At 70.4% G+C, this 54,801-nt stretch carries 49 protein-coding genes, 10 tRNA genes and 5 pseudogenes (2 of these 64 only partly in view); 20 read left to right on the top strand and 44 right to left on the bottom strand.

The window, feature by feature from the left end:
- The 7 genes from Sfulv_RS26240 to Sfulv_RS31590 form a co-directional block, all read right to left on the bottom strand.
- A protein-coding gene (locus Sfulv_RS26240) for a hypothetical protein (RefSeq protein WP_173316936.1) crosses the window boundary here: on the bottom strand, positions 1 to 340 show its 5' portion. The gene continues 233 nt to the left of window position 1, outside the view; only the first 340 of its 573 coding nucleotides appear in the window; it begins with the start codon at positions 338 to 340; its stop codon lies off the left edge, out of view.
- Between the two features lie 104 nt (positions 341 to 444).
- Positions 445 to 1,251 carry a hypothetical protein gene (locus Sfulv_RS26235; protein ID WP_173316935.1) on the bottom strand — a complete coding sequence of 269 codons (807 nt, stop codon included), beginning with the start codon at positions 1,249 to 1,251 and terminating at the stop codon, positions 445 to 447.
- Positions 1,232 to 2,758, bottom strand: a complete 1,527-nt coding sequence (locus Sfulv_RS26230) for a phage portal protein (RefSeq protein ID WP_173316934.1) — start codon at positions 2,756 to 2,758, stop codon at positions 1,232 to 1,234. The genes Sfulv_RS26235 and Sfulv_RS26230 overlap by 20 nt, the downstream gene beginning before the upstream one ends.
- Positions 2,759 to 2,771: 13 nt before the next feature.
- A complete protein-coding gene (locus Sfulv_RS26225; protein WP_246353245.1) occupies positions 2,772 to 4,418 on the bottom strand; it encodes a terminase large subunit domain-containing protein in 1,647 nt (548 codons plus the stop codon).
- Positions 4,419 to 4,509: 91 nt separating this feature from the next.
- Positions 4,510 to 4,971, bottom strand: a complete 462-nt coding sequence (locus Sfulv_RS26220; RefSeq protein WP_218900466.1) for a phage terminase small subunit — start codon at positions 4,969 to 4,971, stop codon at positions 4,510 to 4,512.
- Between the two features lie 191 nt (positions 4,972 to 5,162).
- The gene (locus Sfulv_RS26215; protein ID WP_173316932.1) at positions 5,163 to 5,768 is read right to left on the bottom strand and encodes a DNA primase; all 606 of its coding nucleotides are present in this window, start codon (positions 5,766 to 5,768) and stop codon (positions 5,163 to 5,165) included.
- A gap of 517 nt (positions 5,769 to 6,285) precedes the next feature.
- On the bottom strand, positions 6,286 to 6,483 hold the full coding sequence (locus Sfulv_RS31590; protein ID WP_371874733.1) for an HNH endonuclease: 198 nt from the start codon (positions 6,481 to 6,483) through the stop codon (positions 6,286 to 6,288).
- A gap of 748 nt (positions 6,484 to 7,231) precedes the next feature.
- Here Sfulv_RS31590 and Sfulv_RS26205 point away from each other — a divergent pair.
- Entirely contained in the window at positions 7,232 to 7,423 is a 192-nt protein-coding gene (locus Sfulv_RS26205) for a hypothetical protein (protein WP_246353241.1), read from the top strand.
- Positions 7,424 to 7,702: 279 nt separating this feature from the next.
- Here the strand turns inward: Sfulv_RS26205 and Sfulv_RS26200 are convergent.
- From Sfulv_RS26200 to Sfulv_RS26150, 11 genes are all read right to left on the bottom strand, one after another.
- Positions 7,703 to 7,777 (bottom strand) — tRNA-Pro (locus Sfulv_RS26200).
- A gap of 3 nt (positions 7,778 to 7,780) precedes the next feature.
- Positions 7,781 to 7,853: transfer RNA gene (locus Sfulv_RS26195), tRNA-Thr, on the bottom strand.
- Between the two features lie 253 nt (positions 7,854 to 8,106).
- Positions 8,107 to 8,189: transfer RNA gene (locus tag Sfulv_RS26190), tRNA-Ser, on the bottom strand.
- A gap of 2 nt (positions 8,190 to 8,191) precedes the next feature.
- Positions 8,192 to 8,263: transfer RNA gene (locus Sfulv_RS26185), tRNA-Gln, on the bottom strand.
- Positions 8,264 to 8,274: 11 nt separating this feature from the next.
- A tRNA-Arg gene (locus Sfulv_RS26180) sits at positions 8,275 to 8,349 on the bottom strand.
- A 90-nt stretch (positions 8,350 to 8,439) separates the two neighbouring features.
- Positions 8,440 to 8,511, bottom strand: a tRNA-His gene (locus tag Sfulv_RS26175).
- An 11-nt stretch (positions 8,512 to 8,522) separates the two neighbouring features.
- Positions 8,523 to 8,585 (bottom strand) — tRNA-Ser (locus tag Sfulv_RS26170).
- A gap of 94 nt (positions 8,586 to 8,679) precedes the next feature.
- Positions 8,680 to 8,753 (bottom strand) — tRNA-Asp (locus tag Sfulv_RS26165).
- A gap of 74 nt (positions 8,754 to 8,827) precedes the next feature.
- Positions 8,828 to 8,910, bottom strand: a tRNA-OTHER gene (locus tag Sfulv_RS26160).
- A gap of 29 nt (positions 8,911 to 8,939) precedes the next feature.
- Positions 8,940 to 9,056, bottom strand: a tRNA-OTHER gene (locus Sfulv_RS26155).
- Between the two features lie 705 nt (positions 9,057 to 9,761).
- Positions 9,762 to 11,387 carry a recombinase family protein gene (locus tag Sfulv_RS26150; protein ID WP_173316929.1) on the bottom strand — a complete coding sequence of 542 codons (1,626 nt, stop codon included), beginning with the start codon at positions 11,385 to 11,387 and terminating at the stop codon, positions 9,762 to 9,764.
- Positions 11,388 to 11,427: 40 nt separating this feature from the next.
- Here Sfulv_RS26150 and Sfulv_RS26145 point away from each other — a divergent pair.
- Positions 11,428 to 11,529, top strand: a pseudogene (locus Sfulv_RS26145) (dodecin family protein); the annotation flags it as partial.
- A gap of 29 nt (positions 11,530 to 11,558) precedes the next feature.
- On the opposite strand, the gene Sfulv_RS26140 reads toward Sfulv_RS26145, so the two are convergent.
- On the bottom strand, positions 11,559 to 12,047 hold the full coding sequence (locus Sfulv_RS26140) for a phosphatase domain-containing protein (RefSeq protein WP_173316928.1): 489 nt from the start codon (positions 12,045 to 12,047) through the stop codon (positions 11,559 to 11,561).
- Between the two features lie 80 nt (positions 12,048 to 12,127).
- Here Sfulv_RS26140 and Sfulv_RS26135 point away from each other — a divergent pair, with 80 nt between their 5' ends.
- Positions 12,128 to 13,132: an MsnO8 family LLM class oxidoreductase gene (locus Sfulv_RS26135; RefSeq protein WP_371874732.1), complete on the top strand. Its 1,005-nt coding sequence runs from the start codon at positions 12,128 to 12,130 to the stop codon at positions 13,130 to 13,132.
- A 53-nt stretch (positions 13,133 to 13,185) separates the two neighbouring features.
- Here Sfulv_RS26135 and Sfulv_RS26130 read toward each other — a convergent pair whose 3' ends face one another.
- The 3 genes from Sfulv_RS26130 to Sfulv_RS26120 are packed head-to-tail and all read right to left on the bottom strand — an operon-like array spanning position 13,186 to position 16,587.
- Positions 13,186 to 13,932, bottom strand: a complete 747-nt coding sequence (locus Sfulv_RS26130) for a succinate dehydrogenase/fumarate reductase iron-sulfur subunit (RefSeq protein ID WP_173316926.1) — start codon at positions 13,930 to 13,932, stop codon at positions 13,186 to 13,188.
- Positions 13,929 to 15,878 carry a fumarate reductase/succinate dehydrogenase flavoprotein subunit gene (locus tag Sfulv_RS26125; RefSeq protein WP_173316925.1) on the bottom strand — a complete coding sequence of 650 codons (1,950 nt, stop codon included), beginning with the start codon at positions 15,876 to 15,878 and terminating at the stop codon, positions 13,929 to 13,931. Before Sfulv_RS26125 ends, Sfulv_RS26130 begins: the two co-directional genes overlap by 4 nt.
- 1 nt (position 15,879) lies before the next feature.
- The gene (locus Sfulv_RS26120) at positions 15,880 to 16,587 is read right to left on the bottom strand and encodes a succinate dehydrogenase (RefSeq protein ID WP_173316924.1); all 708 of its coding nucleotides are present in this window, start codon (positions 16,585 to 16,587) and stop codon (positions 15,880 to 15,882) included.
- A gap of 96 nt (positions 16,588 to 16,683) precedes the next feature.
- On the opposite strand from Sfulv_RS26120, the gene Sfulv_RS26115 reads away from it, so the two are divergent.
- On the top strand, positions 16,684 to 17,586 hold the full coding sequence (locus Sfulv_RS26115) for a LysR family transcriptional regulator (RefSeq protein ID WP_173316923.1): 903 nt from the start codon (positions 16,684 to 16,686) through the stop codon (positions 17,584 to 17,586).
- A gap of 30 nt (positions 17,587 to 17,616) precedes the next feature.
- On the opposite strand, the pseudogene Sfulv_RS26110 reads toward Sfulv_RS26115, so the two are convergent.
- The 4 genes and pseudogenes from Sfulv_RS26110 to Sfulv_RS29665 form a co-directional block, all read right to left on the bottom strand.
- Positions 17,617 to 19,793, bottom strand: a pseudogene (locus Sfulv_RS26110) (putative bifunctional diguanylate cyclase/phosphodiesterase).
- A complete protein-coding gene (locus Sfulv_RS26105) occupies positions 19,790 to 20,608 on the bottom strand; it encodes an SAM-dependent methyltransferase (RefSeq protein ID WP_173316922.1) in 819 nt (272 codons plus the stop codon). Before Sfulv_RS26105 ends, Sfulv_RS26110 begins: the two are co-directional and overlap by 4 nt.
- A 119-nt stretch (positions 20,609 to 20,727) precedes the next feature.
- Positions 20,728 to 21,423: a hypothetical protein gene (locus Sfulv_RS26100; protein WP_246353240.1), complete on the bottom strand. Its 696-nt coding sequence runs from the start codon at positions 21,421 to 21,423 to the stop codon at positions 20,728 to 20,730.
- Between the two features lie 646 nt (positions 21,424 to 22,069).
- The gene (locus Sfulv_RS29665) at positions 22,070 to 22,207 is read right to left on the bottom strand and encodes a hypothetical protein (protein WP_175607142.1); all 138 of its coding nucleotides are present in this window, start codon (positions 22,205 to 22,207) and stop codon (positions 22,070 to 22,072) included.
- On the opposite strand from Sfulv_RS29665, the gene Sfulv_RS26090 reads away from it, so the two are divergent.
- Together Sfulv_RS26090 and Sfulv_RS26085 are read left to right on the top strand one after the other, a co-directional pair.
- The gene (locus Sfulv_RS26090) at positions 22,206 to 22,973 is read left to right on the top strand and encodes a bestrophin-like domain (RefSeq protein ID WP_173316920.1); all 768 of its coding nucleotides are present in this window, start codon (positions 22,206 to 22,208) and stop codon (positions 22,971 to 22,973) included. The genes Sfulv_RS29665 and Sfulv_RS26090 overlap by 2 nt on opposite strands.
- Before the next feature lie 190 nt (positions 22,974 to 23,163).
- Positions 23,164 to 23,730 (top strand): hypothetical protein, encoded by a 567-nt coding sequence (locus Sfulv_RS26085; protein WP_173316919.1) that lies wholly within the window; start codon positions 23,164 to 23,166, stop codon positions 23,728 to 23,730.
- A 95-nt stretch (positions 23,731 to 23,825) separates the two neighbouring features.
- Here the strand turns inward: Sfulv_RS26085 and Sfulv_RS26080 are convergent, their stop codons facing one another.
- On the bottom strand, positions 23,826 to 24,305 hold the full coding sequence (locus tag Sfulv_RS26080) for a hypothetical protein (protein WP_173316918.1): 480 nt from the start codon (positions 24,303 to 24,305) through the stop codon (positions 23,826 to 23,828).
- A 343-nt stretch (positions 24,306 to 24,648) separates the two neighbouring features.
- Here Sfulv_RS26080 and Sfulv_RS26075 point away from each other — a divergent pair.
- Positions 24,649 to 25,307 (top strand): annotated as a pseudogene (locus Sfulv_RS26075) (class F sortase).
- A gap of 31 nt (positions 25,308 to 25,338) precedes the next feature.
- On the opposite strand, the pseudogene Sfulv_RS26070 reads toward Sfulv_RS26075, so the two are convergent.
- Positions 25,339 to 26,186 (bottom strand): annotated as a pseudogene (locus tag Sfulv_RS26070) (polysaccharide deacetylase family protein).
- A gap of 164 nt (positions 26,187 to 26,350) precedes the next feature.
- On the opposite strand from Sfulv_RS26070, the gene Sfulv_RS26065 reads away from it, so the two are divergent.
- Entirely contained in the window at positions 26,351 to 26,812 is a 462-nt protein-coding gene (locus tag Sfulv_RS26065; RefSeq protein WP_173316916.1) for a universal stress protein, read from the top strand.
- Between the two features lie 27 nt (positions 26,813 to 26,839).
- Here the strand turns inward: Sfulv_RS26065 and Sfulv_RS26060 are convergent, their stop codons facing one another.
- Positions 26,840 to 28,051, bottom strand: coding sequence for a CapA family protein (locus tag Sfulv_RS26060; protein WP_173316915.1), 1,212 nt, complete (start codon positions 28,049 to 28,051; stop codon positions 26,840 to 26,842).
- Positions 28,052 to 28,308: 257 nt separating this feature from the next.
- Between Sfulv_RS26060 and Sfulv_RS26055 the strand changes: the two genes are divergently transcribed.
- Complete coding sequence (locus tag Sfulv_RS26055; protein WP_173316914.1) at positions 28,309 to 28,878, top strand: sigma-70 family RNA polymerase sigma factor; 570 nt, start codon at positions 28,309 to 28,311, stop codon at positions 28,876 to 28,878.
- Here Sfulv_RS26055 and Sfulv_RS26050 read toward each other — a convergent pair.
- A complete protein-coding gene (locus Sfulv_RS26050) occupies positions 28,812 to 29,009 on the bottom strand; it encodes a zf-HC2 domain-containing protein (protein WP_173316913.1) in 198 nt (65 codons plus the stop codon). The genes Sfulv_RS26055 and Sfulv_RS26050 overlap by 67 nt on opposite strands.
- A gap of 111 nt (positions 29,010 to 29,120) precedes the next feature.
- Between Sfulv_RS26050 and Sfulv_RS26045 the strand changes: the two genes are divergently transcribed.
- Positions 29,121 to 29,624, top strand: coding sequence for a hypothetical protein (locus tag Sfulv_RS26045; RefSeq protein ID WP_173316912.1), 504 nt, complete (start codon positions 29,121 to 29,123; stop codon positions 29,622 to 29,624).
- Between the two features lie 10 nt (positions 29,625 to 29,634).
- Here the strand turns inward: Sfulv_RS26045 and Sfulv_RS26040 are convergent, their stop codons facing one another.
- The 8 genes from Sfulv_RS26040 to Sfulv_RS26005 all read right to left on the bottom strand — a co-directional run bounded on the left by Sfulv_RS26040 (position 29,635) and on the right by Sfulv_RS26005 (position 39,180).
- Entirely contained in the window at positions 29,635 to 30,822 is a 1,188-nt protein-coding gene (locus Sfulv_RS26040; protein WP_173316911.1) for a sensor histidine kinase, read from the bottom strand.
- Entirely contained in the window at positions 30,819 to 32,309 is a 1,491-nt protein-coding gene (locus Sfulv_RS26035) for a sodium/solute symporter (RefSeq protein WP_173316910.1), read from the bottom strand. The genes Sfulv_RS26040 and Sfulv_RS26035 overlap by 4 nt, the downstream gene beginning before the upstream one ends.
- On the bottom strand, positions 32,306 to 32,668 hold the full coding sequence (locus tag Sfulv_RS26030) for a hypothetical protein (RefSeq protein ID WP_173316909.1): 363 nt from the start codon (positions 32,666 to 32,668) through the stop codon (positions 32,306 to 32,308). Before Sfulv_RS26030 ends, Sfulv_RS26035 begins: the two co-directional genes overlap by 4 nt.
- Before the next feature lie 62 nt (positions 32,669 to 32,730).
- Complete coding sequence (locus tag Sfulv_RS26025; protein WP_173316908.1) at positions 32,731 to 33,483, bottom strand: LytR/AlgR family response regulator transcription factor; 753 nt, start codon at positions 33,481 to 33,483, stop codon at positions 32,731 to 32,733.
- 34 nt (positions 33,484 to 33,517) lie between these two features.
- A complete protein-coding gene (locus Sfulv_RS26020; protein ID WP_173316907.1) occupies positions 33,518 to 34,378 on the bottom strand; it encodes an Fpg/Nei family DNA glycosylase in 861 nt (286 codons plus the stop codon).
- Positions 34,379 to 34,564: 186 nt separating this feature from the next.
- A complete protein-coding gene (locus Sfulv_RS26015) occupies positions 34,565 to 35,572 on the bottom strand; it encodes an aldo/keto reductase (protein ID WP_173316906.1) in 1,008 nt (335 codons plus the stop codon).
- Positions 35,573 to 35,890: 318 nt separating this feature from the next.
- Positions 35,891 to 37,996, bottom strand: coding sequence for a SpoIIE family protein phosphatase (locus tag Sfulv_RS26010; RefSeq protein ID WP_173316905.1), 2,106 nt, complete (start codon positions 37,994 to 37,996; stop codon positions 35,891 to 35,893).
- 5 nt (positions 37,997 to 38,001) lie between these two features.
- Complete coding sequence (locus tag Sfulv_RS26005; protein ID WP_173316904.1) at positions 38,002 to 39,180, bottom strand: DUF6777 domain-containing protein; 1,179 nt, start codon at positions 39,178 to 39,180, stop codon at positions 38,002 to 38,004.
- A gap of 180 nt (positions 39,181 to 39,360) precedes the next feature.
- On the opposite strand from Sfulv_RS26005, the gene Sfulv_RS26000 reads away from it, so the two are divergent.
- From Sfulv_RS26000 to Sfulv_RS25990, 3 genes are read left to right on the top strand one after another with little or no spacing between them, the layout of a single operon-like run.
- The gene (locus tag Sfulv_RS26000; protein ID WP_173316903.1) at positions 39,361 to 40,197 is read left to right on the top strand and encodes a YndJ family protein; all 837 of its coding nucleotides are present in this window, start codon (positions 39,361 to 39,363) and stop codon (positions 40,195 to 40,197) included.
- The gene (locus Sfulv_RS25995) at positions 40,194 to 40,715 is read left to right on the top strand and encodes a DUF1990 domain-containing protein (RefSeq protein ID WP_173316902.1); all 522 of its coding nucleotides are present in this window, start codon (positions 40,194 to 40,196) and stop codon (positions 40,713 to 40,715) included. Before Sfulv_RS26000 ends, Sfulv_RS25995 begins: the two co-directional genes overlap by 4 nt.
- Positions 40,716 to 40,730: 15 nt before the next feature.
- Positions 40,731 to 42,161, top strand: coding sequence for a lipase maturation factor family protein (locus tag Sfulv_RS25990; protein ID WP_173316901.1), 1,431 nt, complete (start codon positions 40,731 to 40,733; stop codon positions 42,159 to 42,161).
- A 57-nt stretch (positions 42,162 to 42,218) separates the two neighbouring features.
- Here the strand turns inward: Sfulv_RS25990 and Sfulv_RS25985 are convergent, their stop codons facing one another.
- On the bottom strand, positions 42,219 to 42,392 hold the full coding sequence (locus tag Sfulv_RS25985) for a hypothetical protein (protein WP_173316900.1): 174 nt from the start codon (positions 42,390 to 42,392) through the stop codon (positions 42,219 to 42,221).
- 379 nt (positions 42,393 to 42,771) lie between these two features.
- On the bottom strand, positions 42,772 to 44,256 hold the full coding sequence (locus tag Sfulv_RS25980) for an SDR family NAD(P)-dependent oxidoreductase (protein ID WP_173316899.1): 1,485 nt from the start codon (positions 44,254 to 44,256) through the stop codon (positions 42,772 to 42,774).
- Positions 44,257 to 44,458: 202 nt separating this feature from the next.
- On the opposite strand from Sfulv_RS25980, the gene Sfulv_RS25975 reads away from it, so the two are divergent.
- Both Sfulv_RS25975 and Sfulv_RS25970 read left to right on the top strand, forming a co-directional pair.
- The gene (locus Sfulv_RS25975) at positions 44,459 to 45,373 is read left to right on the top strand and encodes a SigB/SigF/SigG family RNA polymerase sigma factor (protein WP_173316898.1); all 915 of its coding nucleotides are present in this window, start codon (positions 44,459 to 44,461) and stop codon (positions 45,371 to 45,373) included.
- 126 nt (positions 45,374 to 45,499) lie between these two features.
- Positions 45,500 to 45,955, top strand: coding sequence for an ATP-binding protein (locus Sfulv_RS25970; RefSeq protein WP_173316897.1), 456 nt, complete (start codon positions 45,500 to 45,502; stop codon positions 45,953 to 45,955).
- A gap of 34 nt (positions 45,956 to 45,989) precedes the next feature.
- On the opposite strand, the gene Sfulv_RS25965 is transcribed toward Sfulv_RS25970, so the two are convergent.
- Positions 45,990 to 46,700, bottom strand: a complete 711-nt coding sequence (locus Sfulv_RS25965; protein ID WP_173316896.1) for a (2Fe-2S)-binding protein — start codon at positions 46,698 to 46,700, stop codon at positions 45,990 to 45,992.
- A gap of 230 nt (positions 46,701 to 46,930) precedes the next feature.
- On the opposite strand from Sfulv_RS25965, the gene Sfulv_RS25960 reads away from it, so the two are divergent.
- A complete protein-coding gene (locus Sfulv_RS25960) occupies positions 46,931 to 48,106 on the top strand; it encodes a DMT family transporter (RefSeq protein WP_173316895.1) in 1,176 nt (391 codons plus the stop codon).
- On the opposite strand, the pseudogene Sfulv_RS30785 reads toward Sfulv_RS25960, so the two are convergent.
- The 3 genes and pseudogenes from Sfulv_RS30785 to Sfulv_RS25945 all read right to left on the bottom strand — a co-directional run bounded on the left by Sfulv_RS30785 (position 48,076) and on the right by Sfulv_RS25945 (position 52,070).
- Positions 48,076 to 49,388 (bottom strand): annotated as a pseudogene (locus tag Sfulv_RS30785) (transglycosylase family protein). The gene Sfulv_RS25960 and the pseudogene Sfulv_RS30785 sit on opposite strands and share 31 nt — an antisense overlap.
- 810 nt (positions 49,389 to 50,198) lie before the next feature.
- Complete coding sequence (locus Sfulv_RS25950; protein WP_173316894.1) at positions 50,199 to 51,674, bottom strand: UDP-N-acetylmuramoyl-L-alanyl-D-glutamate--2,6-diaminopimelate ligase; 1,476 nt, start codon at positions 51,672 to 51,674, stop codon at positions 50,199 to 50,201.
- Positions 51,675 to 51,917: 243 nt separating this feature from the next.
- Entirely contained in the window at positions 51,918 to 52,070 is a 153-nt protein-coding gene (locus tag Sfulv_RS25945; protein ID WP_173316893.1) for a hypothetical protein, read from the bottom strand.
- A 161-nt stretch (positions 52,071 to 52,231) separates the two neighbouring features.
- On the opposite strand from Sfulv_RS25945, the gene Sfulv_RS25940 reads away from it, so the two are divergent.
- The 4 genes from Sfulv_RS25940 to Sfulv_RS25925 form a co-directional block, all read left to right on the top strand.
- A complete protein-coding gene (locus tag Sfulv_RS25940; RefSeq protein ID WP_246353238.1) occupies positions 52,232 to 52,741 on the top strand; it encodes a DUF5709 domain-containing protein in 510 nt (169 codons plus the stop codon).
- A gap of 60 nt (positions 52,742 to 52,801) precedes the next feature.
- Positions 52,802 to 52,987: a hypothetical protein gene (locus Sfulv_RS25935; RefSeq protein WP_173316892.1), complete on the top strand. Its 186-nt coding sequence runs from the start codon at positions 52,802 to 52,804 to the stop codon at positions 52,985 to 52,987.
- A 52-nt stretch (positions 52,988 to 53,039) separates the two neighbouring features.
- Complete coding sequence (locus tag Sfulv_RS25930; RefSeq protein ID WP_256669116.1) at positions 53,040 to 54,680, top strand: PucR family transcriptional regulator; 1,641 nt, start codon at positions 53,040 to 53,042, stop codon at positions 54,678 to 54,680.
- A gap of 109 nt (positions 54,681 to 54,789) precedes the next feature.
- Positions 54,790 to 54,801, top strand: partial view of a type III PLP-dependent enzyme domain-containing protein gene (locus Sfulv_RS25925; protein WP_173316890.1) — the 5' end (the start) only. Its footprint extends 1,368 nt past the window's final position; only the first 12 of its 1,380 coding nucleotides appear in the window; the start codon lies at positions 54,790 to 54,792; its stop codon lies beyond the right edge, outside the window.

Genomic DNA, 54,801 nt, shown 5'->3' with positions numbered 1-54,801 from the left:
GCAGAGCCTCCGCGCGTGCCTCGTCCCGCTCACGTTCCGCGGTCAGGCGAGCGGTTTCCGCGGCGTCCTTCTCAGCCTGGAGCCGCTCAGCGTCGGTCAGATCCGCGGCCTTACGGGTGGCGAGTTCGGTCTCAGCCGCGCGCAGGCGCTCCAGCTCCGCGGTATCCGGAGCGGCATTCGCTCGCTGCTCGTGCTTGCGGGCGTGGTGCTTCCAGTACGCCACCTGATGAACGGCGTCCATGTCGGCAACGGGCTTCCCATCCGGGTAGCCGTGCTCGTTGACGGCCGGAGGAGTTACGCCACCTCCACCACCTCCGCCAGTGCCCGGTTCGCCCTCCATGAGGGTCCAGGGCTGCGCAGAGAAGGTCAAAAGGTTGCGGCGCGCGAGAGTACGACGAGGCATGGTGGTTTCCCCTGTCGGGAGTCGTCAGCCCGTGGCGGGCGTCAGGTCGGAATTTTGATGTCGTCAGGTCCGCTGAACCGCTGACCCGCGAAGCCCAGAACGGGCCCGATCTCCCCGTGCTCATTGGCGACGAGGATCTTTCGGTAGTCGACCGCTCGCCCTCCGCGGTCAGACTTACCTAGCGCCTCCTCCACGAGTTCGTGGATGCGCTCTAGCTTCTCTTCGTCGATGACCTGGCCTGGATCCTCGTCGGCTGTCACCAACTTCACGAGGCAGTCACAGCCAGGATGGATCGGCGCCAGGAAGCGCTTGTGATAGCGCTGCGTGGACGCGACCATGCAGAGGGCACAGTCGTACTCGCCCTGTAGCTCACGGACGGTGTACTCGAAGCGCGGCATGTCGTCGCCCACCTCGCGCACCGTGTGAGTGCGGGCTAGCTGAAGGTCCGTCTTGGCCAGCGTCTCCAAGCGGTGCGTCCCGCGCTGGAGAGCGACGTCAAACGCGACGTCATTGTCCAGAGCGTTCCAGATCTCCTTGAACGGACGCCTGTAGACCTCTTCGGGGTCGACGTCGCGAAGCGCACGTCCGGTCACCTTGTCGAAGTCGAGGTCTACGCGGCCTCCGCCGTCAATTTCGCGATACAGCTGCTCCAGGTAGGTCGCCGTCAGACTCGCCACCCGTCGCTCGCCGGCCAGGAGCACCGGGAGGGTCCTTCCTTGGAACCGCTTGACGTCGCGCTCGCGCCACGACCCTAGATCGGTCCAAGCGCGGTTGGTGCGGCCGAGAGTCGCCGTCCAGACGCCGCGGACCGCTGTCCCGTACTGGCGGTCAAGCCGCGTCAGGGACATCGTCCACATCACCCCGCTTGATCACGGCGCGAGTGTCGTTCTTGGCGTCGCGCTTGGCCTGGAGTGACGCCGGCTGAGGATCCTCCGCAGCAGTCGCGTTGAGGGCGTCTGCTGCTCGGTCGATCTCCATGCGGTCGATCTGTGCGGGCGTGTAGCCCATATCCTCCATGCGCTGGCGCCACGGAACGCCGGCGCTGGCCTTCTTCACAGCTGCGTCAGCCATTTCCGAGATGGAGCGGGACTCCGGATCGCGCCAGAGAGTCTCCGCGTCGTACGCCTTCGCCTTGTCTTCGTCTCCGATGACCTTGAATGCCAGGCGCATGACGCTTTCCCAGCTGTCCCCGAAGGTGCGCTGACGATCGCGGACCTTGGAAATCAATCCGGTCTCTGCGGCCTTCAGAGCGTCTCCGGAGACGTTAACCACGGCGCCGATGAGGTAGTGAGGTGGTGTGCGGCTGATGGCCGCTAGATCCTGCACAGCGGCCTCTACGGCGCGCACGTACGGGACAAGGTCCGTTGCAGCGAACTCGCCGAACTGAGCGGTGTCTTTGCTCTCCGCCGTGGTCCACAGGCTCCTGATGTCCAGCTGGAAAGGCTGAATCTGCGCGCCGGTGATGGGATCCTCGTCGACCTCCAGACCTACGGCCCAACGCTGCCTGAAAGCTCCATACTTCATGGCAGCAATCAGGTTGATCAGCGACAGATTGATACGGTTCTGGATCGAGAGCACGTCCTCATGCTCCGCAAAGCCGTTCAAGGAGCGGTTCCGGCGATTGACGAACGGGACAAGCGGGACTGATCCCAGCTCGTTGACCCACTGGCCGTCAGGGGTGTTGGGAAGTGTCAGAGCGTCCCACTGACGCAGTGATGCCGTGCGGCCGGAGAAGTTGGGGCTACCGCTCTTCGCGGTGAATCCAAAGTTCATCTCCGGCGTCCACAGCGTCGCCACCGTGCCGCCGGTCCAGTCGTCACGCCTCATCTTCAGGCCCGCGCGGATCTTACGGCGGTTGCCGGGCTCATATTCCACGGCCACCTGATAGGGCGTCTCGTGGGTCAGCACCGGCCGGCCGTCCTCGCCCTTTTCGACGAGTACGAAGGCACGACGCTGCGACAGGGCGCCGTAGTGGACGAGGTCGCTGTCTGCGTCCATCTGGTTTTCCTGCCAGATGCGCTGAGCGTCCTCGTCAGCGGCCTTCGCGGACTTGCCACCCTTGGCTGCTCCGAAGCGGAAGCCGTCGACGCCCATGCGCTCTGTCGGAGAGTCGATGACGAGGCTCGTCCAGTTGGTGCGAGCATCCTTCATCCACTCCGCGACCTCCCGCGGGTCCACGCCAGGGACGTGAGGAAGAGGTGCGCTACCTTCGGCGTATCGGCGCAGGGTGTTGAGTCCTGGAGTGATCTCTCCGTCGCAGTCGGGGCGGGAATCCTCCCGTTCGTCCAGCATCTTCTTACCGAGCCGCTGAAGCCACCATCCGGGAGATTCAACCTTCGTAGCATCGATAGGCATTCGCGAACCTCCTTCAGAAGGCGACTAGGCGACGAGAGCGCTTCTTGCGCTTGGTGATTCCGGCTGCGATCGCGTCCGCACGGCACTCGTAGGCGAGGGTCGCGGACATGGCGGCGTCGATCTTTTTAGGGCTCTTGGGGTGTTCCTTGCCAATGCCGATGTGGTTGCGGCCCATCGGGCGTCGCTTGGCGTTCAGCACGTGGCGGGTGAGCGTGGCGCCCAGCTTCGAGTAGGGCTCATCGTCGTCCGCCTTGTCGGTGCCGGCGTACGAAAGGGCTTGATCGTCAACGGCTTCCACGAATCGGTCGAGAGCGTGCTCCATGACCGTCGGGCGGGTAGTCCACCACTCCAGCGGGCGGGCCTGTGTGGCGCTCACCTGGAGTGCTTCACCGTGCTCCGCGGTCCATTTATCCACGTAGTCCTGCCACTTGGGCGGATCGCAGTAGAAGCCACAGACTTCGTACTTCTCGAAAGCGCGGGATACGGCGTTGTCGACCGATTCACGGTCAACCTGCCAGCCCTCGCCTTCGGGGCCCTCTGGCTTCTCCCAGCAGCCGAGCAACTGAAGATGGCCATCCGACACGCGACATGCCACGAGGGCGGTTGCGTCGTCGTTGATGGATCCGTCAAAGCCAAGGGTGATGAGTTCGCCAGCGTCTATTTGCTCCGGGCGCCGGCACAGCTCCCACGCGTCCGAGTCCATCCACGCGTCGGAGGAGGACGTCCGGCTGTTGAGGAAGTAGCGCTTACCATCTGCGGAATCGTTCCGGAGGTCGTAGAAGTCGTCGACGAGGGTGTCTTCGTCGATCCACTCCATCGCGTCGCCGTAAGCGTCACGTAGGGCGGCGCGGAGTTCGTCCTCATTCTTCAGGTCCTTGACGACGCCGTAACGGTGGTCGTACATCAGGCGAGCGCGACCACGCTTCTTACGACCCTCGCGGATCGCTTCGGCCTCTTCGTACGTCCGCTCTGCTACCGAGTCCTGCCCGGGGGCGAACATGGTCGTCGTTTCGAGATACCACGTGCCCGCAATCTTCTTCCGCTTGCGGAGGTTACGCGTCATCGTCGTATACATCCGACGCAGCTCAGGCGTGTTGTACAGGTGAGTTTCGTCGAAGCAAACCCACGTTTCCTTTCCTCCATCCTTCGAGCTGGCTGACGCCGTCGAAGGCGTGATCTCCCCACCGTCAGGAAGGTTGATCTTCGTCACGCCCGGATCAACCCCTGGCACTTGGCTCAGGCGTGACGCCTCGTCCGTCAAGTTGAAGTAAATCGTGTCGTAGACGTTGCCGGTCTGGCCCTCTTCGGTGGCCATGATCCGGAGGTACGGCACGGTGACCGGTCGGCCCATTGGCTCGCCGGCCTCGTAGATGTATCGGAAGCCGAGACCCCAAGGGTCCTCGTAGACTTCCCCACCCTCTGCCCAGCGTGCGAATCGACACGGCCCAAGCGCCTCAAAGAGGCCGATACGTGCGCCCAGTCCGCTCTTGTCGCAGCCCTTTGGGCGCGAGAAGAACGCACTGTCATACATCATGCGTCCGTCGTCCTTGCCGCCTTCGCCTAGCGCGTAGCAGTCGACAACGAAACCGGTGTATTCGTCTCCGTGGGAGACCGGCATACCCTGGACGTCGCCAGGGCCGTGGACGACGAAATACTCCATCCATGCGACCGCAAGCCAGCCCATCGAGCGGGAGCGATCGTGGCCAGGGGCGCGTACCGTGACGTGTGGCATCGACGCCCCCTCTCTGGAGTTATCCGGTCAGCCTCGCTCGTCGGGAGTTGATGTCTGAGACGTTCTGGGGGCTCTGTACGGGCGCCTGACGGGCCGGCACAGGGTCGTCGACCTTGAGCTTCAAGCGCGCCCTGTCCTCCGGCGTAGCGCCGAATTTGGCCGCTCTCAGGCGCACTTCAGCGGCAAGCGTCCACTGGCCCTTGTCCCACATCGAATGATGCATGAGGGCGGTGTCCATGAGGAATGACCAGTCAGTGGCGGTGAACGTCGACGCCTGCGGCGACTCGCGCCAGGTCTTCCACCACAGCTGAGTCATCGGATGCCAGACGTACGGAGTGCCCTCCTTGTCAGCGCCTAGGACGCCTTCGGGGAGTTCGGGGCCACGCACCTCGTCGTCAGTGATGATGACGGTGTCCGGGTCAGCTCCGTTGCGCCGGCGCCGCTTGGTGGGGTCCTTCGGGGCGGGTCCGCGGCCTGCCATCAGACACGCTCCCCGTCAGCCCACCGACGGCAATACACGTCAGACGCGTGCTGCGTGCTGTGCTCGTCATGCGGGTAAGACAGCCGCACACACTGTTGATCAGTCTCCGGGTGCCTCGCGGGGCACTGCGTGAAGACGCCGTCCATGGGGCCTCCCAGGTAGGAACGACGAGCGTCGTCCCATGTCGGGAGTTACGTCGTCAGCTTGGTAATCACCGCGGAGAGGTCCGCGAGGATCGACGGGCAGGAGCCATGTCGGCGGCCCGTCATTGCGATGTAGCGGCCGGTCCCGTAAACCTCTACGGCCGTACCGTCAGGGCGTCGAATGCGGCGTCCATGTCGGACGTCCGCGCGGCCCCAGATGTGCAGCCCGTCGCCGGACGGAGACACCTCTACGTAGGTGGCGCCTGCGTCGCGCACGATGGCTGCCGCCCACGGGGCAAGTCGACCGGTGAGCGGGTTAAGGCAGTGGTCCAGGTCGAGACAGACAACGTCGTCGACGTCGCTCAGTACGAAGCCCAGACCGGCACCTACCGTCGAAGCGGCGGCGCTCTTGTAGCTGCTCCACGTCCGCGGGTCCGTGCTGCTGGCCGGCATGTCGCCGACCGTCAGTGGGACCTTCGTGGACGAGCGGCGAATCCACCTGTCGCGGATCGTCAGCTCTTCGGGGAGCGCGTTCTTCTTCGCCGCTCGGTGCAGCGCAACACGGCAGCGCGTGGAGCACGAGCGCGCATGCGACCTGGCGGCAAGGGGCATGTCGTCCCCGCACCATTCGCATACTCGATCGGCTCTCATCATGGCTCCAGTGTAGCAGCGGCGTGTAACACTTTCAGGCGCTTGACCTGCAAGGATCGTCAGATAAACGAGAGCCGGCGAGTAACGCTTTCCGCCTCCCGCGCACCTGGGATGCCCTTGGGGAGCCCTGCATGGGCGCCTAACGGCCTGCCAGGAGGACCGGCTCCGCGGCCTCATCTCAAAGTCCCAGACCCGTACAGACAGCGGATACCAGCACTCTCTCGGTCTTCATAAAGATCCAAAGGGGATCACCCCCCTGGGGTGCCGGCTCCAACGTCCGCCGTGAAGCCGACGCGAGGCGCTCGACGCTCACCGTCAGCGTGCTCGCCGCGGATCTCCAGGCGAGACGGCACGAGCGTGATGGTCACAGTCGTCAGCGTTCGATCTTCCTTCGTGCCAACTGCGATCTTCGGTGGCTTCGCAAGCCTTCCGACGTCAACGCCGTTGACACTCACGCGTGTAACGCTGAGTCCATCCTCGCCTGTGTCGTCTGCCTCCTCCAGCACCACGTGTGCGCCACTCACGCCGCCTCCGTACGGTTGCCCTTGCTCAGGTTGCAGCGCAGGTGTGCAGTCATGACGTTTGCCATCGTGTGCGAACCGCCCTTACTCAAGGGCTTAACGTGGTCCACACTGGCGCTCTCAGGGGCAGGCCACGCAGCACTAGCATCCACAGGGCCCTTGCACAGGGAGCACGTCCACGCATCACGGATGAACACCTCAACGGCCCGTATGTTCTCGCCCTCTGCTCCCGACTTGCGGGCCCGACGTCGCTGATCCGCAGCCTTGGTCGCTTCGGGATACAGCTCCCGCACGCTTCCATGCTTTGCCCAGTACGCCCGCAGGTAGGCCGCGTGCCGACCCTTAGTCCGCTGCCGATACGCCACCAGCCGACCATCAGCTTTCCGGCGCTCGTTGTACGCGCGCTGCTGGCACAGGTCGGTGCAGTACTTAGCACGGGCACGCTCGTGGGGCGCTTCACAGTGCGTACAGGACTTCACGTCTACTCCAAGGAATGGCGAGGGCCCGACGCCTTGGACGTCAGGGCCCTCTTCCCGCGGGGATCAGCCGCAGGCGGTTTAGTCGTCCAGCGCAGGGTGCGTGGACGGCGGTCTGTGAACGGACGGACGCAGACGAGCCGCGTTGCCCTCCGTCGATGACTTGCGGAGGTGGTGCCATGTACACAGCAGCTGTAGGTTCGCCTCTGTGTGGTCGTCTCCGGGCACTATGTGGTCCACGTCGGTACCGGGTAGCTCGCACCGTGCGCCCGTGCTGTACAGGGCCACACAGACGCCTCCGTCACGGCGGATAATGCGGCGCCGGATGCGGGGCCAGTTCTTGGGGAGGCGGCTCCTGCGGGTGCTTCCGTCCCACGCCATTCCGCCACCTCGTCTCAGTCATTGGCCGTAGGATCGCGGCATGTTGAAGTCATGGTTGGCGAAGCGTGGGTATGGGTCGATCGAAGACTTGGCCCGCATCGCATACAAGCGCGGGGACCCGATCTTCGTGAACAAGTTCCATCCACGGCCCACGAAGAACGACACGGATCTTGCGCTTGCCATCGGCGCCGTGGAGACGATCGGTTGGGCGCTCATTGACCGGCAGTCGGAGGGCGAGGGGCTCCAGCGGTTCGTCAGCCTGACGTTCCGACGGCGATAGCCTGACGCCCCCACCACGTGAGCTTGAGTCACTCCATGAGGTGGCGCTCGTACTCCGCCTCCATCAGCTCCGGCACCCATTCGCGGCGCCAGGAGCGCTCCTCGCGTGCTCTCATGGCGGGTACGTCGTACTTTGGACGAGGTGTGTGCGTCCGTCGACATCGGGGAGAACATCCCGTTCCGGAGAAGCCTTCGGAGCCCAGCATCCGTGCCATGCATCCTCCTGAAATAGCTCAGCCCCGCTCAGGGATCGATCCTCCCTGGCGGGGCTGCGTCTGTGTCGGGATAGCAGGATTCGAACCTGCGGCCCTCCGCTCCCAAAGCGGATGCGCTGACCAAGCTGCGCCATATCCCGTTGAGCCCCTGGCAGGAGTCGAACCCGCGACATCCTCATTACGAAAGAGGCGCTCTACCGACTGAGCTACAGGGGCTTGAACTTCGTGAAGGGATTCGAACCCTCGATTACACCGCCGGCTGTGTTCCTCGGCGCGCGTGTACTGCCTCACACCGCACGAAGCTCAGTGCGTTGCCGTGGAATCGAACCACGTCAGCCGTTCCCAGCGCAGGCTTTACAGGCCCGCTTGCCTCCCAGGGCTCAACGCTTGAAGAGTGCGGAGGGATCGAACCTCCGGCTCCTGCCAGTCCCTTACGGGCCCGCTGCCGTCCAGGCAGCCTCGCACTCAGCGGAAGGTGGAGGAGTCGAACCTCCAGCGGGTTGCCCCGTGACGCTTTTCGAGAGCGCGTGGCGTGCCAATGCCCAACCTTCCAGCTCCCCACCAAGGATTCGAACCTCGTCTTCCAGGTCCAGAGCCTGGCGTGCTGCCGATTAGACCAGCGGGGATCGTGCTGACGTAGTCCCGGAAGGATTCGAACCTCCGCCCTCCGCATCCGTAGTACGGCGCTCTATCCAGACTGAGCTACGGGACCAATCCCCCGGACGCCGGCGTGTGGCTAGCACGTCTCGACTGCCCGGGTTGAGCACGCTGGAGACTCCGGCCGGAGCCCTGCCGTGCGTCGTCCCTCCGCCCGGAGTTGAACCGGAATCACCGCGACCACAACGCGGGGCTCTAGCCATTGAGCTACGAAAGGTGTGTTGTCAGTCGGCAGCGAAGGAATCGAACCTCCGTCTCCGGTCCCACGACCGGTGATCTCACCGCTAGCAGTAAGTCACGCAGGCGAGTGCCTAGGTCAACCCTGCGTCGATGTGCTAGCCGTGCACCCCCGTTGCCGGCGGTGCCGTTGATCTAGCTGCCGAAGCGCTCCCGATCGGATTCGAACCGACGCCCCTCCGCTCGACAGGCGGACGCTCTAGACCACTGAGCTACGGAAGCAGGACCGAGCGTTTTTGAGGTGGTGCTCGGTGAGCCACCCTTACCGATCCTCTAGAAGATCGACGTCAACGAGGCGTCGCGGACGGGATTTGAACCCGTGACCACCCTCTCTCCCGCGTGAACGGGCGGGGCTGCTCTGCCAGGCTGAGCTACCGCGCAAGCGTGCGCATCGCTCCGCCTCGTCAGTGATCACGACAGGATTCGAACCTGCGTTGCCGCGAGAGGGGCCGTTTACCGCCTCAAGGACGGATGGACTCGAACCATGCTCCAGCGCGGTGTGCTTGGCCGCTGCACTACGTGACCGCCCTCCCCCGTCCGGGCTTCAGACGGGCTGAAGTCCCATGCACCGGGCAAGGAAGCTGAGGCGGGCTTTTGGTGTGGAAGATGCCCGCGGAACTACCCTTAACGTCAAGCCACGTGCACGCGTTCTGACGCCGTCCTCCCGCCGCACTAGCAACGAGGGGAAGTCATACGGTCAGCAGCGCTCGACCACGCTCTACCCGGAGGAGAGTGCGGGGAGCACGGGAACGCTGCTGACCGTCAGGAGGGAGAGGACGCCGCGCCATTCGCCGGCGTCGCTTCCTCCCTCTGCCTTAGTTATGTGGGGCGTGTCTCATCTTAACGATCATGGTCCGCTCCCCCTCCGATGCCAGTCTGGCCAAAAAGGCAAACTAACCCCCTATTTTACTTCTCTCTAACGCGCGTTAGAGAGAGTTAGAAATAAGGGGTTAGTTTGCCTTTTTGGCCGGAGTTTGGACCTTCCAGCTACTCAGCGCTACGAAGCGATGAGCCGTTATCACTTCATGTAGTTATCCACAGGCGCCTGTGGATAGCGGAGGCGGTTGGCGACGAGGAGCGGGAGGGGGCGAGGCGCCGACGAGAGGTCCGGCGCCGCCAAAAACTCCCGCAAAGTCGTTACCGCTTCGTTACTTCACAAGCTCTCTCGATGCCTAATACGGTACCCCTCATGGGGGGTGTGCTGCGGGGGGCTCTGTGGCGCAGTGCGTGTTAGTCCGTGATGCCATCCACCCATTGGATGTGTACCCGATCATCACCCTTGAACCGGGCGGCGTGGTACGGCGCCTTCTCTACCACGATGCGGTCGATGGCCAGGCGGAGGAGATCCCTTCTCGTTGACACGTCGGCCACCGCCCAAGCGCTCGTACACAACTCCTCGTCGAAGAGGAAATCGGCGCTCGGTGCCTCGATCTGAGACTGAGAAGCAACGAGCGTGCTGGCTCTGTCGACGAGCGCCATTGTGTCGCGCATGGCGGGGGCATACAGCGACTCTGCGGGGCCGTCGTACAGCCCTGCCCGGCGGTCCTTTTCTAGCCGCTTCATAGATTCCTGAGCGGCGTTCAACACCGCCTTTGCCTCCAGTAGCTCCCGGGTCTCGTCCGGCCGCTTAAGCGCCGTCCAGCGGGCAGCTACAGCGTGGAGAAGGTCGTCCTCCGGGTCGGACTGCGAGAGTCGTGTCAGCCACCTGTGAAAGATGTACGTCTCGATGGGCTTCGTGCTGACGAACGCCGGACGTGAGCACTTCTCCCACCTCCAGCATTTATAGCCCACACCGTTGTACGACATTGGCGAGGCGTCCGTAGCGCACTCCATGAACTGCGTCAGCAGGTGCTTCGCCTTCCCGCCACGCTGGGAGCCGATGAGACGCGTTGTCTTCTCATCGTGCTGCGTGCTGGACAGCGCAGCAATCGCCCGTTGCTGCTCTTCGTCGGTTACGAGACCGCTGTAGATTCGGACGGGCTGGCCGCCATCCCCACGGAACTTGACACGCTTCGTCGTTCCGGGGAGATTCACCACCTGCCAGCCGGCGTACACGGGGTTGTGCACCATGGTGCGGATGGTGGCGTGAACCCATCCGTGATTCTCTCCGCGGGGACCGGGGATGGCTTCATCGTCTAGTTGAGCTACGAGCCCCCTGGTGCTCCATCCGTCTCCAACATCCATAATGATGCGGCGCGCGATGCTGGCCTTCGTGGCGCCCGCGTCTTTCCCTCCCGCAAGAGTGTCATCCGGTGCAAGGAGCCGAAGTTCCTCGTCGGGGTCTTCCGGATCTTCGATGATGACCACCTTCAGCCCGTAGGGCGGTCGCCCCTGGACCCACTGACCCGTTGCGCGCTGGTGGGCTTTCGTGTCGAGAACGCGATCACTCAGCTTGTCCGTCTCTTCGCGTGCAGCCTCCGCTCGGCGGATCAACTCACCTCGGTCACGGGGGTTGGTGGAGTCAAGTCCGATGCCGGGGTTGTCCGGATCACCGTTGTCGAAGAGGATTCGCCGTGGGATACCGTCTCGTGGCTCGATGATCTCCAGAATGGCGCCGGCTCCGCGCCGGTCCCATCGGTCAAGCTTGTACACCCACAGGGCTCCCGTCTCTCCGCTGACGAGCGCCTGGAGAGCCTTGTCCTGTTCGTCTCGGCTCTTGCGCTTGCTGAACCGTGATGCCGACCCCACTTCGGTCCACACGTGGCGGACGGTGAACCCCAGTTGCGCGGCTACCGTCCGTCCCCGGGCCTCCTGTGCGCTCGTCGACAGCTCACGCTTCCGCCCCTTACTCGCCCGCGACTTGACCGCCTTCGACTTACGGCAGAAGAGATCAATGAGTCGCTCTGTGTCGCCCATGGCGTGAGTATGGCAGAGACTTGCAAGTGATGTCCCGTACTGGTTCGAGATGACACAGGTACGCGGACACATCGAGGACGGCCGGATCGCGCACTTCCAGGTGGGTCTGAAGGTGGGCTTCCGGCTCGACGACGCGCCGTAGGGCCGGGGCTGCTCCGGTGAGCAGGCCGGTCAGGTGCGGCCCTCGCGCTCCTGCGCGTCCTCCAGGACGGGCGAGGGCATCGCCCAGCGGGCCCGGGTCACCGCGAATCCGGCCGCCTCGGCCGCGTCACAGACCAGTTCGTCGTCGTCGACGAGGACTCGTACGTCATGCTCCCGGCCCAGCCGCTTCAGCATCTCCAGCTTGGTGAGGCGGGCGGGGCGCCGGTCGTCGTCGCGTCGCATCAGCAGGCGCCCGTCCGGCAGCCCCTGCCGTGCCAGCCAGGCCAGCGTGTCCCGGCGGCAGCGCTCCGGCCGTCCGGTCAGATACACCACCTCGCACTCCCGCTCGCTCGCGAGGACCAGCCGGACGCCCTCCGCCAGCGGCGGATCGTCGGCAGCGGCGGAGAAGAAGCCCTGCCAGTCGCGCCGGGCGCCCTCCAGGAAGTGCTGCCGGTGGGTGGTGTCCGCGAGTGTGCCGTCCAGATCGAATACGGCCAGCGGCCGGGCGTCGTCTCTCACAGTGGTGAGCCTAAGGGCTGGACGGCCGGTGCCCCGGGGAATCCCCGGGTGGCGAAGGCGTTGAACCAGACGTGAGCTCTGTGATCGCACGTACCCGTTTCTCCGTCCTCGACCGCTCCCGTACCCGCGAGGGGCACGACGGCGCGCAGGCGCTGCGGGACACCGTAGGACTGGCGGCCACGGCCGAGGCTCTCGGGTTCCACCGGTTCTGGGTCTCCGAGCACCACGGCGTGCCCGGCGTCGCCGGTTCGGCGCCGACCGTGCTCGCCGCCGCGGTCGCCGCCGCCACCTCCACCATCCGCGTGGGCACCGGCGGAGTGATGCTGCCCAACCACCGGCCCCTCGTCGTGGCGGAACAGTTCGGGGTGCTCGCCTCCCTGTTCCCCGGGCGTATCGACATGGGCGTCGGCCGGTCGGTGGGCTTCACCGACGGCATCCGCAGGGCCCTGGGCCGGGGCAAGGAGGACGCGGGGGACTTCGCGGCCCAACTGGCCGAGCTGCTGGGCTGGCTCGACGGTACCCAGCGGGCGTACCCCCAGGTGCACGCTTATCCCGCCGAGGGGCTCCGCATACCCCCGTACGTCCTGGCGACGGGCGAGGGCGCCGCCATCGCGGCGGCGGCCGGCCTCCCCCTGGTCGTGGGCGATCTGCGCGGCCGGCACGGACTCGTGCGTGCCGTCGAGGGCTACCGGCGGGACTTCCGCCCGTCAGCCTGGTCGGCGGCCCCCTATGTGGTCGTGGCGGGCACGGTCGCCGTCGCGGGGACCCCGCAGGAGGCCCGGCGGCTGCTCGTCCCGGAGGCGTGGTCCATGGCGTACTCGCGGACGCGCGGCTCCTTCCCGCCGCTCGCCCCGGCCGGGCGGATCGAGGCGCTGGCGATGACCGGGAAGGAGCGGGATCTCTTCGAGAGCGGGCTGCGCGGTCACGTGGCAGGCACGGAGGAGCAGGTCGCCGCGGAACTGGACCTGGTCATCGAGGAAACCGGGGCGGACGAAGTGCTGGTCACCACCAGTTCGTACGACCGGCAGGGCATGGTGGACTCGTTGCGCGGTCTCGCCCGGATCGCGGGCCTGACCGGCGCGTGAGCCGCGCCGGCCCGCCCCCCGGCGCCACCGGGCCATAGGGCTCTCCTGAGCCGTCAGCGCCGCACCTTGCGGGTGGCGCGCAGCCACTCCTTGTTCATCGCGGCGATCGACGGCAGCGGGATGCCCTTGGGGCAGGCCGTGGCGCACTCCCCCGCCAGGGTGCAGCCGCCGAACCCCTCCTCGTCCATGGCGGCGACCATGTCGAGGACCCGCGTCTCGCGCTCGGGCGCGCCCTGGGGCAGGACGTTGAGGTGGTTGACCTTCGCCGAGGTGAAGAGCATCGCCGACCCGTTGGGGCAGGCCGCCACACAGGCGCCGCAGCCGATGCACTCGGCGTGCTCGAACGCGAAGTCGGCGTCGGGCTTGGGCACGGGGGTCGCGTGCGCGTCGGGTGCGGTGCCGGTCGGGGCGGAGATGTACCCCCCGGACTGGATGATCCGGTCGAAGGCCGAGCGGTCCACCACCAGGTCCTTGACGACCGGGAAGGCGGCGGCCCGCCACGGCTCCACATCGATCGTCTGGCCGTCCTGGAAGGACCGCATGTGGAGCTGGCAGGTCGTGGTGGGCTCCGGGCCGTGCGCGTCGCCGTTGATGACGAGGCTGCAGGCGCCGCAGATGCCCTCGCGGCAGTCGTGGTCGAAGGCGACCGGCTCGTCCCCGTCGAGGACGAGTTCCTCGTTGAGGGTGTCGAGCATCTCCAGGAACGACATGTTCGGGGAGATGCCGTCGACTTCGTAGGTGGCCATGGCGCCGGGGGCTTCGGCGTGCGGCTGGCGCCAGACGCGCAGGGTGAGCTTCATGCGTAGCTCCGCTGAGTGGGGTGGACGTACTCGAAGACGAGGTCTTCCTTGTGCAGGACGGGTGCGCCGCCCGTGCCCGGGAACTCCCAGGCGGCGACGTACGAGAACTCCTCGTCCCGGCGGGCGGCCTCGCCCTCGGGGGTCTGGGACTCCTCGCGGAAGTGGCCGCCGCAGGATTCGGCGCGGTGCAGGGCGTCGAGGCACATGAGCTCGGCGAGCTCCAGGTAGTCGACGATGCGGTTGGCCTTCTCCAGCGACTGGTTGAACTGCTCGCCGGTGCCGGGGACCTTGATGCGGCGCCAGAACTCCTCCCGGATGCGCGGGAGCCGGCCGAGTGCCTTGCGCAGTCCCTCCTCGGTCCGGCTCATGCCGCAGAACTCCCACATGAGTTCGCCGATCTCCCGGTGGAAGGAGTCGGGGGTGCGGTCGCCGTCGATGGAGAGAAGGAGGTTGATCCGGTCCTCGGTCTCGGCGACCGCCGCGGCGACGTCCGGATGGGTGGCGTCGACGTCGTCGGTGTGCGGGTTGCGGGCGAGGTAGTCGTTGATCGTGGAGGGCAGGACGAAGTACCCGTCGGCGAGACCCTGCATCAGCGCGGAGGCGCCGAGGCGGTTGGCGCCGTGGTCGGAGAAGTTCGCCTCGCCGATCGCGAAGAGGCCGGGGACAGTGGTCTGGAGGTCGTAGTCGACCCAGAGGCCGCCCATCGTGTAGTGCACGGCCGGGTAGATGCGCATGGGCGTCTCGTACGGGTTCTCCGCGGTGATCTGCGCGTACATGTCGAAGAGGTTGCCGTACTTCTCCTCGACCTTCGCCTTTCCCAGCCGGGCGATGGCATCGGCGAAGTCCAGGTAGACGCCCTGGCCGCCCGGGCCGACTCCGCGGCCCTCGTCGCAGACGTTCTTCGCGGCGCGAGAGGCGATGTCGCGGGGCACGAGGTTGCCGAAGGCCGGGTAGATGCGCTCCAGGTAGTAGTCGCGTTCGTCCTCGGGGATCTCGCCCGCGGGCCGTTCGTCCCGCTTCGCCTTCGGCACCCAGATACGGCCGTCGTTGCGCAGTGACTCGCTCATCAGCGTCAGCTTGGACTGGTGGTCGCCGGTGCGCGGGATGCAGGTGGGGTGGATCTGGGTGAAGCAGGGGTTGGCGAAGTACGCGCCGCGGCGGTGGGCGCGCCAGACAGCGGTGGCGTTGGAGTTCATGGCGTTCGTCGACAGGTGGAAGACGTTGCCGTACCCCCCGCTGGCCAGGACGACGGCGTCGGCGAAGTAGGTGTCGATCTCCCCGGTGACCAGGTCGCGGGCGACGATGCCACGGGCCCTTCCGTCCACGACGATCAGGTCGAGCATCTCCGTACGGGCGTGGAGTTCGACGTTGCCCGCGGCGATCTGCCGGGTGAGTGCCTGGTACGCGCCGAGCAGGAGCTGCTGTCCGGTCTGGCCGCGGGCGTAGAAGGTGCGGGACACCTGGACACCGCCGAAGGAGCGGTTGTCGAGGAGGCCGCCGTACTCGCGGGCGAAGGGCACGCCCTGGGCGACGCACTGGTCGATGATCTCGACGGAGATCTGGGCGAGCCGGTGGACGTTGGACTCGCGGGCGCGGAAGTCGCCGCCCTTGACGGTGTCGTAGAAGAGCCGGTGCACGGAGTCGCCGTCGTTGCGGTAGTTCTTCGCGGCGTTGATGCCGCCCTGGGCGGCTACGGAGTGGGCGCGGCGGGGTGAGTCCTGGAAGCAGAACTGGACGACGTGGTAGCCCTGTTCGGCGAGCGTGGCACCGGCCGAGCCGCCGGCGAGGCCGGTGCCGACGACGATGACCGTGTGCTTGCGGCGGTTGGCCGGATTGACCAGCTTGGCTTCGAAGCGGCGGGTGTCCCAGCGGTCGGCGACGGGGCCCGCCGGGGCTTTCTCGTCGACGAGCGGCGCGCCCGTGCCGTACTGCGTGTAGTCACTCATGTCAGCTCACCACTCCGGTCATGACAGCGACGGGCACGGCGACGAAACCGGCCGTCAGCACCAGCGCGAGGGCGTTGGCCGTCGTCTTGAGGATGCGGTCGCGGGTCGCGTTGCCCACGCCGAGGGTCTGCGCGGCGCTCCAGAACCCGTGCTGGACGTGCAGGCCGAGGGCGAGCACCGCGACGATGTAGACCGTGTTGCCGTACCAGGTCGAGAAGGTGTCGATGACGTTCTGGTAGGGGCGTCCGGACTGGAATCCGCCCGGGTGCACCGTGCCGGTGGTCAGGTCGAGGATGTGCCAGACGATGAAGAGGGCGAGGATGATCCCGCCCCAGCGCATGGTGCGTGTGGCGTAGGCGGCGCGAGGCTTCCTGTGGACGTAGCCGCTGGGGCGGGCCCTGATGTCGCGGCGACTGAGGTGGTACGCGGACACCCCATGCAGGACGACGGCGGCGACCAGGCCGATCCGGACGAGCCACAGCGCCCACTCGTGGTGGAGGAAGGGCTCGCCCATGGTGCGCAGCCAGTGGGCGTAGTGGTTGAACTCCCCGGCCCCGAAGAAGATCTTCAGGTTTCCGATCATGTGGACGACGAGGTAGAGGAGCATGACCAGGCCGCTCACGGCCATGATCACTTTCTTGCCGACGGTCGAGTCCCAGAGCGTGCGCGTCATGGACGGCCGCCGGCCCGTCCGTGTTGCCAGTGCCATGGACACGACGCTAAGGGCCGAGGGCCTGATCAGTCCAAGACATGGAACGGCTCATCTCCATAGGCTGTCGCTATCGTGGGAGGTTATCGTCGGCCCATGCAGTTCCAGCAGCTCACCTACTTCGTCGCCGTGGCCGAGGCCCGGCACTTCACCCGTGCCGCCGAGGAGGTGCACGTCTCGCAGCCCTCGCTGTCCCAGCAGATCAAGGCGCTGGAGAGCGAGCTGGGCGCCGAGCTGTTCAGCCGGGCCAGGGGCAACATCGACCTGACCGACGCCGGCGAGGCCCTGCTTCCGCTGGCCCGCCGGATTCTCGCCGACGCCGATACCGCGCGGCACGAGGTGCAGGAGCTGGTCCAGCTGCGCCGGGGGCGCGTCAGACTCGGCGCCACGCCCAGCCTGTGCACCGGTCTGCTGCCCGACGTGCTGCGGGCCTTCCACGATCTGCACCCCGGAATCCGGCTGCTGCTGGAGGAGGGCGGTTCGCGCGACCTCGTACGGCAGCTGGCGCGCGGCGCGCTGGATCTGGCGCTCGTGGTGCTTCCCCTGCCGGCCGCGTCGCCCGCGCTGACCGCGGTGGAGCTGCTCCACGAGGACCTGGTCGTGGTGTCGTCGGCCGCGGGGCCCGCCCCGGGGCGCAGGGGCACGGTGCGGATCGCGGATCTCCAGGGCGAGCCGCTGGTGATGTTCCGGCACGGTTACGACCTGCGGGAGCTGACCGTCGCCGCGTGCCGGGCCGAGGGCTTCGAGCCGTCGTTCACGGTGGAGGGCGGCGAGATGGACGCGGTACTCGGCTTCGTGCGGGCGGGACTCGGCGTGGCCGTGGTACCGAGCATGGTCGCGAAACGGGCCGGGCACGAACTGCGGACCACACCGCTCGCACCGCCCGGCCTGCGGCGGACGATCGCGCTGGCCCACCGCAGTGACGTGGCACCGCCGCGGGCGGCGCGGGAGCTGCAGAGGGTGCTCCTTGAGCGAGGGCGGGCGGGCGGTGACGGGTGACCGCCCGGCGCCCGCCCCTCCCCCTCACACTCACACGGCGTCGGCCAGCAGCAGCGCGTGGATACGGTCCGGGGCGCCGGGGCGGGCGTAGTACCAGCCCTGGGCCGTGTCACAGCCCAGCTGCCGCAGCTGCTCGGCCTGGGCACCGGTCTCCACACCCTCCACCGTCACCGCGAGACCGAGGCTGTGGGCGAGCGACACGATGCCCTCGACGATCTTCAGATCGACCGGGTCGGCCGGGTGCTGCTGCATGCCCTGGGTGAACGAGCGGTCCAGCTTGAGCACGCTCACCGGCAGCCGCCGGAGATTGGCCAGGTTCGAGTAACCGGTGCCGAAGTCGTCGAGCGCTATGTCGACACCCATCTCCGCCAGCTGCCGCAGCGGCTTGAGGAGGTCGTCGTCGGCGCCGATCAGCGCGGACTCCGTGACCTCCAGGCAGAGCGCCCCCGGCTCCAGACCGGAGCGCTCCAGTACGTCCACGGTCTCGGCGACCAGCCGGGGGTGGTGCAGCTGGGTCGGCGACAGGTTGACGTTGATGCGCAGCGGCCCTCCGTCGCTGTGCCGCTCCTTCCAGAAGTTGGCCTGCCGCACGGACTCCTCCAGCACCCACCGGCCCAACGGGACGATGAGACCGGTGTGTTCGGCGAGCGGGATGAACCGGTCGGGGCCGAGCACCCCGTGCTGCGGATGACACCACCGCACCAGCGCCTCCGCGCCGTGCACGCTGCCGTCCCCGAGGTGCACCAGGGGCTGGTACTCGATGAAGAACTCGCCCCGGTCCAGCGCGGCGGGCAGCGCCGTGGTCAGCCCGTGCCGGGTGATCGCGCGGGCGTCGGCCTCGGCGTCCGCGAGTTCGAAGCGGTTGCCGCCGGCCGACTTGGCCCGGTACATCGTGATGTCGGCGCTCCGCAGCACCTCGGCGGCTGTCCGCGCGCCGGCGGCCGGCCCCTCGACCACGCCGATGGACCCCCGTACGGTCAGCTCGCGGCCGTCGAGCCGGATCGGCGTGGCGAGCACCCCGAGAATCCGGCAGGCCAGTTCGTCGACCTCGTCCTCGGTGTGCGGCCCGGTGGTCAGGGCCACGAACTCGTCGCCGCCGAGCCGCGCCACCATCTCGCCCGGAGCGGTCGCACAGCTCTGCAGCCGGTCCGCTACCTCGACGAGCAGCCGGTCCCCCGCCGCGTGGCCCAGGCTGTCGTTGATCGCCTTGAAGCCGTCGAGGTCGAGGTAGCAGAGCCCGAAGCGGGTTCCGTTCTTCGCCGCGAGGGTCTTCTCCAGCCGCTCGAAGAACAGCGTCCGGTTGGGCAGCCCGGTGAGCGCGTCGTGCGTGGCCTCGTAGCGCAGCCGCAGGTTGAGCAGCCGGCGCTCGGTGGTGTCCTCCATGAGGGCGAGCTGGTATTCGGGCCGCCCCTCGGAGTCGCGCAGCAGGGAGACCGTGAGGTTGGTCCACAGGACGGTGCCGTCGTTGCGGAAGTAGGGCTTCTCGACGTGGTAGTGCTCGCGTTCGCCGCGTACCAGCTCGTTGTAGTACTTCCACACCTGGGGTGAGTCCTCGGGGTGGACCCATTCGTGCACCTTGTGGCTGCGGACGTGGTGTTCGAGGCCGCCGAACATCCGGGTGAGGGTGTCGTTGACCTCCAGGATGTTGCCGTCCAGGTCCGCGATGCCGATGCCGATGGCCGCGTCCTTGAACACCGCGCGGAACCGTGCCTCGGTGGCGTGGAGGGCGTGTTCGGCCTGGGAGCGGGCGGCGAGCGCCGAGCGGGCGATGGCCTCCTGCTCGGTGAGGGTCCGCTCGCGCAGAGCCAGCGTGAATCCGCCGGCGAGCGCGTGCTGCATCCGCGCGCAGCGGGCGCGGCTGTCCTCGGTCGAGAGCTCAGGTGATCCGCTCCTTCCGCAGTAGAGCACCAGGTAGGAGTCGATGACGCCGAGCGTGGAGCTGAGCGCGTCCGGGTCCGTGCAGTGCGCGGCGACCAGCGCCTCCCCGACCTGGTGCGCGGGCGCCGGGTCGAAGGGCCGGGCGTGCAGGAGCTCGTTCAGCCGGCGCGCCAGCGGCAGCAGATGCCGCTCGAACTCCTGGCGGGTCATGGAGGTGGCCGTGGACGGAAAGATCGCCCGGCTCCAGATCGTGGCGAATCTTCGGAGCCGGTCCTCGGGACCGTCCGGTTCCGCGTCCGGGGGCCGGACGCCTGGGCGGGGATACTCACGCCTTGCGTCCCACCCCTGCGAAGCCCGAGAAGGCGAATGGGTCTTCCTGGTCCTCCCCCACCGGTGCGTCCGGGCGCCACTCGGGCATGGAGACGAGGCCGGGGTCGACCATCTCGTACCCCTCGAAGAACCGGCTGACCTCGGCGCGTGACCGCATGATCAGCGGGTTGCGGATGGTGCGGTAGACGTCCACGGTGCCGCCGGCCTGCTCCTGGCTGAGCGGTATCCCCTCGTAGGAGGCGTGGGTCATGATGAGCAGGCTGCCGGGGGCGAGCGCCTCGCGCAGCTCGGCGACGGCGGCGTACGGTTCGTCGGCGTCCTCGACGAAGTGCAGGACCGCGACGAGGAGCAGTGCGACCGGCCGGTCGAAGTCGAGGAGTCCGGTGATCACCGGGTCCTTCAGGATGTCCTGGGGGTGACGCAGATCCGCGGCGGCGATCACCGCGTTCCCTACGCCCTCCAGCACCGCCTGGCTGTGCGCGACGGCGACCGGGTCGTGATCGACGTACGCCACCTTGGCCGCGGGGTCGGCGGTCTGGGCCACTTCGTGAACATTACCGAAGGTCGGAATGCCTGAACCGATGTCCAGGAACTGGCTGATGCCCTGAGCCGTGGCGTAGTGCACGGCACGGCGCATGAAGGCCCGATTCGCCTGCATGATCTTGGGGAGGCCCGGCATGAACTCCATGGCCTTACGGGCCGCTTCCCGGTCCACCTCGAAATTATGCGATCCGCCCAGATAGAAGTCATACATGCGGGACACGCTCGGCACCGAAATGTCAATGCCTTGCGGTGCCCAGGCGGGACGCTCCATCGATGTCTCCAACAAGTCGCCACGGCGATCCGGCCATGTTCATGGTCAGTGTTGAGCAGAGGCTACTGATCGACCGCCAGGAGAGCGAGCGGAAACGGAAATTCGCGGTCCGTTATTGGTCACACTCCAGAGTCATGTGCGCTGCCCCGTCGCTGCGGGTGAACCTTCAACGACGGACCGGCACACCCGGTGCGTGAATTCTCCCAGTTGGGCGCTCCGAGCGGTTTCGCGCCGGGCGGCACCGCGTACCATGTGCCGCCGCTCCCCCGCCCGTTGGCGGCACCGGGTCCGGGTCGCCGGAGAAGGCGCAGACCGGCCGGGCGTCGAGAGTCTGCTGGTTGATACCGTCGGGCCGCCGAGGTGACATATCCCTTGGTGATGACGCCCTCGACCTCATTTCTCGCCACCGGTTCGGCCGCGGGCCACTTTTTGAGACAGTCGTCCGTGCGGGCTGAATTCATCGGCCACGCACTGTCCTTCTGGAAACGGTGGACCGCCCTACCACGCTTGTCGGCAACGTGTCCCCTAGTTCCGGGACCGTGCCGACCGAAAGCCCGCCGCGACCGGCCGGTTCGGTTTCGCCCCTTCCTCGTTCTCCGTCGTGGCGTTCGCGGCGGCCTTCCCCCCTCCGGGGGCGGGGGTGAACCACGTCCCGCCCGCTGCTGTCCGTTGACGTCACGGGGGTGGTCTCCTTCGCCTGCCACTACTTCGGCCGGCCCGCGACGGTGAGCTGCCGGGTGCGTCCGGGCACACGACCGGCCAGCTCTTCGCACACGGTGAGCTGCCCGGGCGCGACACGGGTCCGCGTCATTCATGGCCCGTGATGCGGGTTGCCGGTGCTCCGTGTTCGAACGGAGGCACCGCTAACCCCCCGCCTGCAAACCCGAACCGAACGAAATCCCCTCTATCGGGGTAATCCTCGCCCGCCCGGGCGTGTCGGACAGCGAGTGGGTTGATAATCCCGGTCGTGTACGGATCTCGCATCGGGCGGCTCTCGGCAGCCGCCGCACTCGTATGGCTGTGCGCGGTGCCCGTCCCCGCGTCCGGCGACAGTTGCGCGGTCGCCTCCATCGGGCGGGGCGACGGCAGTTCGTCGATCGCCATCGCGGGCGGGGGGAGCTGCACGGCGACGCCCACACCGCCCCCGCCTCCGCCGCCACCACCTCCCCCTCCCCCTCCCCCTCCCCCTCCCCCTCCGCCCCCGGAGCCACCACCACCCCCTCCGCCACCACCCCCGGCACCGGAGCCGCCGCCTCCCCCACCGCCGCCTCCGCCGCCCCCACCAACGCCGGAGCCTCCACCGCCGCCACCATCTCCTCCGGCTCCGGCTCCGGCTCCGGCTCCGGCTCCAGCCCCGGCACCCGCACCGCCCGCCCCGGCACCGCCCGCACCGGAACCCCCGCTGCCGCCCCCGTCCGCACGCCCGAAACCCCCGCCGCCGAAGGTTGTAGCCCTGCCCGCCTACCGCAAGACCACCCGGAAGGCACCGCGCGGCGGGCCGTCGCTGGTCTCGCTCACCTTGGTGATCACCGCACCCGCGGTGTTCGCCGTCGCCGTCCTGCGGCCACGCTCCTCCCGCTGATCCCCGGAGATACCCATGTCGGAATGGCTTGTTCTGACCATTGCCATGGCCTCGGCCTGTGCTGTCGTCCTCACCATCGCCATCCTCAGCAACCGGCGCCTGGGCGAGGACGACGACCCGTCCGAGACACCTGACGTGATCGAGTACATGACGATGATGATCGGTGTGGTGTACGCGATCGTGCTGGGCCTCGCCATCGCGGGCGTCTGGGAGGGGCGCAGCGCCGCCCAGGAGTCCGTGCGCCTGGAGGCCCAGGCCCTGCACGAGGTCAGCGCACGCGCGTCCGTCTACCCGGTCGAGGTCCGCGACCGCATTCGGGCCGATGTCGACGCGTATGTCCGCTATGTGGTCGACGAGGAGTGGGAGGCGATGACCGAGACCGGGAACCTCACCGAGCGGGGCACCGTGCTCCTGGACCGCGTACGGGCGGATGTCACCGACTACCAGCCCAGGACCGACCACGAGGGGCAGGCGTATCAGCCGCTGGTGGACCAGGTGGCCGCGGCCGATGACGCACGTGGCTCCCGGGGGCAGAGCGCCGGTGCGACGATGCCGGGGGTGGTGTGGTTCGGCCTGATCACCGGGGCGACGGTCACGGTGGGGCTGATCTTCACGCTTCAGATCCGCAGAACCTTCCGCGAACTACTGCTCGCGGGACTCTTCAGCGTGCTGATCGCCTTCCTGCTCTTTCTGATCTGGGCGTTCGACTCACCCTTCGGGCGAGGCATCTCGGCCACCACCGGCCCGTTCGTCGACCTCTTCCCGCACGCCGTCGGCGGATAGCGCCTCATCCGGATCAGGGCCCCGGCCGGCACTTCTGCGGTGCGCCGGCCGGGGGACAAGGCTGCCCCATTCGCCTTCCCCGATCGCGGGTTATATGCGGCACTTTTAGCATTCCGGGCATCGAGGTGCATTTCCGCTGCTCTGTGGAAAACCTTCCGCAACTGCTCCTCGGGGACCCGGAGGATTCACCATGCGCGCGATACGTGTCGCACCAGTCGCCCTGCTCGGCTCCGCCGCTCTCGCCCTGACTGCTCCGGCCACGGCGGCACACGCCACCACGAACGGCCCGGGCACGTCCTTCACCCCCTCGGTCACCCCTTCGGTGATCGCGCCGGGCGGCCGGGTCACCTTGGGCGCCATGGGCTGCGACGTGACCGCCACCGCCTCGGCGGGTGTGTTCGACACGACGACGATCCCCAGCGGGCAGTCGGCCACGGCCACGGTCGACTGGGACGCCAGACGGGGCGCCGTCTACGAGGTGACGTTCAACTGCGGCGGCACCGTGCGCATGGTCGGCCTGACCATCACCGGCGGTGCGACGAGCACACCGACCCGCACCCCCAGGCCCACGACCACGCCCACCAGGACGGTTCCGACCGTCAGTTCCACCGCGCTCGCCCCCAGCGGCGTGCGGGGCGGCCTGGGCGGCAGTGTGGACGGCTTCGGCGCCGGCGAGATCGCGGCGGGCGGCGCCCTGGTGCTGGCGGCGGCGGGGGGCACCGTGTACGCCGTGCGCAGGCGGCGCGGCAGCCACTGACCGGCGTGCACCGCCGGACGACGACAGTCGCCCCGGGTCCTTGGTCCAGGACTCGGGGCGACGGGCGTATCGGGCCGGGCGAGAGGTTCGACGCCTCAGATCCCCGCATGGCCGGCCCGGCGACGGCGGACGATGAAGACGGCACCCCCGATGGCCGACGCGGCCACCAGCGCGCCACCGATCTGCATCTCGACCGAGCTCGGTCCCATGGAGCCGCCGAGCCCGCCCCGGGCTCCCTGACCGGCGAGCACGGTGAACTTGTGCGTGGCGATCCTGGAGTTGTCGTTGCACTTCACCGACAGGTTGTAGTGCCCGGGGGTCGCGTTGTGCCGGATGTGCGCCGTGGCGTATCCGGTCGAGCCCGCGGACAGGTTGGTCGTCGGGAAGGCGTTCGACCACACCTTTCCGCCGTGGCCGCAGCCCATGGCGCTGACCTGCATCGTGGCGCCCTGGTGCACCGAGTACGGGTTGACGGTGACGTTGGTCGGACCGTTGGTCGCGGCAGCCATCGGAGCGGCGAGCCCGACAGCCGCGAATGCGGTCGCGGTCACCGCGAGAGCGCGTGAAGCACGCATCGTTGAACCTCCAGCGGGAAGCGCCCCGGAGGCTGTCCTCCGGGATGGATCGGATACGCGTCCCATGAGGAACACTCACCAGATCCTCCGCTTGTCGCACTTCGGCACTGCTCCACCCCGGTGAGCCGACACGCCGCTCGGAGGTCCCCGAACCTGACGGAGTCGCAGGTCACGGACCGTCAGAACTTTTATCGGCTCATTACTCCGAAGAGCCCGGTCCTTGGGCCGCCCGGGGTGTCGACCGCGGTGGCCCCGCGTCCGGCCGCCACCCGTTCGCCCTTCCCTGATCGCCGCCGCGGCACCCCGCACTTAGCGTTCCAATCGTCGCGACGAAGGGAGAACCATGGGCCGGGACCACTGGGAAGTCGAGCGCACCAGACACGCGCCGTGGGGTGCGATCGCCCTGGTGCTGCTCACGGGCCTCGCCCTCATGCGGAACGGCACCGACATCGCCCCGGGGCCGCCGCAGCCGGCGGCGGCCGCGTCGCTGAGAGAACGTCAGGACCCCGCGGCGGCGCCGCTCGCCGGCGAGCCCGTCAAGCCGCTGCCGTACGCGCCCGCCGCCCGCGTGAAGATCGGCTCGATCCGGGTGGACGCACCGATGATCGACGTCGACCTGGACGCGCAGGGATGGATCGCGGCCCCTCCCCCGCAGGACCCCAACCTCGCGGGCTGGTACCAGAACGGCATCTCGCCCGGTCAGCGCGGTACCGCCGTGGTCGTCGGCCACGTCGACAACATGTCGGGGCCCGCCGTCTTCTACGGCCTGGGCTCCGTCAAGAAGGGGCAGCGCGTCGAGGTGACCCGCTACGACGGCCGGGTGGCGGTGTTCGAGGTGTACGGGGTCGACGTGTTCGCCAAGAACGACTTCCCCGGCGCCCGGGTGTACGGGGACACGGGCCACGCGGAGCTCCGGGTCATCACCTGCGGCGGCGGCTACTCCAAGGCGGGGGGTACGACGGGAACGTGGTCGTCTTCGCCCGGATGGTCGCGACGCGCTGAACCGTGAGCGCGCCGCGGCCACCCCGCGCTCTCACGTACGGAACGGAACGGTGACGCGGTAGCCGTCCGCGAGCAGTCCGGGCAGATACCTGCGCAGTGCGGCGACGCTCTGCGAGCGGTCGCCGCCCGCGTCGTGGGAGAGCACCACGACGCCGGGCGCCGCACCGTCCAGGACGCGGCGGACGATGGTGCCGGTGCCCGGCTCCTTCCAGTCGAGCGTGTCGACCGTCCAGGCCAGGGGCTCCATGCCCAGCGCGGCTCCGATCTCGAAGGAGTTGCGGTTCCACGCCCCGTACGGCGCCCGGTACCAGAGCGGCGCCTCGCCCACCGTCCTCGCGATGGTGTCGCTGGTACGGCCCAGCTCGTCGCGGATGCCGGCCCGGGAGAGCGAGGGGATCAGCGGGTGGGACCAGGAGTGGTTGGCGACGACGTGACCGTCCGCCGCCATCTCCCGCAGCAGGTCCGGGCTGTCGGCGGCCATCTCGCCGCAGACGAAGAACATGGCCCTGACCCCGTGCTCGCGCAGGGTGGCCAGAATCCCCGGGGTGTACCGGGGATCGGGGCCGTCGTCGAAACTGAGCACCAGGGAACGCCCGAGGCCGGGAAGCTCCTCCAGCGGCCTGGTGCGTACGGGCGGCGCGGGCCTGCGGAAGCGGGGCGGGGTGTGGGCCGTCATGGGCTGGAGGCGGTACGCCGAGGGCCTCGCCCGCGCCTGTGCGGGAGACCCGGCGGCCCCGCGGGCGGCGCGCCTCCGGGGCGGACGGGCGTGGCGGCGGGGTCGGCGGCGATCAGGTGGACGGCGGTGGCGGCCGAGAGACCGAGGGCCAGCCGGAGCACTGTGCGTCGTTCCGGTCGCGGGGTCTGCTGATCGTATTTCATGACCAACTGCTCGCACGGCGGTCCCCCCGGCCGTACCGCCGACACTGCGACTGCTGCGCTTTGCACCCGATAGGACCATCGGACCGCCGCTGACCGGAGGTCGTCCGGGGAGCGCGGCGCGACCCGGCCGGGCTTCCGCGAGGGCAGCCGATAGCCTCGCTGCCGTGACAGACCAGCAACGCCATGAGTTCGAACGTGGCACCGACGGCCCCAAGGTGATCGTCGCGGGCATCGACGGTTCCGACTCCTCCATGCGCGCCGCCGCCTACGCCGCAGGGCTGGCACGACGGCAGAACGCCATGCTCGCCCTCGTCTACGTCCAGCCGGTGATGGCCGCCGGGGCGGCGCTCGGGGCGCCGGTCGGTGAGGTCACCGGGGAGGTGGCGGAGGGCCTGGTCCACGAGATCCGGGAGTCGACCGAGCGGCTGAAGGACATATGGAACGTGCGGTGGGAGTTCCACACCTTCCACGGCGATCCGTACAACGGGCTGGTCGCCTCGGCCGACGAGCTGAAGGCGGACGCCGTGGTGGTCGGCGCTTCGGAGTCGGCCGGGCACCGGTTCATCGGTTCGGTCGCCGTCCGTCTGGTGAAGGCGGGCCGCTGGCCGGTCACCGTGGTCCCGTGACGGGGTGCGGCGCCGGGCCCGCTTCCGTCACTTCCCCATGAGGAGCCCGTCATCGGCGGCGCCGCGGCCGAGGACGACGTCGCGGATGCGGTCGCGCACCGGACGGTGGTGGGTGGCGCCCTCGTCGATGGCGGTGTTGAGGTTGACGACGCGCCCCGCGGTGGTGTCGTACCAGTGAGGCACGAACTCGGCCTTGCTCACCGTCCAGCGCTTGCCAGGTCCGGCGGGCGGCGCGAAGGTGAAGCGGCCGATGGAGCCCTGGTTGCCGCGCGGGTCCTGGGCCCCCTCGTAGTTGATCATCGCCCCGGCGACCTGGTCGCCCATGCCGTAGATGATCCAGGTGCCGTTGACCTTCTCGTACGCCTGCGGGACATGCGCGTGTGTGCCGAGGACGAGGTCGATGTCCGGTCGGCCGGCGGAGGTCGCGGCGGTGAGCTGCCTGCCGAGGGTGAGCTGCTCCTCGTCGGGTTCGTCCTGCCATTCGGTGCCCCAGTGCAGTGATACGGCGACCACGTCGGCGCCCGCCCGGCGGGCGGCTCGGGCGTCGGCGACGATTCTCCGCCGGTCGATCAGGTTGACCGCCCAGGGCTGTCCTTCCGGGAGCGGGACGTCGTTGGTCCCGTAGGTGTAGGCGAGGTGGGCGACCTTGGCCGCGTGCCTGCCCCGGCCCGCTTTCAGCAGGGTGGGCCGGGCGGCCTCGGCGGCGGAACGGGCGGAGCCCGCGTGTGCGATGCCCTCCTTGTCGAGGGCGTCGAGGGTGCGGCGGACACCGTCCGCTCCGTCGTCGAGCGTGTGGTTCGACGCGGTGGAGCAGGAGTCGAACCCGGTGGCACGCAAGCCCTGGGCCACCTCGGGGGGCGACTTGAAGGAGGGGTAGCCGGTGTAGGGGCCGCCGGCCTCGCCGTACACCGTCTCCATGTGGCAGATGGCCAGGTCCGCACCGGAGACGACGGGTGCGGCGCCCTTGAGCATCGGGGCGAAGTCGTATCCCCGGCCGCCCGCGTCAGCCGCTGCCCGGTCGATGACCGAGGAGTGCGGCAGGACGTCACCGGAGGCGACGAGCGTGAAGGCGCGCGCCTTGTCGGCCGCGATGCCGCCCGCCCCCCGGCCCGCCTGTGCGGCGGTCGTCCCGAGCCCCGCCTCCCCCGGGGCCGGGGACTGCTGCCCACTGCACGCCGATGCCGCGGCGAGCAGCACCGTGACGGCGGCCACGGTGCTCTGTCTGATGCGCTTCGTCATCTGCCCGGCTCCCGGTTCGACTGATTCAGGACATCTGACTACACATATAGTCATACTGGTGAGTCAAGGACCAACGGGCCACGCCTCCCTGAATCGGCGATATCGCCGCTGTCCGACCGTTCACCGCACCACTCGCCGCTCCGTGCGACCGCTCGTCGCACACCTCGGCGCGCTGCCTGTTCCTGGCGGTCCGAATGGGTTCGTATACGGCAGGCGGCAGCGAGGCGGCAGGGGCCTCTCCGGGAAGGACGTTCACCATGACCACGACGAAGACCGGCGAGCGGGCCCTCGCGGACCTCCAGCGCGAGCACGGGCCCGCGCTGTTCCACTTCCTGCTCGGCCTGACCTTCGGCGACCGCCAGCGCGCGGAGGACCTGCTCCAGGAGACCTTGGTACGCGCCTGGCAGCACCCCGAGGCGTTCGACGCCCCCTACGAGTCGATGCGCCCCTGGCTCTTCACCGTCGGACGGCGTCTCGCCATCGACGCCCGCCGCTCGCGCCTGGCCCGTCCGGCGGAGGTGAGCGACGCCGTGCTGGAGGGCGCGCCCGCGCCGCAGGACACCGCGGACTCGGCCGTCCGCGCCCTCGACGTACGTGAGGCGGTCAGGACGCTCAGCCCCGAGCACCGCGCCGTCCTGGTGCGGATCTACTTCCGGGGCCTGAGCGTGGGCGAGACGGCGCAGGAGCTCGGTATACCCGCGGGCACCGTCAAGTCCCGCTCCTACTACGCCCTCCGGCTCCTGTCCCGCAGTCTCCCCGGCTACTCCAGCAGGTCCTCCTCGTCGAGCAGCCCGAGGATGGCCGATGCCTCCGCCACCTCGACGTAGGCGCCCGCACAGCCGTCGCACCGCTGAAGGTGGCGCGAGACCGTGACGCACTCCCCCGCGTCCAGCGCGTCCAGGACGTACGCGCCGAGCAACTGCCGCACATGGGCGGTCCCGGCACGGTCCGCGGTCATCTCAACCTCGCATCTCCTGGACGAACTTGCTCTTCTGGCCACGCGAGGCGTGGGCCCCCGGTTCAATGCTGCGTGAAGCCCTGTGCGGAGAATGGAAAGAGGCGAGACGGGATGCGTCCGGAACACACGGATGGGACCGGTGGGGGCGGACCGGTGGTGCCGATGGCCTGGTTCTACGCCGAGTACCTCGCGGACGAGGTACTGCTGACCGGCGATCTCATGGAGCCCACGACACTGGAGTACCGCGCGGGGCGGGACGCGCTCGCCCTGACGATCTTCCTGTCCGACGGGGCGGTGGCCGATGTGCTGCCCGCCGCGCGGGTGGACGAGCTGCGGCTGCTGACGGCGTACGGCACGGCCTGGCGGCAGTGGATCTGCGAGCGCCTCGGCGAGCTGGAGCTGCGGACGCCGGACTGCCCGCCCGACCCCGGCCGGGAGCTGGCCCGCGCGGCGTGGCGGTGGCTGGAGGAGACCGAGCTGCTCGCCGCCGATCTCGACGCGATCGGCGCGCCGTCCTGGGCGCCGCAAGGCCGCGTGGAGGAGGACGCCCAGGTGTGGACCCCCGCCTGGCAGCTCGGGCTGCCGCTCGGCCATCTGGCCGTGCACCTCTACTGAGGCGCCGGGTTCACGAACCGTGCACGCCCGCACGGTACTTGGGGAACCGGAGCGTGATCTTCATCCCCGCGCCGACGCCCGTCTCGATGACGAGACCGTACTCGTCGCCGTACACCTGTCTGAGCCGCTCGTCGACGTTGAGCAGTCCTATGCCGGTCGAGGTGCCGCCCTCGCCGCGCAATATCTGCCGCAGCCGCTCCGGGTCCATGCCCGTGCCGTCGTCCTCGATGACGACTTCCGCCTCCGCTCCCGCGTCCAGGGCACTGATCCTGATGCGGCTGTCGGTGACGGCTCCTTCGAGGCCGTGCTTGACGGCGTTCTCGACCAGGGGCTGGAGACAGAGGAAGGGCAGCGCCACGGGCAGCACCTCGGGGGCGACCTGGAGCGTGACCGCCAGCCGGGGACCGAACCGGGCGCGTACGAGCGCCAGATACTGGTCGATGGAGTGCAGTTCGTCGGCCAGGGTCGTGAACTCCCCGTGCCGGCGGAACGAGTAGCGGGTGAAGTCGGCGAACTCCAGCAGGAGTTCGCGCGCCTGCTCCGGATCGGTGCGGACGAAGGAGGCGATCGCGGCGAGGGAGTTGAAGATGAAGTGGGGCGATATCTGTGCCCGCAGGGCTTTGATCTCTGCCTCGATGAGCTTCGTACGGGAGCGGTCGAGTTCGGCGAGCTCCAGCTGGACACAGACCCAGCGGGCCACCTCTCCCGCCGCCCGCGCGAGGACCGCCGATTCGCGCGGGGCGAAGGCGATCAGGGTGCCGAGCACCCGGTGGTCGACGGTGAGGGGGACGGCGACGGCCCAGCGCAGCGGGCAGTCCAGGTCCGCGCAGTCGGTGGGGAACGCGGTGTCCCGGCCGCTGGCGAGGAGCCCCTGGACGTGCTCCATCACCCCCTTGGCGTGGTGGTCGCCTTCGCCGTCCCACACCAGGACCCGGTCGCGGTCGGTGAGGCAGAGCGCGTCCGTTCCCAGCAGGGAGCGCAGGCGCCGTGCGGAGCGCCGGGCGCTCTCCTCGGTGAGACCGGCCCGCAGCGGCGGAGCCGCGAGGGAGGCGGTGTGCAGCGTCTCGAACGTGGCGTGCTCCACGGGGGTGCCGACGTCACTCGTGCGCACGGGCCGGCCTGTGCGGCCCAGCAGGTAGCCCGTGCCGAAGAGCAGTACGGCGATGACGGCCACCACCGCGATCCCGGCGCCGGTCATCGCTCACGTCCCGAGGTGAGTGCCTCCGGCAGATGGAAGCGGGTCATGGCGGCGTTGGTGCCCTGCGGTATGCGGCCGGGGGTGGCCAGCGAGACGAGGATCATCGCGAGGAAGCCGACGGGTACGGACCAGACGGCGGGCCAGGCGAGCAGGGCGTGCGGCCAGCCGGGCGGGCGCACCGTCCCGCTGACCGTGATGGCCACCGACAGCAGCGCCGAGCCGCCGCCGAGCAGCAGTCCGGCGATCGCCCCGGGCGGGGTGAGCCGCCGCCACCAGATCCCGAGCACCAGCAGCGGGCAGAAGGACGAGGCGGAGACGGCGAACGCCATTCCCACCGCGTCGGCCACCGGCACCCGGCTGACCACCAGCGAACCGGCCAGTGGCACGGCCATCGCGAGCAGGGTGGCCAGCCGGAAGTGGCGTACGCCGCGCGAGGGCAGCACGTCCTGGGTGATCACTCCGGCGACGGCCATCGTGAGCCCGGACGCGGTGGAGAGGAACGCGGCGAAGGCGCCGCCGGCGATGAGCGCCCCCAGGAGGTCCCCGCCGAGGCCGCCGATGACCCGCGCGGGAAGCAGGAGTACGGCGGCGTCGGCGTCCCCGCCGTGCATCAGCTCGGGGGCGTACAGCCGGCCCAGCGCCCCGTACACGGGCGGCAGCAGGTAGAACACACCGACCAGGGCGAGGACCACGACGGTCGTACGGCGGGCGTCACGCCCGTTGGGGCTGGTGTAGAAGCGGACGACCACGTGGGGCAGTCCCATGGTGCCGAGGAAGGTGGCCACGATCAGTCCGTAGGTCGCGTACAGCGGGTGGTCGCCGCGGAAGACGGAGAGCTGTTCGTCGAGGGGGACGCGGGGCTGCCCGTCACCCCGCCAGGCCAGCACCAGGAAGATCGCGGGCACGAGGAGGGCGGTCAGTTTCAGCCAGTACTGGAAGACCTGGACGAAGGTGATGGAGCGCATACCGCCCGCGGCGACGGCGATCACCACCACCGAGGCGACAAGCACGTCACCGAGCCAGCCCGGCGCACCGGTCAGGATCTTGAGGGTGAGACCGGCGCCCTGGAGCTGCGGTACGAGGTAGAGCCAGCCCGCGCCGACGACGAACACGCTGACGAGTCTGCGTACCTGCCGGGATTCGAGGCGGCCCTCGGCGAAGTCGGGCAGGGTGTACGCCCCCGAGCGGCGCAGCGGCGCAGCGACGAACACCAGCAGGACGAGATATCCGGCGGTGTATCCGACCGGGTACCAGAGCATGTCGGGCCCGTGGACCAGGACGAGACCGGCGATGCCCAGGAAGGAGGCGGCGGAGAGGTACTCGCCGCTGATGGCCGCCGCGTTGAGGCGGGGCCGTACCGTCCGCGAGGCGACGTAGAAGTCGGACGTGGTGCGTGAGATACGGAGTCCGAACCCGCCCACGAGAACGGTGGCGAGCACGACGAGCGTGACCGCGACGACCGATGCCAGGTGGTCGGGCCCGCTCACGGCGTGGGGCGGCCTTCCACGAGTCTGGCGAAGTCCCGTTCGTTGCGCTCCGCGCGCCGCACGTACCACCAGGCGATCAGCGTGAGCGGCGGTCCGGTGGCGAAGCCGAGCACCGCCCAGACGACCGCGGCGCTGCCCAGGGCGGCGAAGACCAGGGGCAGCGTTCCTGCCGCGAGGGCGAGCACCGCGAAGGCGGTCAGCCCGGCGCGCAGCTGGCCGCGCATCAGCGAGCGCACGTAGGCGTCGCCGAGCGCGGTCTGCTCGTCGATCTCCGACTGGGCGCGGTAGCGGGGCAGCGGGCGCACCCGCCGTGGCTCTCCCGTCACCACTTCGCGCCGGGGTGTGGGCTCTGCGGACATGGGCCCGGAGTGTAGGCGTCGCGGGAGCGCTCTGGGAAGGGCGGGGCCCGGGTCGATGCTGGTCAGCGGCTGCTCTGGCGCATCAGGAGGTCACGGAGGGAGCGGCTGTGGCGGCGGCTCACGGCGAGTTCCGCCTCGCCGACACGGACGCTCATGGTGCCGGCGTCCAGGCGGAGTTCGTCGATCCGGTTCAGCGCCACCAGGTGGCGGCGGTGGATGCGCACGAAGCCCCGGGAGCGCCAGCGCTCTTCCAGCGTCGTCAGGGGAATCCGGACGAGGTGGCTGCCGGAGACGGTGTGCAGCCGCGCGTAGTCGCCCTGTGCCTCGGCGTACGTGATGTCGTCGACGGGCACGAACCGGGTGACCCCGCCCAGCTCGACCGGTATCTGGTCGGCGGCCGCGTCGTGGACGGTCGCGGACCGGTCGCCGACCTGCTCGGCGACGCGGCGCACGGCCTCGGCGAGGCGCTCGCGGCGCACGGGCTTGAGTACGTAGTCGACGGCCTTGAGATCGAAGGCGTGGACGGCGAAGCCCTCGTGGGCCGTGACGAACACGATGAGCGGGGGCGCGGCGAACCCGGCGAGCAGTTGGGCGACGTCGAGGCCGGTCAGGCCCGCCATGTGGATGTCCAGGAAGACCACGTCGATGGCGGACGGGTCCTCGGGCCCCGCCTCGACCGCGCCGCCGATGCGGCGCAGCGCCTCGGTCGCACCGGTGGCCCCTTCGGCACTGCGGATGCGGGGATCGGCGCGCAGGAGGTAGAGCAGCTCCTCCAGAGCGGGTTGTTCGTCGTCGACGGCGAGTACGCGCAGCATGAGGCCGGAGTGTAGGGCCCTCGCACCGTGGCCGTTATCTCAGCAGGCGCGAGAGGCGGCGGTCGGCGAGCGGTCTGCCGCCCGTCTGACAGGTGGGGCAGTACTGGAGCGAGGAGTCGCTGAAGGAGACCTCCAGGATCGTGTCGCCGCAGACGGGACACGGCAGGCCGGTGCGCCCGTGGACCCGCATGCCGCTCTTCTTCTCGGCCTTGAGCTTGCCCGCTTCCAGGCCGCTGGAGCGCTCGACGGCGTCGGTGAGGGTGGTACGCAGGGCGGTGTGGAGCCCCGTGATGTCCTCCTCGCTCAGGCTGCTGGTGAGTTTGAACGGGGACATCCTGGCGGCGTGCAGGATCTCGTCGCTGTACGCGTTGCCGATGCCCGCGATGAGCGACTGGTCCCGCAGGGCTCCCTTGATCCGGCGTCGTTCCCCGGCGAGGAGCCCGGCGAACGCCTCGCGGTCGAAGGAGTCACCGAGCGGGTCGGGCCCCAGGCGTGCGACACCGGGCACCTCCGCCGGATCGCGCACCAGATGGACGGAGAGCCGTTTCGCCGTGCCCATCTCGGTGAGGTCGAACCCGTCACCTCCCGCGAGGACCACGCGCAGCGCGAGGGGCCCCTTACCGGGCCGCGGCGGTGTGGCGGGGAAGGTGTCCTTCCACTGGAGCCAGCCGGCCCGTGCCAGGTGCGTGACCAGGTGCAGCTTCCCGGCGGTGATGTCCAGGAACTTGCCGTGCCGGGTGACGGCGGTGACCGTCGCCCCCTCCAGCGCGGAGACCGGCGGGTCGTACGTCTTGAGGACACTGATCGCTAGCGGCAGGACACGGGCGATCTCCTTGCCGACCAGGTGGCCGTCGAGAAAGACACGCAGCGCTTGGACCTCCGGCAGTTCGGGCATGCCTCAAGCCTGCCGCAGCACCGCGCCTGCTGCCTCCCCGAGCGCCCCCGGCGGCTCAGCCCAGCCCGTACTCGCGGGCGGCGGTGTCGACGAGTGGTGCCGGGGAGGGGGTCACGTCACAGCTCCGGGGCGGGTGGCCTGCCTGCTCCGGCCCTATCGCAGCTCCGGTACCGCGCGCTCCTCATGTCAGTTCCCTGCCCGGTGGCCGTCGCCGCCCGCCCCGTCGTCCAGGAGTCCTTCGGCGCGCAGTTCGTCCCAGAGGGCGTCAGGGATCTCCGTACGGAGCAGCGCGGCCGCGTCCCGTACCTCCTCCGGGGAGCGGGTGCCGACGAGCACTCCGGCGACGGCCGGGTGGGCCAGCGGGTAGTGCAGGGCGGCGGCGCGCAGCGGGACGCCGTACCCCTCGACGACGGCCTTCATGCGCAGGGCCCGGTCGAGAAGGGCAAGGGGCGCTGCCGCGTAGTCGTACGTGGCACCGGGGCGCGGGTCGGCGAGGAGGCCCGAGTTGAACACGCCGCCGACGACGACGCTCCGGCCGCGTGCGACGGCCTCCGGCAGCAGCGCGGTCAGGGCACTGTGGTCGAGGAGGGTGTAGCGGCCCGCGCAGAGCACGGTGTCGACGTCGGTGTCGCGCAGGAAGCGGGTGAGCATCGCCGTCTGGTTCATGCCCGCGCCGATGGCGCCGACGACGCCCTCCGCCCGGAGCCTCTCCAGCGCCGGGTACGCCTCGCGGAAGGCGGCCTCCTCGTGGTCGTCCGGGTCGTGGAGGTAGGCGATGTCGACGCGGTCCAGGCCGAGCCGTCCGAGGCTGTCCTCGATGGAGCGCCGCACGCCGTCGGCGCTGAAGTCCCAGCGGCGCCGGTGCGTGGCGCGTACCGCGAACCCCTCGGAGAGCCCTTCGGCGGCCGGCACCGCACCGGCGGGAAGGGGGTCGAGCACCCGGCCGACCTTCGTGGAGACGGCGTAGGCGTCGCGGGGCCTGGTCCGCAGCGCCTCACCGAGCCGCCGCTCGGAGAGGCCGAGTCCGTAGTGCGGCGCGGTGTCGAAGTAACGGACACCCTCGTCCCAGGCCGCGTCCACGGCGGCGGCGGCCTGGGCGGGGTCGACCTCGGTGAAGAGGTTGCCGATGGCCGCCGCCCCGAAGGAGAGCCGGGTGATCTCGACCGCACTGCGCCCGAGCCTGTTCCGCCGCATGTCTCTGCCGTCCTGCCGGTGATCACTGGACATTCCCAGCGCATACTCATCGGATCACCGGAGTGCGTCAACACCTCGGAACCGGCCGGGACAGCCGGCCGGTGTCCGCGCGGGGCGGGGGCCCTCAGTCCAAGCTGTCCGCAGGCAGTGACAGGCTGTCGTACCTGAGCCGCGGTCGGCGCGGTGATCAGCGACCGGGGTTCCGTGAGGCTCCTCCCCGATCGCGGCGGCCAGCCTGTCGCGGGCTCCGTCGCCGACGCGCCCCGCCGCACTTCCGCAGTCAATCGCCACCAACGGTCACGGCCGAGCCCATGCACGTTACGTAACGTCGCTGCCGGCCGAGGACCGGCGCGGCTGTCCGCGTTCCGGGACCAGGAACTCGCACCACACGCACTTGCCGGTGCCCCGGGATTCCACGCCCCAGACATCGCCCAGCAGGTCGACCAGCAACAGCCCTCGCCCCGAGACCCCGGAGTTCCCCGCGTCCCTGCGCCGGGGCAGCGCGCTGGAACGGTCCTCGACATCGACTCGCAGCCGCCGTTCGGGGCCCGCCAGGACCCTGATCGTCACGATCGCCCCGCCGTCCGTGTGCATCAGCGCGTTGGTGATCAGCTCGTCGGCGGCGAGCTCGATCTCGTCCGCGCGTTCGGCGGCACCCCACGCCCGTACGGCGGCCCTGATCATGTGCCGGGCCGAAGTCAGCGCCTCCGGGTCGTTCTGCGCCACGTGCTGCTGGAGCCGCCCCCCGGGCTGCGGCGCGTGGGCCGCCTTGCGGCGAAGCAGGAGCACCGCGACGTCGTCCTCGCCGCCCCGCTCGTCGACGGCCTCGCAGAGCCGGTCGGCCAGCGGTTCCAGTTCCCTGGGCCCGTTGGTGACCAGGTCGACGAGCAGTTGCATGCCCTCGTCGAGATCGGAGCCGGGCAGCTCCACCAGGCCGTCGGTGTAGAGCACCATCGTCTGGCCCGGGTCCAGCTCGACCGTGCTGACGGGGTATTCGAGCCTCCCGAACTCGGCGGAGAGCCCCAGCGGCAGCCCGCCCTCGACCGGCAGCCGCCGGCAGCTCCCGTCCGCTTCCCGTACGAGCGGGTCGACATGCCCCGCACGGACCAGCTGCACCACCCCGGTGCGCAGGTCCACCTCGGCGTAGCTGCACGTCGCGAAGCGGTCGGTGTCGAGTTCGTGGAGGAAGACGGAGGCCCGTGCCATCACCGTGGCGGGGCTGTGCCCTTCGGCGGCGTAGGCCCGCAGCACGATCCTGAGCTGTCCCATGACCGCGGCGGCGTGCGTGTCATGCCCCTGCACGTCACCGATGACGGCGCCGACCCTGCCTCCCGGCAGCGGGATGATGTCGTACCAGTCGCCCCCGATGTCCCGGCCGAGTCGCGCGGAGCGGTAGCGGACGGCGACCTGGGCGCCCGGCACCGCGGGAATCCTGCGGGGCAGCATCGCCTGCTGGAGACCTTCGGCGAGGTCGTGTTCCTGCTCGTACAGCATCGCGCGCTGGAGGCTCTGGGCGATCGAGCTGCCCAGGGCCACCAGCAGGTTCCGTTCGTCGGCGGTGAACCCCGCCTTGTCGCTGTAGAGGAGCCCCAGTGCCCCGATGGGCCGGGCCTGGGCGATCAGGGGGAGATAGGCCGCCGCGGTGATCCCCAGGTGGCCGATGTGCGGCCACAGGATGGGGTAGGAGGCGGCGAAGTCGTCGGCCGACTCGATGAAGCGGGGCGCGAGGGTGCGCACGACCTCACTCATCGGGTACGGCTCGTCCGTACGGGTGTAGCGGGTGCCCGGCACGTAGGCGCCCTCGGGTCCGTCGGCGACGAGATGGATGCGCCCCGACTCCAGCAGACCCATGACGACGCTGGCCGCCCCGAGGTTGGCCAGGCCGCCCGTGGAGTTCCTGAGGACGTCGGTGACGTCCTTGACCGTCCGGGCGTGGGCGAGCGCGGCCGTGGTGACCTCCACGAGGCTGGTGCGCTTGCGCCGCTCCTCGTCCAGCTCCCAGCGGGCGGTGGAGTCGGAGAGCTCCTGGGTGGCGTCGCGGACGATCCCGATGATGCGGTGGGGCCGGCCGGTGCCGTCCCGGCGGATGAAGCCCTGGGTGTGGGTCCAGCGCGGGGTGCCGTTGCGCCGCAGCATGCGGAAGTAGGCGCCGTAGTTGCTCAGCCCGGCCTTGAGGGCCTGCGAGACGAGGCCGTCGAGCCGCACGGCCTCGTCGGCCGGTACCCGCGCGGACAAGGTGACGGGACGGTTGTCGTACTCGTCGGCCCGCAGGTCGAACACGGCGAGCGCGGCCCCGTCCATATGCATGAGTCCGCTGTCCAGATCCCAGTCGAAGCTGCCCATACGGTTCAGGGCGAGGCTGAGGTCCGGGTGGGCGGGCCAGTCTTCTGGGAGTGACAGGGCACCCGCTACCCGATCATCCATACGGGTCACTCTGCCATCAATTGTCCGATTCTTCGAGCGATTGGGCCGCGGCCACCCCATCGCCTCTCCTCATCCGGCCGGCCACCCTCAGCCGCCGAAGGGTTCGGCGGCATCGGACGGACCGGACACCGGCGGCTCCGCCTCCCTCGGGTACTGCTCATCGGCAGAGAACTCCCCGCCCGCGTCACCGAAGAGGTCGGAAGGGCCGGACGGAGTCTCCTGCGGCTCGGCGGCGGGCGCGTCCACCGCTTCCTCCCTCGGCAGGTCCGCCGGGGGGTCCGCCACCTCGTCCACGGGCTCGGCGGGCGGCGCCGGGGGACGGGGAGCGCCGGTCTCGGGAGCGGGGGCACCGAGGGCTCGGCCGCGGAGGCGGTGGGTGAGGGCACGATGCCCTCACCGGGATCGAACGGAGGCGGATCGTCGGGAGACCTGTCCCGGCCGCCGTCGTCACCCGCCGGCCGCTCGATCCAGGTGTTGTCGGCGACGTCCACCAGGACGAAGTGGGTGATCGCCCGCGTACTGGGCTCGATGACCAGGACCCGGTTCGGGTCGTACCCCGCCCACTCCTCGCCGCGGTAGGTCAGGGAGCCCTTCATGACGACGGGGACGCCGAGCGGGTTTCCGCAGGCGCAGCGGACGCGGGGCGTGCCGTGGGTGTCGGCCAGCACCGCGGTGCCGGCCTGGAGCACGGACTGGAAGGCGGTGGGCGCTCCGTCGGCGTACCCGTGACCGGTGACGCGGATGTCGGCCCGCAGGAGTACGGGCGTGAGGCCGCGCAGGAACGCGGGGATCTCCTTCTCCCGGATTCCCGCGCCCCGGGCGAAGGCCCGCGCCTTGGCCCGGTCGTCCGCGAGGAGACGGGCCTGTTCCCCGATGTCGCAGCTCGCCACGGACCGGGTGCCGCCGTAGAGCCCGGGGGTTGACCCTGGGACGGTGCGGGCCGTCACGCCGGTAAGGGCGGCGGGCGAGGCGGTGGCCGCCGGGGGCGGGGAGGCGGCGGTCGACCCGGTGAACGGGTCGGGGCCGGGCGCCCCCGCCGGCTGGAGGACGAGCTCCTTGGCCCCCGCCGTGCCGGGGGTGCCGTTCCCGCCGCTCCCTGGCCCTCCGGCGCAGCCCGCGACGAGGAGGACACCGGCGGTCAGGGCGGCGAGCGCGGTACGCCGCGGACGTCGGGGTGAGCGCACTGAGCTCTCCTGCCTGTTCACATCGAACCGATGGGTCTCCTCATGTCTGCCGCACCGCGGACACCTCCGCAAGCCGGACGGTCATCTCGCCCACAGCGTCCGAGCGGACTTGAACGCGTTCAAGAAAGAGCCTAGGGTCAGCACATGGGTTGAACGCGTTCAAGACGTCGGGGGCAAGGCATGACCGTACTGGTGAACCTGATCGTGATGCTGGGCATGCTCGTCGTCGTGCCCACCGGACTGCGGCTCATGGAAGCCCCCGAGCTCGACCGCATACGCCGCCTCTGGCCGCTCCTCGCCGCTCCGGGCGCCCTCGCGCTCTGGCTGCCGCGCGGCCTCACCGCCACCGCACTCGCCACGGTCTATGCCCTGGGAGCTGTGGCCCTGGCGCTTCAGTCACCGCTCCGAGCGGCCCGTACGCGCAGCGCCCGCCCCACCGAGATCGCCGTGCACACCGCGCTGACCGCTCCCTCGGTCGCCGCGCTCGCCCTGGTCGCCGAGCGCTCGGGGCACGAGCTGTTCGGCTTCGACCTCGGCATCCTCACGCTGACCGTGCCGCACTTCCACTTCGCCGGTTTCGCCGCGGCGCTGGTCGCCGGGCTCCTGTGCCGGGCCACCGGCACCCGGGCCGGCCGGTTCGCCGCGCTGAGCGTGCCGCTGGGCACCCTGCTCGTCCTCATCGGCTACTTCATCGGGGAGTGGGCCGAGCTGGCCGGGGCGGTCGTGCTCACAGCCGGGATGTGGGCGGTCGCCCACCTCACCCTGCGCACCGCCCGCACCGGCGGCCCGGACCGCGCCACCCGGGCGCTGCTGCGCACCTCGGCCGCGGTCCTCGTCGCCACGATGGTGTTCGCGCTGAGCTGGGCACTCGGCGAGGCCACCGGAATCCCGCACCCCACTCTCACCTGGATGGCCGCCACCCACGGCCTCGGCAACGCGCTGGGCTTCGCGCTCTGCTCGGTACTCGCCTGGCGCCGGCTCCAGGACCGCACCCCACCGGAAGGCAGGACCGCGTGAACACCCTCACGTACACCGAGGTCGGCGCCACCCTCCACGGTCCGCTCCCCCGCGGCTACCACCACCTCCGCCACCGGACGCCCGTCGGCAGAGGCCGCGAGGACTTCGAGGCGGCGGGGGCGGCGGTCACCGGCTGGCGCGTGCACCGTGCTTCGGGGGCACGGATCGACGCGACGACGGCCCGGGCCGAGGGCGGGACCCGCGTCGCCGTCTCCCTGGGCATCGGCCCGCTCCGGGTCACCGCCCCCTGCGAGGTGGTGCGGGCGGTGTACGGGAGCGCGCGCACCGGCTTCGCGTACGGCACCCGTCCGGGGCATCCGGAACGCGGAGAGGAGTCCTTCGTGGTGGACCTGGCGGACGACGGAACGGTGTGGTTCACGGTCACGGCCTTCTCCCGGCCCGCCCGCTGGTACACCCGTGTCGCGGGTCCGCTCGTGCCGCCCGTCCAGCGCTGGTACGCGCGGCGCCTCGGCCGCACCCTTCGCCGGATCGTCGCCACCCGCCGACCGGGGCGGTGACCGATACTTGGGGCGATGGAGTGGTTCACCGCAGAGGACTACTGGCTGAGCCGGCTGATCTTCCAGCGGGCTCTCGCCGTCGTGTACCTGATCGCTTTCCTCTCCGCCGCGCTCCAGTTCAGGGCGCTGATCGGTGAGCGGGGAATGCTGCCGGTCCCCGCACTCCTGCGGCGCACCCGCTGGCAGGCCGCCCCCGGCCTCTTCCGGCTGCACTACTCCGACCGCTTCTTCGCCCTGGTGGCCTGGACCGGCTGCGCCGTCGCCCTCGCGCTGCTCGCGGGCGCCGACGCGCACCTGCCACTCTGGGCGGCGATGCTCCTGTGGGCGCTGCCCTGGGTGCTGTACCTGTCGATCGTCCAGGTCGGCCAGGTCTGGTACGGATTCGGCTGGGAGTCGCTGCTGCTGGAGACCGGCTTCCTCGCCGTCTTCCTCGGCAGCGGCGACACCGCGCCGCCGGTACTCGTGCTCTGGCTGTTGCGCTGGCTCCTGTTCCGGGTGGAGTTCGGTGCCGGACTCATCAAGATGCGTGGCGACGCGTGCTGGCGCCGGATGGCCTGTCTGGACTTCCACCACGAGACCCAGCCGATGCCGGGCCCTCTGAGCTGGTACTTCCACCGGCTGCCGAAGCCCGTGCACCGGGTGGAGGTGGCCGCGAACCACGTCACTCAGCTCCTGGTCCCCTTCCTGCTCCTCACCCCGCAGCCCGTGGCGGGCGCGGCCGCTGGGCTCATGATCGTCACCCAGCTGTGGCTGGTGCTGTCGGGGAACTTCGCCTGGCTGAACTGGCTCACCATCACGCTCGCCCTGGCGGCCGTCGACTGGTCGTCCCTCGCCGGGGAGCCGCCCGCCCAGTCCGCGCCGCCCCTCTGGTACGAGGTGGCGGTCATCGCCGTCACGGTGCTGGTCCTGGCCCTCAGCTACCGGCCCGCGCGCAATCTGCTCTCCCGCCGCCAGGTGATGAACCGGTCCTTCGACCCGCTCCACCTGGTGAACACCTACGGGGCGTTCGGCAGCATCAGCCGCGTACGCCTGGAGGTCGTCGTCGAGGGGACCGCCGATCCGGTGATCCACGAGGGAACGCGCTGGCAGGAGTACGGCTTCCGCGGCAAGCCCGGTGATCCCCGGCGGCGGCCGCGCCAGTTCGCCCCGTACCACCTGCGGCTCGACTGGATGATGTGGTTCGCGGCCCTCTCCCCCGCGTACGCCGGATCCTGGTTCCGGCCCTTCGTCGAACGGCTCCTGGAGAACGACCGCGACACCCTGCGGCTGCTGCGGCACAACCCGTTCCCGGACACCCCGCCGGTACACGTCAGGGCACGCGTGTACCGCTACCGGTTCACCACCTGGCGCGAGCTGCGGGAGACCGGGTGCTGGTGGCACCGCGACCTGGTGCGCGACTTCATGCGGCCCGTGGCGCGCGCGGGCGGGCCAGACGCACAGCACTGAGCCCCGCCCTCCCGCGTGGGCGGGGAAGCGAGGCTCAGTGCGGACCGGTGCGAGCGGTCAGTCGATGCCGGGGAGGATGTGCGGCTCGGCGAGGTCGTCCTCGTAGCCGGCCAGCCGGATCGGCGCGGACCTGGCCCACACCTCGATGTTCCGGAGTCCCTGGGGCCTGCGGGCCCGCTCTCCGTACCGTTCGTCCGGTCGCTTCTCGTACTGCGTCAGGTCTGGTGTCACCGCGAACTCCTTTGTGTCGCGTAACCCCGGGGGACGGCCGTGCAGCGGCCGGAACCGCGCGTCGACCGCCCCGGGGCAGGGGCAAGGAACAGTTCGGTCGCGGTGGCGCCCGTAGGGGGCGGGACGGCGGCCCGGTTGCAGACCTGTCCCAGGACGGCCGAGGAGTCTTTGTGGATTCCTCGGTGGCGTCCGTTCACCCCAGACTAACCAAATGAGCGCGCCCGCGCTCGACAGAACGTGTGGCCTGGGTCACTTTCAGCCAACGATCTCACCCGAGTGGCGTTCCAGCAGGACGGGACGGGACAGACAAGACGGCGGCCCCTGGAACTCGGGCCGCCGTCGTCCTCGTCGCCGCGACGGGTGTTCACCAGGCAGGTGTTCACCAGTTCGCGGGCGCGTAGTCCTTCAGGAAGCAGCCGAACAGGTCCTCGCCGCCCTCGCCGCGCACGATCGGGTCGTAGACCCGGGCGGCGCCGTCGACCAGGTCGAGCGGGGCGTGGAAGCCCTCCTCGGCGAGGCGCATCTTGTCCGGGTGGGGACGCTCGTCGGTGATCCAGCCGGTGTCCACCGCCGTCATCAGGATGCCGTCCTTCTCGAACATCTCCTGGGCGCTCGTCCTGGTCAGCATGTTCAGGGCGGCCTTCGCCATGTTGGTGTGCGGGTGGCCCGCCCCCTTGTAGCCGCGGCCGAACACACCCTCCATCGCCGAGACGTTCACCACGTACGCCCGCTTCGCCGCCGTCGCCGCCATGGCCCTACGGAGCCTGCTGATCAGGATGAAGGGGGCGGTGGAGTTGCAGAGCTGGACCTCCAGGAGCTCGATCGGCTCCACTTCCTCCACCGTCTGGACCCAGCTGTTGGTGTCATGGAGATCGGGGACCAGCCCGCCGGCGTCGATCGCGGTGCCCGCGGCGATCCGCTCCAGCGAGGCGGAGCCCGTGACGAGCGCCAGCCCGGTGACGTCCTGAGCGGTCAGCCCCTCCCTGCGGGCGGACGGCAGGGCGGCGACACGGTCGACCGTTCCGCTGCCGAAGGTACCGATGACCTCGGCAGCCGGGAGCTCACCGGCGGGCAGCGGCGCCGACTCGGCGTTCAGCAGCTCGCGGTACGCCTGCGGGGAGCGGCGTACCGTCTGCGCCGCGTTGTTGATGAGGATGTCCAGCGGGCCCTCGGCGGCGACGGAGTCGGCGAGGGCGACGACCTGGGCGGGGTCACGCAGGTCGATGCCGACGATCTTCAGCCGGTGGATCCACTCCGCGCTGTCCGGCATCGCCTTGAAGCGGCGGATCGCGTCGTTGGGGAAGCGCGTCGTGATGGTCGTGTGGGCGCCGTCGCGCAGCAGCCGCAGCGCGATGTACATGCCGATCTTCGCCCGGCCGCCGGTGAGCAGCGCCCGGCGCCCTGTGAGGTCGGTGCGGGCGTCGCGGCGCGCACGGTTCTCCTGGGCGCAGGGCTGGCAGAGCTGGTGGTAGAAGGCGTCGACCTCGACGTACCGCGTCTTGCAGATGTAGCAGGAGCGGGGGCGCTGGAGTATCCCGGCGATCTCGGCGGCGGCGGACGACGAGGGCAGGACTCCCTGCGTCTCGTCGTCGATGCGCTCGGCGGAGCCGGTCGCGGTGGCTTCGGTGACCGCCTTGTCGTGTGCGGTCTTGGCCGCCCTGCGCTCCTGGCGGCGGCGCTGCTTCACCGTGCGGTAGACACCTGCGGTGGCCCGGCGTACGGCGATGGCGTCCGGGTGGTCGATGTCGATGGTGTCGAGCTCGTCGAGCACGCTCAGGCAGACGGCGAGCCGCTGCGGGTCGATGCCGGGACCGAACTCACCGGTTCCGGAATCAAGCTCCGGGCTGTCTGCTGTCACCGTCATGGCCGTTCCTCTGTTACTGGGTGGTGCCGGCCACAGGCTGCGCCAGGCCGTGTCACTTCGGGCCGACGCCCCGATCAAGTTTGCCACGGCCCCGCACGGCCCCGATTCCCCCGCCGGAAAAGAGTTTGAAATCGACAGGCATGACATCCTCAGGACCGGGCATACGAGGATCCACACCAGCGGAAATCAGGAGGGTGACACCATGACGGCGATGTCAGCGCGAACCACCAGAGCGGTCGGCGCAGTGGCGCGACAGGACCACCAGGCAGGTTCCGGGACATATGCCGCAACGGCTGCCGGTACGGGGGCACTTCCCTGGATCGAGGACACCGGCAAGGTGGCCCCCAAGGACGCCCGCGCGCTCTCCCGGATGTTCTTCGACGAGCTCCAGACCCTCGAAGAGGGAACGCGCGAGCACCAGTACGCGCGCAACACGCTGATCGAGATGAATCTCTCCCTGGTGCGCTTCGCCGCGTCCCGCTTCCGCAACCGCGGCGGTGACGACACCGAGGACATCATCCAGGTGGGCACGATCGGCCTGATCAAGGCCATCGACCGTTTCGACCTCTCCCGTGAGGTCGAGTTCGCCACCTTCGCCGTGCCGTACATCGTGGGCGAGATCAAGCGGTTCTTCCGTGACACCACGTGGGCCGTCCATGTGCCGCGCCGCCTCCAGGAGCTGCGGGTCGACCTGGCGAAGGCCAAGGAGCAGCTCTCGGCCGAGCTGGACCGCGAACCCACGGTCGCCGAGCTCGCCGCGCACCTCGAACTCCCCGAGGAGGAGATCATCGAGGGCCTCGTCGCGGCCAACGGCTACTCGGCCGGTTCCCTGGACACGCCTTCGGCGGAGAGCGACTCCGGCAAGGACCAGCGGGCGTACGCCGATGTGCTGGGCGAGACGGACCCCGGCATGGAGACCGTGGAGAACCTGCACGCGCTCGCGCCGCTGCTGGAGAAGCTGGACGACCGTGAGCGCAAGATCGTCCAGATGCGCTTCGGCCAGGAGATGACGCAGTCCCAGATCGGTGAGCACCTCGGGGTTTCCCAGATGCACGTGTCGCGTCTGCTGAACCGGATCGTGCAGCGGCTGCGCGCGGGAATGTGCGTGGAAGCCTGAACGGCCTGGCAACAAGTGATAAGCGTCTAAGATATGGGCAGCTACCCCGGAGTGGGTTTCCTCGACGCGGGTAGACAAACGGTGAGAAATGGTCTCGGACCTCCCTGCGGCGCCTTGGCTGGAGCTATGAATCAACAGGCCACCTCACGGCCGGACGACTCCGCCCAGGAGTTCCGGTGTACCGAGGTACTGCACACCTCCGAGGTGTTCGCGGGAGAACCGGGCTGCATAGCCCAGGCCCGGGAGCTCGCGGACCGCTTCCTGACCCGCCTGGAGGCGGAGTGGCTGGCGGTGCTGCGCGAGCACACCCGCAGTGATCTGATGCTGGCGGTCAGTGAGCTGATCACCAACGCCGAGCGCTACAGCTACGGCCCCTACCTGCTGGAGCTCGAAGGCACCGCCGAGAGCATCAGCGTCACGGTGTACGACAGCAGCACGGCGCTTCCCGTTCTCTACGGGCCCGACCCGGCACGCCTCGGCGGGCACGGCATCGAGATCGTCGTCGCCCTGTCCGACCGAGTCACCGCCGAGCGGGTACCGGTGGGCAAGCGCATCCGCGCCGAGTTCCAGCTCAGCATCTGAGACGTCCGTCCGAAGTCCCGCGCCTCCGTGCTGGTCATTCGCGCGCGGTGAGCGGGACCGCCCCCGGTCTTCGGTCGAAGACGCAGTCCCCGCAGAGGCCACCGTCCGGGCACCGGTAGTAGAGGCAGCAACTGCGCCGCCGGAAGGCCGGGCCGTGCGGAGCGCCGGTGGCGGCCAGGTCCGGATGGTTGAAGAGCTCGGCCCCCAGGGCCCGCGCGCGTCCGGCCACGTCGGGGCGCCCCTGGCTGCGGGCCCAGCCGGTCAGCTCCCGTACGGCGCCGGCGAGCGCCGAGCCCGCGTTGCCCCACAGCAGCCCTGCGGAGACCCTCTCCTGGGTCCGCAGCACTTCGGCGAGCGGCACGAGGTGCCCGAACTGGACGACTTCCCGTATCCGGTCGGCACTGCCCTCCAGCGTCCCGGTGCCGGACAGCCGCAGATCGTCGGGCATGGTGAGCGCGGGGTCCCAGCGGAGCCGGTCGGGCGAGAGGTCCGGCAGCCGTCCGTGCAGGGCGGCGGGGCCCAGCGCGAGGGACCAGAGACGGGCGGCCAGCCCCAGGTGCGCGAGGGAAGCGGCGACCCTGCGCTCCGAGGTGCGCAGCCGGCCGGCGACCGTGTCGACACGGGCCGCGAGCGGCGCGAGGTCCCCCGCGTAGAGCCGGGCCAGCGGACGGTGGTCCGCGCCGGGAACGGGCCCGTTACGGAGGACGAAGAAGCCACCTGGCTCGAAGACGTCGGTCCGCTCCACGGTCTGCTCCCCCTCGGGCCGTCCCCCGCCCGTCCGCCCCGTCCGGCCACCCGCCGTGCCTGGCCGGGAGCTCACCGTACCCGGCGAACCGCGACTTCTGACGTTCCGCGCGAGGAGGACTACCGTCGGGAGGAGGACGCCGAACCCCTGTACGTACTACCGGAGCAGTACGTCGAATCGCCGCCTCTGGGACGACGACTCGGCGGCCCCGACAGGACATCGTGGTCTGTATGAGTTCCCTCGCGCTGTCTGTGCTCCTGTCACTGGTCTCCGCGGTCGCCTACGCGGCCGGGGCGATCGTCCAGGAGCGCGTCGCCGCGGGCGGGGACGGCCGCTCGTACACGACTCTCCTGCGCAACGCGGCCTGGTGGGCCGCTGTCGCGCTGAACGGGGTGGGCGCGGTGCTCCACGTGGTGGCGCTCGCCTACGGGCCTCTGAGCCTCGTCCAGCCCCTCGGTGCCCTGACGATCGTGTTCGCCCTGCCCATGGCCGCGCTGTTCGTGCGCCGCAGGGCGGGGACCACGGCCTGGCGGGGCGCGGTGACGGCCACCGTCGGCCTGGCCGGACTGCTGGCCCTGACGGGGAGCGCGCAGTCGCACACGCTGGGCGCCTCCGAGCAGGCGATGCTGGCGGCGGTGACGTTCGGCGGCGTGGCGGCGCTCTTCCTTCTCGCCAGGGGGCTGCGCGGACCGATGGTGCGCAGTGTCCTGCTGGCGACCGGCGCCGGGATCGCCTTCGGGATGGGCTCGGTCTTCACCAAGACCGTGGCCGTGGAGTGGACCTCCGGCTCCGTGGGTTCCGGCCTGCCGACCCTGCTGGTGATCGCCGGTCTCGCGGCGGCGGGGCTCCTGCTGTCCCAGTCCGCGTACCGGGGCGCGGGTCTGACCGCCCCGCTGGCGGTCGTGACGGTCGTGAACCCGGTGGTCGCGGCGGCGGTGGGGATCACCCTCTTCGGTGAGCACTTCCGTTTCGGCCTGACGGGCACCCTCCTCGCGCTGGTCTCCGGCGCGGTGACGGCGGGCGGTCTCGTCCTGCTCACCAGGGAGCGGCTCGGGGCCGAACGGACCCGCACCGCGCCGGACGCGGTACGCACCGCCGCGCCCGGCGCGGCGGACGGCGGGGCCCACAGTGTGCCCGTGCCCCGGAGCCCGTCCGGCCGACTGCCGGAACTCGCGAGCCCGCCCGCGCCTTCGTCGCCCGTCGGAGCGCGCCCCGCAGCCGCCGGCCGTCCGTCTGCCGAGGTGGCGGCCACGGCTTCCTTTCCGGCGCCGAACTCCCTGCCGCCGGCCCTGACGCCGCCCCAGGGGCGGCGCGTGGTGGGCGGCGTGGCGTTCGGCGGGCCCGCGAGCGGAGGCGACCGGCGGACCGGTTCGGTTCAGATCCTGACGCCGCCCGCCCTGAGGTAGGCCAGGGGGTCGACGTCGGAGCCGTAACCGGGGCCGGTGCGGATCTCGAAGTGCAGATGCGGACCTGTGCTGTTGCCCGTGGAGCCCGAACGGGCGATCCGCTGACCGCCGCCGACCTGCTGGCCGGCGCGCACGTTCAGCGCGGACAGGTGCGCGTACTGGCTGTACCTGCCGTCGCCGTGCCGGATGACGACCTCGTAGCCGTACGCCCCGGCCCAGCCGGCCGATACCACCGTCCCGGCGGACACGGCCCTCACCGAGGTGCCGGTGGGGACGGGGAAGTCGACTCCGGTGTGGTAGCCGCTGGACCAGGAGCCGGACTGGCGGTACGGGGTGCCCGTGCGGGCCGCCACCGGGGCGCTGAAGCCTGAACTCTTCTCCACGCGCTCGGACGCCCGGTCCGAGCGGACGGTCTTCTTCTGCTCCTGCCCGGCTTCCTTCTTCTGCTCCTGCTTCGCCGTCTTCTCGGGCTGCGGCTTCGCTTCCCGCTCGGGCTGCGGCTTCGCCGTCTTCTCCGGCCGCGGCTCCGCTTCCCGCTTCTGCTGGACCTCGGGGGCCGCCGGCCGCTTCGGGGCCGGCGCGGCGGCCGCGGGCTTCCGGGCGGTTCCCCGCGCCTTGGCCACGTCCAGGCTGAGCCGCTGCCCGGGAAGGATCAGGTCGGGGTCGTCCCCGACGATCTGCCGGTTCGCGGCGTAGAGGCGCTGCCAGCCCCCACGGACGTCCTCGGTGGTGGCGATGCCGGAGAGCGAGTCGCCGCGGGCGACCGTGTACGACTCCCGCAGGCCGGGCACGGTCGTCGGTGTCGCGGGGGCCGCGGTCTTCGGCTCGGCGCGCGGAGCGCTCCTCTGCGGCGCGTCCGCCGGTCTGGTCCCCAGCGACTGGGGGCGAGGTCGGGGGCGTCGCCTCCGCGGGTCAGCCCCGCGCGTACGGAACAGGTCGGCCAGGCACCAGGGCCCTGGCCGTCCAGCACCTTCTCGGCCACCGCGATCTGCTGGTCCCTGGTGGCGAGGTCGGCGCGCGGCGCGTAGGCCGTGCCCCCGTACGCGGCCCAGGTGGACCCGGAGAACTGCAGGCCGCCGTAGTAGCCGTTGCCCGTGTTGACGTGCCAGTTGCTGGTCGACTCGCAGGCGGCGACCTTCTCCCACACGTCCGCCGAGGCGGCGCCCGCCGACGCGGCGGTGATGAACGGCAGCGCGATGCCCGCGCCGCCGGCCGTCACCGTGAGCGAGACACGGTTGATGCGGCTGGGCTGATATCTGCGGTGCCGTCCGTTCGCGGCCATGATTCGGCTTCCCCCCTGGCTGTCGGACACGTGACAATCGGTCAACTTAGGCGTAGCAGCGGGTCGATGACAAGGGAGCTAGGGGCGCGCGGGGGCGAAACCGCGCGCCCCCGCGCGCAGGGGTGCCTGCCGCCCCTGGCCGTACACGCGGTGTTCACGGCCCGGCCAGCGGGAAGCCCGCGGTGCGCCACGGGGCGCGGAGTGGGTCGGCCGGTGCCTCGCCGTGTGTTCTCCGGCGCCGTACTCCCCGGCGCCCCGGACCTCACCGGACCGCTGCCCGCGCCGGTCGGGCGGCCGGCCGGGGTCTCCGTGGGCGGCGAAATCCGCCCAGGCCCGCGCCATCCGCGCGGGGGCTCGTGGTCGGCCGGGCTCGGCGGGCCGCCGATCAGGAGGTAGGTGTCCGGGTCGTCGGGGGTGCCGAAGGCGAAGGGGACGTCCGCGCTGCGTCAGGCGTGGACCGGTTCGTCCCTGCCGCCCCGGCGCCGGTCGAAGCGGGCCGGGTACGCCGTGCCGCCCGCACGGGCGTAGGACTCGGCCGGTCCGCTGCTGCATACGGCTGTATACGGCGAAGAGCAGATCTCCGTACACCGCCGGGAAGATGCCGAGGACCGGGGCGCCGAACACGAGGGCGCGGCAGTCGTCGACAAGCGTCCGTGCGGCCTCCGTGGTGCGCACCCACGTCGCCGCTCCCCCGGTCGCCTCACGCCCCCCGGGCTCGGGTTCAGCAGGTCAGGGGCCTGTCCCGGCGGCCAACACCTTATTCGTCGCGATCGGCGCGTCCGGGAGGCGAGTGGGGCGGCGTCGCGCGCCCTACACCTCGGTGAGTTCGCGGACGGTCGCCATGTCGCTGAAGGGGAGCAGGGCGTCGCCGACGATCTGATGCGGCTCGCTGCCCTTACCCGCGATGAGCACGATGTCGTCGGGTCCCGCGACGGAGAGCGCGAAGGCGATCGCCTCGCGCCGGTCCACGAACCGTTCGAAGGGGGTTCCGGTCGCGGTGAGGGCCGGTGCGATCTGGTCGAGGATGTCCTCGGGGTCCTCGTGGCGGGGGTTGTCCGAGGTGAGGACGCACAGGTCCGAGCCGGTGCCCGCGATCGTTCCCATGTCGGCCCGCTTGGTGGTGTCGCGGTCGCCGCCGCAGCCGAAGACGGTGATGACCCTGCCCGCGGCGAAACCGCGAATGGTCGTCAGGACCTTGCTCAGGGAGTCCGGGGAGTGGGCGTAGTCCACGATTACCGAGGTACCGGAAGGGGTGGTGACCCGCTCGAAACGGCCCGGGATCTGCGGCATCTGTTCGAGCGCGGCGACCAGTCCGGCCAGGTCGTGGCCGAGGACGTGGCAGGCGGCCACCGTGGCGAGCGCGTTGGCCACGGAGAAGCGGCCGGGCGAGGGGATCGCCGCCGGGTACTTGCGGCCGTCGTGGTGCAGGGTGAACCGGGTGCCCGACGCGTCGACCGCGAGGTCGGTGGCCCGGTAGTCCGCCTCGGCGTCCAGGGCGTACGTGGTCACGGCGTCGGGCGCGGCGTCGCGGATCGCGGCACCGACCGGGTCGTCGACGTTGATCACCGCGTGCCGGCACAGGCCCTGGAACAGCCGGAGTTTGGCGTCCCGGTAGTTCTCCATCGTCCCGTGGTCGTCCAGGTGGTCCTGGGTCAGGTTGGTGAAGACGCCGACATCGATGAAGGTGCGGTCCACGCGGTGCGTCAGCAGACCCATGGAGGTCGCCTCGAGCACCACGGTGCCGACACCGCGGTCCCGCATGTGGCCCAGGATGTACTGGAGGTCCGGGGTCTCCGGGGTCGTCAGGACCGACTGCGGCATCGGGATCAGCTCGTCACCGATCCGGCTGCCCGCCGTCCCGATGACGCCGGCCTTCGCGCCCTCGGCGATGCGCAGCACGGACTCGACCATGTACGAGACCGAGGTCTTCCCGTTGGTCCCGGTGATCGCGATCATGTCCATCTGCCGGCCGGGCTCACCGAAGTAGCGCGAGGCGACGACGGCCGCCGCGGCCCGGATGTCGGGCACTCTGACCACGCACACGTCCGCCGCGGGCACCGGGTGCTCCGGTACGTCGGCGCCGACGAGCACCGCCGCCGCACCGCGGGCGACCGCCGGAGCGACGGCTTCGGGGCCCCCGCCCTGGTAGCCGGGTACCGCGACGAACAACGAGCCGGGCGCGGCCAGTTCGGCGTCGAACGTCGTGCCCGCCGTGATCGACGTCCGCGTGGGGTCGCCCTGGAGAATCTGGTGTTCCTGTCCGGCCAGCAGCTCGCTCAGCTTCACAGTGATCCCTTCGAAGTGGCTCGGCCCGTGGTGCGGCGTCGCCGGACAGCAGCACGGGCGGTGTTCCGCAAGCTGCGTGGTGATGTGGAACCGTGGGGGTCGTCGCGCGTTCCCGGAGGAACGGGACGCGACAGGTTCAGCGGGGCAGGACGCCCGCTGTGTTCGGGGAGGGGCAGCGGTCAGGGGCGAGTCCCCCGCGGGAGCCGCCAGGAGTCACCGACCGTGACCGGATGGAGAAGATCGCTAGCCGTGACCGTGCAGAGCGGTACGGCCGGTCCCGGGAGCGCCGACGCCGTCGGTGCTCACCGGCCCGGTACCCGTCCTACGCGCCGCGGCCGGGCGCAGCACGGCGGTGGCCTGCGGCAGGCTCTCCCTCGTGGCACGTCTACGACCCATGAGCCGAGTGTACGTCCGGTCGGACCTTTCCTGTTCCGCCCGGGATCCCGCCCCGCCGCTCCATGGCCGGCGGCGCCGGGTCCCTTCCGTTGGCGGCTCCCCGCGTACCGGAGTGGAATTGCGTACAGAGGGCCCGTCGCCCCGGACGAGAGGACACCGCGATGACCGACAGCGAACGGGGGGACGATGTCTACCAGCCACAGGAAGCGGAAGCCTCCGACCCGAACGAACTCCTCGGTCCCGAGGACACCCTGGACGTCTCGGACGTCACCGATCTCCTGGACGCGGGGTACTCCCCGCCGGAGCGGCCGTGGGCCGTCGACGAGGAGGGCACCACCGCGGCGGAACAGCACGAGGGGGAGTCCCTGGACCGGCGCCTCACGCGTGAGCTGCCCGATGTCTCCGATGCGGACGAGGGCCCCGGTGACCTGTCCGAGGGGGACGGGGAGCTCTGGGACGCGGAGGTCGGCGTCGTCCGGGCCGGCCGGCTGACACAGCAGGCGGACGGCGGCGTGCCTTCCCCACCGACCGCTCAGGACGTGGGCATCGACGGGGCCGCCGCGTCGGCGGAGGAGGCCGCCATGCATGTCGTCGACGACGACGCGGAGCCGCTGGAGGGAACTCCGCTGGACGACGAGTCCCCGCCCGCCGGAGAGGTGACGACGCGCTGAACGCGCTGTCGCCGCCGTACGCACCGGTCAGTCCGCCCCGGCGCGACCCCCGCAGAGTCGGTGAGCGCACCGCAGATGACCGGCGCCGCGCGCACGGGCGTCACAGGGCTCCACCCGATGCGCCGCCGTGACGACGCCCCGCCCGAGCTGCTGAGTCTGCTCCCCGGCGAGCGGTCCGCCCGGGAGGCCGGGGGCGCCCAGGACGACTGGCGGGCGGTGGTCACCGAGGCGGGACGCCCAGCTTGAAGAGCCCGTCTGGGTCGCTCCCCCGCGGCCGCCCGCTCGTATGCTCGGTCGCGTGACCAGCCGACCGCCTCACCACGTGCCGGTGCGGGGCAGCACGCTGCGCGACATCCTCGCGTTCGACGACAGCGGCAGGCTGCGGCTCCTGCTGGCGCCGGCCGGCCAGGACGTCGCCGTGCGGGGCGTCGTGTTCGGTGACGAGGAGGGCACGCGGTCGGCCGAGGCGTGCGCCGTGCTGGCGGTGGGGCCGCCGGTCTCCTCCGCCGGGGCGGTGGCCGCGGTGCGCGGGGCGGCCGGGCGCGGCGCGGCAGCCGTGGTGCTGCGCGAGACGGAGGGCGTGCTCCCGGCCCCCGAAGTGCTGGCTGCCGCCGAGGAGTCGGGACTCGCCGTGCTGGCCCGGGCGGCGTGGGCGGACTGGACCGACACCGCGGCGCTCCTGCGCTCCGCGCTGTCGTACGCGGGCACGGATCGCGTCGAGGGGCCGCCGGAGATGCCCGACGCCGCGGCGGGCGGTCTGAGCGCGCTCGCCGCCGCCATCGCCGAGTACACGGGTGGCGCGATCACCATCGAGGACACCCGGTTCCGGGTGCTGGCGCATTCCGCCACCCGGTCCGAGGCCGACGGGGTCCGCCGCTCCACGATCCTCGGCGGGCGGGTCCCCGAGTGGCGGGTCGCCGAGCTGCGCCGCAGCGGAATCCTGCACGCGCTGTGGACCTCCCGGGACGTCATCCACCGCCCCGCTGACGGGGACAGCCCGGAACGCCTGATCATCGCCGTTCGCAGCGGGCCGGAGGTGCTCGGCTCCATCTGGGTCGCGGCCGACGGCCGCAGCCTCTTCCCGCGGGCACCGGACGCCCTGCGCCGGGCGGCGGAGGTCGCGGCCCCGCACCTGATCAGCCACCGGCTGCGGGAGAGTGCGGCCGTACGCCGCAGGGACCACGCCCTGCGCGGGCTGCTGTACGGCCGGGGGGACGCGCGTACGCACGCCTGGTCTCTCGGCCTGTCCCCCGACGCCCCCTGTGCGGTGCTGGCAGTCGAGCGGGCGGACGGCGCCCTGCCGCCCTCCGCCGGTCGCACCCTGGACGTGCTGGCGCTCCAGGCGGCCTCGTACCGCTCGACGGTGCTGGTGCTCCGCGAACCGGAGCGGCTGCTGATCCTGCTGCCCGTGGGCAGCGCCCAGGACCGGGACGTCGTGCGGCTGGCGAAGGAGCTCGACGCGCTCGCGGTGTCGCTGCCGGGGGGCGCGCCCGTCCGGGTGGGGGCGGGTTCGGTCGTCTCTTCCACGCTCGGCGCCGCCGCGTCGTGCGAGGAGGCGCTGCTCGTCCTGCGGGTGCTGCGCGGGAGGGGTGGAGGGGCTGAGGGCGAGCCGCGCTGGGCCACGGCCGCCGGGCTGGGCCCCTCACTCGATGTCCTGCGGGTCCTGGACGCCGCACGGCCCCTGTGGGAGGCGGGCAGCGGGCCGGTGCACGATCTCGTACGGGCCGATCTGTCGGCCGGTGGCGAGCTCGTCCGCTCGCTCGCCGCCTACCTCGACACCTCGGGCGATGTCGCCCGGGCGGCACAGCGGCTCGTCCTGCACCCCAACACCCTGCGCTACCGGCTGCGGCGCGCCAGGGAACGGTTCGGTGTGGACGTCGACGACCCGGACACCCGGCTGCTCCTCATGCTCGGCGTCCGCCTGACGGCCGAGAACTGAGCACTTCGGTATGATTTGTCAGGACGCTTGCCCGTCCGGCCAAGGGTGAGGGCGAGGCTTGGCCGGTTCGACGAAGAACTGTGGGGCGGCCATCGACGACTCTCGCGGTATGACGCAGACG

It is taken from the genome of Streptomyces fulvorobeus (assembly GCF_013167895.1).
GTDB lineage: Bacteria > Actinomycetota > Actinomycetes > Streptomycetales > Streptomycetaceae > Streptomyces > Streptomyces fulvorobeus.
The sequence above is the reverse complement of the archived record's forward strand: the minus strand, read 5'-3'. Positions and strand labels throughout refer to the sequence as shown.

Excerpts from the sequence above, each read along its gene's own strand:
- Sfulv_RS26235 (WP_173316935.1), bottom strand. The coding sequence starts at position 1,251 with ATGTCCCTGACGCGGCTTGACCGCCAGTACGGGACAGCGGTCCGCGGC.
- Sfulv_RS26230 (WP_173316934.1), bottom strand. The coding sequence starts at position 2,758 with ATGCCTATCGATGCTACGAAGGTTGAATCTCCCGGATGGTGGCTTCAG.
- Sfulv_RS26225 (WP_246353245.1), bottom strand. The coding sequence starts at position 4,418 with ATGGAGTATTTCGTCGTCCACGGCCCTGGCGACGTCCAGGGTATGCCG.
- Sfulv_RS26220 (WP_218900466.1), bottom strand. The coding sequence starts at position 4,971 with ATGGCAGGCCGCGGACCCGCCCCGAAGGACCCCACCAAGCGGCGCCGG.
- Sfulv_RS26215 (WP_173316932.1), bottom strand. The coding sequence starts at position 5,768 with ATGATGAGAGCCGATCGAGTATGCGAATGGTGCGGGGACGACATGCCC.
- Sfulv_RS26150 (WP_173316929.1), bottom strand. The coding sequence starts at position 11,387 with ATGGGCGACACAGAGCGACTCATTGATCTCTTCTGCCGTAAGTCGAAG.
- Sfulv_RS26130 (WP_173316926.1), bottom strand. The coding sequence starts at position 13,932 with ATGAAGCTCACCCTGCGCGTCTGGCGCCAGCCGCACGCCGAAGCCCCC.
- Sfulv_RS26125 (WP_173316925.1), bottom strand. The coding sequence starts at position 15,878 with ATGAGTGACTACACGCAGTACGGCACGGGCGCGCCGCTCGTCGACGAG.
- Sfulv_RS26120 (WP_173316924.1), bottom strand. The coding sequence starts at position 16,587 with ATGGCACTGGCAACACGGACGGGCCGGCGGCCGTCCATGACGCGCACG.
- Sfulv_RS26115 (WP_173316923.1), top strand. The coding sequence starts at position 16,684 with ATGCAGTTCCAGCAGCTCACCTACTTCGTCGCCGTGGCCGAGGCCCGG.
- Sfulv_RS26105 (WP_173316922.1), bottom strand. The coding sequence starts at position 20,608 with ATGGAGCGTCCCGCCTGGGCACCGCAAGGCATTGACATTTCGGTGCCG.
- Sfulv_RS26100 (WP_246353240.1), bottom strand. The coding sequence starts at position 21,423 with ATGAATGACGCGGACCCGTGTCGCGCCCGGGCAGCTCACCGTGTGCGA.
- Sfulv_RS26090 (WP_173316920.1), top strand. The coding sequence starts at position 22,206 with ATGTCGGAATGGCTTGTTCTGACCATTGCCATGGCCTCGGCCTGTGCT.
- Sfulv_RS29665 (WP_175607142.1), bottom strand. The coding sequence starts at position 22,207 with ATGGGTATCTCCGGGGATCAGCGGGAGGAGCGTGGCCGCAGGACGGCG.
- Sfulv_RS26085 (WP_173316919.1), top strand. The coding sequence starts at position 23,164 with ATGCGCGCGATACGTGTCGCACCAGTCGCCCTGCTCGGCTCCGCCGCT.
- Sfulv_RS26080 (WP_173316918.1), bottom strand. The coding sequence starts at position 24,305 with ATGCGTGCTTCACGCGCTCTCGCGGTGACCGCGACCGCATTCGCGGCT.
- Sfulv_RS26060 (WP_173316915.1), bottom strand. The coding sequence starts at position 28,051 with ATGACGAAGCGCATCAGACAGAGCACCGTGGCCGCCGTCACGGTGCTG.
- Sfulv_RS26055 (WP_173316914.1), top strand. The coding sequence starts at position 28,309 with ATGACCACGACGAAGACCGGCGAGCGGGCCCTCGCGGACCTCCAGCGC.
- Sfulv_RS26050 (WP_173316913.1), bottom strand. The coding sequence starts at position 29,009 with ATGACCGCGGACCGTGCCGGGACCGCCCATGTGCGGCAGTTGCTCGGC.
- Sfulv_RS26045 (WP_173316912.1), top strand. The coding sequence starts at position 29,121 with ATGCGTCCGGAACACACGGATGGGACCGGTGGGGGCGGACCGGTGGTG.
- Sfulv_RS26040 (WP_173316911.1), bottom strand. The coding sequence starts at position 30,822 with ATGACCGGCGCCGGGATCGCGGTGGTGGCCGTCATCGCCGTACTGCTC.
- Sfulv_RS26030 (WP_173316909.1), bottom strand. The coding sequence starts at position 32,668 with ATGTCCGCAGAGCCCACACCCCGGCGCGAAGTGGTGACGGGAGAGCCA.
- Sfulv_RS26025 (WP_173316908.1), bottom strand. The coding sequence starts at position 33,483 with ATGCTGCGCGTACTCGCCGTCGACGACGAACAACCCGCTCTGGAGGAG.
- Sfulv_RS26020 (WP_173316907.1), bottom strand. The coding sequence starts at position 34,378 with ATGCCCGAACTGCCGGAGGTCCAAGCGCTGCGTGTCTTTCTCGACGGC.
- Sfulv_RS26015 (WP_173316906.1), bottom strand. The coding sequence starts at position 35,572 with ATGCGGCGGAACAGGCTCGGGCGCAGTGCGGTCGAGATCACCCGGCTC.
- Sfulv_RS26010 (WP_173316905.1), bottom strand. The coding sequence starts at position 37,996 with ATGGATGATCGGGTAGCGGGTGCCCTGTCACTCCCAGAAGACTGGCCC.
- Sfulv_RS26000 (WP_173316903.1), top strand. The coding sequence starts at position 39,361 with ATGACCGTACTGGTGAACCTGATCGTGATGCTGGGCATGCTCGTCGTC.
- Sfulv_RS25990 (WP_173316901.1), top strand. The coding sequence starts at position 40,731 with ATGGAGTGGTTCACCGCAGAGGACTACTGGCTGAGCCGGCTGATCTTC.
- Sfulv_RS25980 (WP_173316899.1), bottom strand. The coding sequence starts at position 44,256 with ATGACGGTGACAGCAGACAGCCCGGAGCTTGATTCCGGAACCGGTGAG.
- Sfulv_RS25975 (WP_173316898.1), top strand. The coding sequence starts at position 44,459 with ATGACGGCGATGTCAGCGCGAACCACCAGAGCGGTCGGCGCAGTGGCG.
- Sfulv_RS25970 (WP_173316897.1), top strand. The coding sequence starts at position 45,500 with ATGAATCAACAGGCCACCTCACGGCCGGACGACTCCGCCCAGGAGTTC.
- Sfulv_RS25960 (WP_173316895.1), top strand. The coding sequence starts at position 46,931 with ATGAGTTCCCTCGCGCTGTCTGTGCTCCTGTCACTGGTCTCCGCGGTC.
- Sfulv_RS25945 (WP_173316893.1), bottom strand. The coding sequence starts at position 52,070 with ATGGGTCGTAGACGTGCCACGAGGGAGAGCCTGCCGCAGGCCACCGCC.
- Sfulv_RS25940 (WP_246353238.1), top strand. The coding sequence starts at position 52,232 with ATGACCGACAGCGAACGGGGGGACGATGTCTACCAGCCACAGGAAGCG.